General features: G+C 69.0%; 42 protein-coding genes, 1 tRNA gene, 1 pseudogene and 2 riboswitches (2 of these 46 only partly in view). Of the genes and pseudogenes, 25 read left to right on the forward strand and 19 right to left on the reverse strand.

Features of this window, described 5'->3' with window-relative positions; genetic code table 11:
* Together MYA_RS00515 and MYA_RS32060 are read left to right on the forward strand one after the other, a co-directional pair.
* A protein-coding gene (locus tag MYA_RS00515; protein ID WP_014722174.1) for an AMP-binding protein crosses the window boundary here: on the forward strand, positions 1-1,664 show its 3' portion. 64 nt of this gene lie to the left of the window's left edge; 1,664 of the gene's 1,728 nt are visible here — the last part of the coding sequence; the start codon falls outside the window, past its left edge; it ends in the stop codon at positions 1,662-1,664.
* A gap of 194 nt (positions 1,665-1,858) precedes the next feature.
* Positions 1,859-2,095 carry a hypothetical protein gene (locus MYA_RS32060; RefSeq protein WP_164715973.1) on the forward strand — a complete coding sequence of 79 codons (237 nt, stop codon included), beginning with the start codon at positions 1,859-1,861 and terminating at the stop codon, positions 2,093-2,095.
* A gap of 175 nt (positions 2,096-2,270) precedes the next feature.
* Here MYA_RS32060 and MYA_RS00520 read toward each other — a convergent pair whose 3' ends face one another.
* On the reverse strand, positions 2,271-3,068 hold the full coding sequence (locus MYA_RS00520) for a transporter substrate-binding domain-containing protein (RefSeq protein WP_014722177.1): 798 nt from the start codon (positions 3,066-3,068) through the stop codon (positions 2,271-2,273).
* A gap of 146 nt (positions 3,069-3,214) precedes the next feature.
* Between MYA_RS00520 and hemE the strand changes: the two genes are divergently transcribed.
* From hemE to MYA_RS00540, 4 genes are all read left to right on the forward strand, one after another.
* Positions 3,215-4,309: a uroporphyrinogen decarboxylase gene (gene hemE, locus MYA_RS00525; protein ID WP_014722178.1), complete on the forward strand. Its 1,095-nt coding sequence runs from the start codon at positions 3,215-3,217 to the stop codon at positions 4,307-4,309.
* A 445-nt stretch (positions 4,310-4,754) separates the two neighbouring features.
* On the forward strand, positions 4,755-7,016 hold the full coding sequence (locus MYA_RS00530) for a primosomal protein N' (RefSeq protein ID WP_014722179.1): 2,262 nt from the start codon (positions 4,755-4,757) through the stop codon (positions 7,014-7,016).
* Between the two features lie 346 nt (positions 7,017-7,362).
* Positions 7,363-11,292, forward strand: coding sequence for a trifunctional transcriptional regulator/proline dehydrogenase/L-glutamate gamma-semialdehyde dehydrogenase (gene putA / locus MYA_RS00535; RefSeq protein ID WP_011882823.1), 3,930 nt, complete (start codon positions 7,363-7,365; stop codon positions 11,290-11,292).
* 84 nt (positions 11,293-11,376) lie between these two features.
* The gene (locus MYA_RS00540; RefSeq protein ID WP_011882824.1) at positions 11,377-12,516 is read left to right on the forward strand and encodes a branched-chain amino acid ABC transporter substrate-binding protein; all 1,140 of its coding nucleotides are present in this window, start codon (positions 11,377-11,379) and stop codon (positions 12,514-12,516) included.
* Positions 12,517-12,636: 120 nt separating this feature from the next.
* On the opposite strand, the gene MYA_RS00545 is transcribed toward MYA_RS00540, so the two are convergent.
* A complete protein-coding gene (locus tag MYA_RS00545; RefSeq protein WP_014722180.1) occupies positions 12,637-14,289 on the reverse strand; it encodes an acyl-CoA dehydrogenase family protein in 1,653 nt (550 codons plus the stop codon).
* A gap of 88 nt (positions 14,290-14,377) precedes the next feature.
* Between MYA_RS00545 and MYA_RS00550 the strand changes: the two genes are divergently transcribed.
* The 4 genes from MYA_RS00550 (at position 14,378) to MYA_RS00565 (ending at position 18,787) form a co-directional block, all read left to right on the forward strand.
* A complete protein-coding gene (locus MYA_RS00550) occupies positions 14,378-15,046 on the forward strand; it encodes a TetR/AcrR family transcriptional regulator (RefSeq protein WP_014722181.1) in 669 nt (222 codons plus the stop codon).
* 227 nt (positions 15,047-15,273) lie between these two features.
* A complete protein-coding gene (locus MYA_RS00555; RefSeq protein WP_014722182.1) occupies positions 15,274-16,428 on the forward strand; it encodes a pyridoxal phosphate-dependent aminotransferase in 1,155 nt (384 codons plus the stop codon).
* Between the two features lie 115 nt (positions 16,429-16,543).
* Positions 16,544-17,332 (forward strand): ABC transporter substrate-binding protein, encoded by a 789-nt coding sequence (locus MYA_RS00560; protein WP_014722183.1) that lies wholly within the window; start codon positions 16,544-16,546, stop codon positions 17,330-17,332.
* A 12-nt stretch (positions 17,333-17,344) separates the two neighbouring features.
* Complete coding sequence (locus MYA_RS00565; RefSeq protein WP_014722184.1) at positions 17,345-18,787, forward strand: FAD-binding oxidoreductase; 1,443 nt, start codon at positions 17,345-17,347, stop codon at positions 18,785-18,787.
* A 25-nt stretch (positions 18,788-18,812) separates the two neighbouring features.
* Here MYA_RS00565 and MYA_RS00570 read toward each other — a convergent pair whose 3' ends face one another.
* On the reverse strand, positions 18,813-19,385 hold the full coding sequence (locus tag MYA_RS00570; RefSeq protein WP_011882830.1) for a PadR family transcriptional regulator: 573 nt from the start codon (positions 19,383-19,385) through the stop codon (positions 18,813-18,815).
* A 68-nt stretch (positions 19,386-19,453) separates the two neighbouring features.
* On the reverse strand, positions 19,454-19,885 hold the full coding sequence (cadR, locus tag MYA_RS00575; protein ID WP_011882831.1) for a Cd(II)/Pb(II)-responsive transcriptional regulator: 432 nt from the start codon (positions 19,883-19,885) through the stop codon (positions 19,454-19,456).
* A gap of 81 nt (positions 19,886-19,966) precedes the next feature.
* Here cadR and MYA_RS00580 point away from each other — a divergent pair, with 81 nt between their 5' ends.
* From MYA_RS00580 to eutC, 6 genes are all read left to right on the forward strand, one after another.
* A complete protein-coding gene (locus MYA_RS00580; protein ID WP_041493720.1) occupies positions 19,967-22,603 on the forward strand; it encodes a heavy metal translocating P-type ATPase in 2,637 nt (878 codons plus the stop codon).
* A 10-nt stretch (positions 22,604-22,613) separates the two neighbouring features.
* Complete coding sequence (locus MYA_RS29095) at positions 22,614-23,054, forward strand: zinc ribbon domain-containing protein (RefSeq protein ID WP_081062943.1); 441 nt, start codon at positions 22,614-22,616, stop codon at positions 23,052-23,054.
* 430 nt (positions 23,055-23,484) lie between these two features.
* Positions 23,485-24,948, forward strand: coding sequence for a mechanosensitive ion channel (locus tag MYA_RS00585; protein ID WP_014722191.1), 1,464 nt, complete (start codon positions 23,485-23,487; stop codon positions 24,946-24,948).
* A 407-nt stretch (positions 24,949-25,355) separates the two neighbouring features.
* Positions 25,356-26,768, forward strand: coding sequence for an ethanolamine permease (eat, locus tag MYA_RS00590; protein ID WP_014722192.1), 1,413 nt, complete (start codon positions 25,356-25,358; stop codon positions 26,766-26,768).
* A gap of 202 nt (positions 26,769-26,970) precedes the next feature.
* Entirely contained in the window at positions 26,971-28,368 is a 1,398-nt protein-coding gene (locus MYA_RS00595; RefSeq protein ID WP_011882836.1) for an ethanolamine ammonia-lyase subunit EutB, read from the forward strand.
* Positions 28,365-29,156 carry an ethanolamine ammonia-lyase subunit EutC gene (eutC, locus tag MYA_RS00600; RefSeq protein ID WP_011882837.1) on the forward strand — a complete coding sequence of 264 codons (792 nt, stop codon included), beginning with the start codon at positions 28,365-28,367 and terminating at the stop codon, positions 29,154-29,156. Before MYA_RS00595 ends, eutC begins: the two co-directional genes overlap by 4 nt.
* Positions 29,157-29,210: 54 nt before the next feature.
* Here the strand turns inward: eutC and MYA_RS00605 are convergent, their stop codons facing one another.
* Entirely contained in the window at positions 29,211-30,095 is an 885-nt protein-coding gene (locus tag MYA_RS00605; protein WP_014722193.1) for a LysR family transcriptional regulator, read from the reverse strand.
* A 148-nt stretch (positions 30,096-30,243) separates the two neighbouring features.
* Here MYA_RS00605 and MYA_RS00610 point away from each other — a divergent pair, with 148 nt between their 5' ends.
* Entirely contained in the window at positions 30,244-31,848 is a 1,605-nt protein-coding gene (locus MYA_RS00610) for an MFS transporter (RefSeq protein WP_014722194.1), read from the forward strand.
* 40 nt (positions 31,849-31,888) lie between these two features.
* Here the strand turns inward: MYA_RS00610 and MYA_RS00615 are convergent, their stop codons facing one another.
* On the reverse strand, positions 31,889-32,317 hold the full coding sequence (locus tag MYA_RS00615; RefSeq protein ID WP_014722195.1) for a pyridoxamine 5'-phosphate oxidase family protein: 429 nt from the start codon (positions 32,315-32,317) through the stop codon (positions 31,889-31,891).
* Positions 32,318-32,631: 314 nt separating this feature from the next.
* Between MYA_RS00615 and exaC the strand changes: the two genes are divergently transcribed.
* The 3 genes from exaC to MYA_RS00630 all read left to right on the forward strand — a co-directional run bounded on the left by exaC (position 32,632) and on the right by MYA_RS00630 (position 36,369).
* On the forward strand, positions 32,632-34,158 hold the full coding sequence (gene exaC, locus MYA_RS00620) for an acetaldehyde dehydrogenase ExaC (RefSeq protein ID WP_011882841.1): 1,527 nt from the start codon (positions 32,632-32,634) through the stop codon (positions 34,156-34,158).
* 445 nt (positions 34,159-34,603) lie between these two features.
* Positions 34,604-35,140, forward strand: coding sequence for a hypothetical protein (locus MYA_RS00625; RefSeq protein WP_014722196.1), 537 nt, complete (start codon positions 34,604-34,606; stop codon positions 35,138-35,140).
* Between the two features lie 194 nt (positions 35,141-35,334).
* Positions 35,335-36,369, forward strand: coding sequence for a helix-turn-helix domain-containing protein (locus MYA_RS00630; RefSeq protein WP_011882843.1), 1,035 nt, complete (start codon positions 35,335-35,337; stop codon positions 36,367-36,369).
* Between the two features lie 294 nt (positions 36,370-36,663).
* Here MYA_RS00630 and MYA_RS00635 read toward each other — a convergent pair whose 3' ends face one another.
* Both MYA_RS00635 and MYA_RS00640 read right to left on the reverse strand, forming a co-directional pair.
* On the reverse strand, positions 36,664-37,791 hold the full coding sequence (locus MYA_RS00635; RefSeq protein ID WP_014722198.1) for an ADP-heptose--LPS heptosyltransferase: 1,128 nt from the start codon (positions 37,789-37,791) through the stop codon (positions 36,664-36,666).
* Positions 37,788-39,491 carry a thiamine pyrophosphate-binding protein gene (locus MYA_RS00640; protein WP_014722199.1) on the reverse strand — a complete coding sequence of 568 codons (1,704 nt, stop codon included), beginning with the start codon at positions 39,489-39,491 and terminating at the stop codon, positions 37,788-37,790. The genes MYA_RS00635 and MYA_RS00640 overlap by 4 nt, the downstream gene beginning before the upstream one ends.
* 278 nt (positions 39,492-39,769) lie before the next feature.
* On the opposite strand from MYA_RS00640, the gene vapB reads away from it, so the two are divergent.
* Both vapB and MYA_RS00650 read left to right on the forward strand, forming a co-directional pair.
* Entirely contained in the window at positions 39,770-40,006 is a 237-nt protein-coding gene (vapB, locus tag MYA_RS00645) for a type II toxin-antitoxin system VapB family antitoxin (RefSeq protein WP_011882846.1), read from the forward strand.
* A complete protein-coding gene (locus tag MYA_RS00650; protein ID WP_014722201.1) occupies positions 40,006-40,407 on the forward strand; it encodes a type II toxin-antitoxin system VapC family toxin in 402 nt (133 codons plus the stop codon). The genes vapB and MYA_RS00650 overlap by 1 nt, the downstream gene beginning before the upstream one ends.
* Positions 40,408-40,474: 67 nt before the next feature.
* Here the strand turns inward: MYA_RS00650 and MYA_RS00655 are convergent, their stop codons facing one another.
* From MYA_RS00655 to MYA_RS00690, 8 genes are all read right to left on the reverse strand, one after another.
* Complete coding sequence (locus tag MYA_RS00655) at positions 40,475-41,863, reverse strand: L-serine ammonia-lyase (protein WP_014722202.1); 1,389 nt, start codon at positions 41,861-41,863, stop codon at positions 40,475-40,477.
* Positions 41,864-41,893: 30 nt separating this feature from the next.
* Positions 41,894-43,030, reverse strand: coding sequence for an alginate lyase family protein (locus MYA_RS00660; protein ID WP_011882849.1), 1,137 nt, complete (start codon positions 43,028-43,030; stop codon positions 41,894-41,896).
* Positions 43,031-43,181: 151 nt separating this feature from the next.
* Positions 43,182-46,109, reverse strand: a complete 2,928-nt coding sequence (gcvP, locus tag MYA_RS00665; protein ID WP_014722203.1) for an aminomethyl-transferring glycine dehydrogenase — start codon at positions 46,107-46,109, stop codon at positions 43,182-43,184.
* A gap of 60 nt (positions 46,110-46,169) precedes the next feature.
* On the reverse strand, positions 46,170-46,550 hold the full coding sequence (gene gcvH / locus MYA_RS00670; protein WP_011882851.1) for a glycine cleavage system protein GcvH: 381 nt from the start codon (positions 46,548-46,550) through the stop codon (positions 46,170-46,172).
* Positions 46,551-46,673: 123 nt separating this feature from the next.
* Positions 46,674-47,792 (reverse strand): glycine cleavage system aminomethyltransferase GcvT, encoded by a 1,119-nt coding sequence (gcvT, locus tag MYA_RS00675; protein WP_014722204.1) that lies wholly within the window; start codon positions 47,790-47,792, stop codon positions 46,674-46,676.
* Between the two features lie 85 nt (positions 47,793-47,877).
* A riboswitch (glycine riboswitch) is annotated at positions 47,878-48,010 on the reverse strand.
* A gap of 33 nt (positions 48,011-48,043) precedes the next feature.
* Positions 48,044-48,146: riboswitch (glycine riboswitch) on the reverse strand.
* A gap of 111 nt (positions 48,147-48,257) precedes the next feature.
* Positions 48,258-48,626 (reverse strand): hypothetical protein, encoded by a 369-nt coding sequence (locus MYA_RS00680; RefSeq protein WP_011882853.1) that lies wholly within the window; start codon positions 48,624-48,626, stop codon positions 48,258-48,260.
* 226 nt (positions 48,627-48,852) lie between these two features.
* Positions 48,853-49,905, reverse strand: coding sequence for an oxidoreductase (locus MYA_RS00685; RefSeq protein WP_034192972.1), 1,053 nt, complete (start codon positions 49,903-49,905; stop codon positions 48,853-48,855).
* Positions 49,906-50,167: 262 nt separating this feature from the next.
* The gene (locus tag MYA_RS00690; RefSeq protein ID WP_014722207.1) at positions 50,168-50,878 is read right to left on the reverse strand and encodes an SGNH/GDSL hydrolase family protein; all 711 of its coding nucleotides are present in this window, start codon (positions 50,876-50,878) and stop codon (positions 50,168-50,170) included.
* A 304-nt stretch (positions 50,879-51,182) separates the two neighbouring features.
* On the opposite strand from MYA_RS00690, the gene MYA_RS00695 reads away from it, so the two are divergent.
* Entirely contained in the window at positions 51,183-53,270 is a 2,088-nt protein-coding gene (locus MYA_RS00695) for a UvrD-helicase domain-containing protein (RefSeq protein ID WP_011882856.1), read from the forward strand.
* A gap of 114 nt (positions 53,271-53,384) precedes the next feature.
* Here MYA_RS00695 and MYA_RS00700 read toward each other — a convergent pair whose 3' ends face one another.
* Positions 53,385-54,284, reverse strand: a complete 900-nt coding sequence (locus tag MYA_RS00700) for a c-type cytochrome (RefSeq protein ID WP_014722208.1) — start codon at positions 54,282-54,284, stop codon at positions 53,385-53,387.
* A gap of 258 nt (positions 54,285-54,542) precedes the next feature.
* Here MYA_RS00700 and MYA_RS00705 point away from each other — a divergent pair.
* Positions 54,543-54,618, forward strand: a tRNA-Arg gene (locus MYA_RS00705).
* Positions 54,619-55,036: 418 nt separating this feature from the next.
* On the opposite strand, the gene MYA_RS00710 is transcribed toward MYA_RS00705, so the two are convergent.
* Positions 55,037-55,462 (reverse strand): RICIN domain-containing protein, encoded by a 426-nt coding sequence (locus MYA_RS00710; protein ID WP_041493721.1) that lies wholly within the window; start codon positions 55,460-55,462, stop codon positions 55,037-55,039.
* Positions 55,463-55,761: 299 nt separating this feature from the next.
* Here MYA_RS00710 and MYA_RS29110 point away from each other — a divergent pair.
* Positions 55,762-56,504: pseudogene (locus tag MYA_RS29110) on the forward strand (TIGR04222 domain-containing membrane protein); the annotation flags it as partial.
* Between the two features lie 69 nt (positions 56,505-56,573).
* On the opposite strand, the gene MYA_RS00730 reads toward MYA_RS29110, so the two are convergent.
* Positions 56,574-57,671, reverse strand: the final stretch of a protein-coding gene (locus tag MYA_RS00730; RefSeq protein ID WP_041493725.1) for a glycosyltransferase. Its footprint extends 2,271 nt past the window's final position; only the last 1,098 of its 3,369 coding nucleotides appear in the window; its start codon lies off the right edge, out of view; its stop codon occupies positions 56,574-56,576.

Genomic DNA, 57,671 nt, shown 5'->3' on the forward strand with positions numbered 1-57,671 from the left:
GCGCAACCGACGTGCCGCTATCCGAAGCGACGATCGGCCGCTTCCTGCTCGACACGGCCGGCCGCTTTCCGGACCGCCCGGCGGTCGTGTTCCGCGAGCAGCAGGTGCGCTGGAGCTGGCGCGAATTCGCGCACGAGGTCGACGTGCTGGCGGCCGGCCTCGTCGAGCTCGGGATCGTGAAGGGCGATCGCGTCGGCATCTGGTCGCCGAACCGCAGCGAATGGCTGCTGACGCAGTTCGCGACCGCGCGCATCGGCGCGGTGCTCGTCAACATCAACCCGGCCTACCGGCTCGCGGAACTCGAATACGCGCTCAACAAGGTGGGCTGCAAGGCCGTGATCGCGGCCGAGCGCTTCAAGAGCTCCGCCTATGTCGAGATGCTGCAGACGATCGCACCCGAACTCGCGAGCGCGACGCCCGGCGATCTGCACGCGGCGCGCGTGCCGAGCCTGCGCACGGTCGTGTCGATGGGAGACGTCGCGCCTGCCGGCATGTTCCGCTTCGCGGACGTGATGGCGCGCGGCCGCGACACGCTCGATGCCGCGCGGCTCGATGCGATCGGCGCGACGCTCGCGGCCGGCGAGGCGATCAACATCCAGTTCACGAGCGGCACCACGGGAAGCCCCAAGGGTGCGACGCTCACGCACCGCAACGTCGTCAACAACGCGCGCTCGATCGCGATGGCGATGCGCTTCACCGAACAGGACGCGCTCTGCATTCCCGTGCCGCTGTATCACTGCTTCGGGATGGTGCTGGCGGTGCTCGCGTGCGTGTCGACGGGCGCGGCGATGGTGTTCCCCGGCGAGGCGTTCGATCCGGTCGCGACGCTCGCGGCCGTGGCCGACGAGCGATGCACCGCGCTGCACGGCGTGCCGACGATGTTCATCGCCGAACTCGATCATCCCGAGTTCAAGACGTTCGACCTGTCGACGCTGCGCACCGGGATCATGGCCGGTTCGCCTTGCCCGATCGAGACGATGAAGCGCGTCGTGTCGCAGATGCATCTGTCGGAGATCACGATCGCGTACGGGATGACCGAAACGAGCCCCGTGTCGTTCCAGAGCTCGACCGACGATCCGCTCGAGAAGCGCACGACGACGGTCGGGCGGATTCAGCCGCATCTCGAGGTGAAGATCGTCGACCCGGGCGGCGACATCGTGCCGGTCGGCGCGACCGGCGAGCTGTGCACGAAGGGCTATTCGGTGATGCTCGGCTACTGGGACGACGACGCGAAGACGCGCGAGGTGCTGATCGACGGCTGGATGCACACGGGCGATCTCGCGACGCTCGACGGGCAGGGCTACTGCAACATCGTCGGCCGGCTGAAGGACATGGTGATTCGCGGCGGCGAGAACGTGTATCCGCGCGAGATCGAAGAATTCCTGTTCAGGCATCCGAAGATTCAGAGCGCGCAGGTGTTCGGCCTGCCCGATGCGAAATACGGCGAGGAGCTGTGCGCGTGGATCGTGCTGCGCGCCGGCGAGCAGATGACCGAAGACGACGTGCGCGCGTTCTGCCAAGGCCAGATCGCGCACTACAAGATTCCGCGCTACATCCGCTTCGTCGACGAACTGCCGATGACGGTGACCGGCAAGGTGCAGAAATTCGTGATGCGCGAACGGATGATCGAAGAGTTGAAGCTCGACGTGCAGAAGACCGCGTGAAGCGGTACGGCGCCGGAGGAAACGCGGCGGCCGGCAGGCCGTTGCGTTTTCGATGGACGAAAAAAAGCGGGCTTATTAGCCCGCTAAAAACCACACGCTACGGGGTTAGCGCGAGGAGACCAAAGTTGAAACCGGATCCGGCGGGGGGCCGGAAACGACTCCAACAGGGATGCCCCTGGGAAGGGCTTCGGTACGTGACCGACTGGGCTCGCAGCGCTTCGCGTCCGCTCACACTTGGCACACGAGACCGCATCCGTGTTGAAACCGTTGAGGCCATTGTGGGCGAATTGACGGCCCATCGCGGTAACAAAGTGTTTCAGGTTGTAACGCCCGTCGGACAAGGCTTTCCGGGATTTTTTGCTGTTTTCGGCGTCCTGAAAAAGGTCATATTTACTTATCTTTTCCGCCGAGTTTTCATCGCGTGCGCGTAATGCGGTTTTCGCGCGGTTCAGTGTCGTCGAATTGCGGATTTGCTCGGCGAAACGCGCATTGCGCGGCAGATGCCGCGCTCGCCGATTCAATCGTCAGAAAGATTTTGAAACGGGTTCGGCGTGCGCGACGGGCGGCCGGATACATGTTCGACGCCCGCCGCCGCCGGCCATCACATCATTTCAGCCACTTGTCGGAGATCGTCTGGTACGCGCCGGTCGCCAGCGCGAGATGCAGCCACTGGTCGACGTACTGCTGAAACACGACGTCGCCGCGCGGCACCATGTAGGCTTTTTCGCCGAACTGGAACGGCTTGTCCGGATGCACCGAGCACAGGCCCGGATTCAGCTTTTGCTGCAGCAGCGTCTCGGACGCATCGGTCACCATCACGTCGGCCTTGCCGGCGAGGATCTGCTTGAAGATCGTCACGTTGTCCGGATAAACGCTCAGGTTCGCGTGCGTGAAGAACTGCTTCGCGAAGCGCTCGTTGGTGCCGCCCGGGTTCACGATCACGCGGGTCTCGGGCCGGTCGATCTGCGCGATGGTCTGGTATTTGTCGGCGTCGGCGCAGCGCACGATCGGCGTCTTGCCGTCGACCACGTACGGTTGCGTGAAGAACACGCGCTTCTGACGCTCGAGCGTCGTCGACACGCCGCCCACGGCGATATCGCATTTCGCGACGAAGTCGTTGGTGAGGCTCGACCAGCTCGTCTTCACGAACTCGGCCTTCACGCCGAGCGAAGTCGCGAGCGATTCGGCCATGTCGATGTCGATGCCCTCGAAGCGCCCGTCGCCCCGATAGTACGAATACGGTTTGTAGTCGCCGGTCGTGCAGACGCGCAGCGTGCCGCGTGCGAGCACGTCGTCGAGCCGCGAGCCTGCGGCGGCCGTGGCCGCAGTGGCCTGCGCATGCGCGGCGCCGCAGCAGAACAGCGTCGCGGCGCCCAGCGCGGCGAGTGTGGCGAATCGTTTCATCGGTCTCCTCCGTTGTTCGGTGATATCAGCGTTCGATCATAACGGAGCCGTCGCGCGCGTCATATGGCCGCCATCGCATCGGCATGACGGCCGCGCGGCCGCGCTCCGGTAAAATGCCGGTTTGCTCTCGCATCGTCGCTCCTACCGTGGCCTATACCCTGCTCAACGACACCTTCCTGCGTGCGCTTCTGCGCGAGCCGACCGACTACACGCCGATCTGGCTGATGCGCCAGGCCGGCCGCTATCTGCCCGAATACAACGCGACGCGCGCCCGCGCCGGCAGTTTCCTCGGCCTCGCGAAGAATCCCGACTACGCGACCGAAGTGACGTTGCAGCCGCTCGATCGTTTCCCGCTCGATGCGGCGATCCTGTTCTCCGACATCCTGACGATTCCCGATGCCATGGGGCTCGGCCTCGACTTCCAGGCCGGCGAAGGGCCGAAGTTCGCGCATCCGGTGCGCACCGAGGCCGACGTCGCGAAGCTCGCGGTGCCGGACATCGACGAAACGCTCGGCTATGTCACGGGCGCGGTGCGCGAGATCCGTCGCGCGCTGACCGACGGTCAGGGCCGGCAGCGCGTGCCGCTGATCGGCTTCTCGGGCAGCCCGTGGACGCTCGCGTGCTACATGGTCGAAGGCGGCGGATCGGACGATTTCCGCACGGTGAAGTCGATGGCGTATTCGCGCCCCGACCTGATGCACCGGATCCTCGACGTGAACGCGCAGGCCGTGGCCGCGTACCTGAACGCGCAGATCGAAGCCGGCGCGCAGGCCGTGATGATCTTCGACACCTGGGGCGGCGCGCTGGCCGACGGCGCATACCAGCGCTTCTCGCTGGATTACATCCGCCGCGTGGTCGCGCAGCTCAAGCGCGAGCACGACGGCGAACGCGTGCCGGTGATCACGTTCACGAAGGGCGGCGGGCTGTGGCTCGAGGAAATCGCGGCGACCGGCGTCGACGCGGTCGGGCTCGACTGGACGGTGAATCTCGGCGCCGCGCGCGAGCGCGTGGCGGGGCGCGTGGCGTTGCAGGGCAACCTCGACCCGACGATCCTGTTCGCGCCGCCTGCTGCAGTGCGGGAACAGGCGCGCGCGGTACTCGACAGCTACGGCAATCACCCGGGCCACGTGTTCAACCTCGGCCACGGCATTTCGCAGTTCACGTCGCCCGACCACGTCGCCGAACTCGTCGACGAGGTGCATGGCTACAGCCGCAAGCTGCGTAGCGGAGCCGCGGGCTGAACGCAAGCGCCGGCATGCTGCGCCGCGGAATCGCAGCGTTTCGCGGCCGGCGCTAAACAGGGCGCAACCCCGCCCCGGATGCCGATTCATCGCTTGTCAAGACTTGACTTATACACATTTTCCACGTTGCAGCGCGGTAGAGGCCTGTATCGGTCGAATTGTCTCGCTATGGTTGGGGAATTTGAATAGCAGCCTTATGGAATAAGGCTCCGCGGGGCGCGGCGCAGCGCGGCCGAAATCGGCGGAAAGCGCCGCCGCACGCCCTTCTCGGCTATTCCGCGCCGAGTTCTCAACAAAGTTATCCACAGGCTGGTCAGGGTATACGGCGATTCCTAATGCGAATCCAAAACTTAGCGCCGAATGTGAAGTTTTACTTTAAGTCCGCCACCGCACCCGGCGTGCTGCACTGCGTCGGCGCTGCGTCCATCGCCGCGGGAGTGCGGTGATGGACGGCGCCTATCTGCGGGTCGCGCTCGACCATCCGCTGGCCACGCTGTTCGACTATCGTTGCGACGTGCAGCCGGTGCCGGGGCCGGGCACGCTGGTCCAGGTGCCGTTCGGCAAGCGGCAGGCCGTCGGCCTCGTGTGCGAAGTGACGACTCACACGGATGTGCCGCCCTCCCGCTTGCGCGCGATCGATGCGGTCTGTACCGAGCTTCCGCCGCTCGGATCGGACTGGCTGGCGCTCGTTGCATTCGCGGCCGACTACTATCAGCGCGGGCGCGGCGAAGTCGCGTTGCCGGCGTTGCCGCAGGCGCTGCGCGACGCGCAGCGCTGGGGCCGGCTGCTGGCGCCGGAGCTGCGCTATCGGCTGACCGACGCCGGCCGCGCGGCGCTTCCCGATGCGCTGCCCGCACGAGGCGCCGCGCTGCGGCGGCTCGCCCAGGCACTCGCGGACGCCGATTCGCTGACGCTGCCCGATGCGCGCGCGATGCACCCGAAGGCCGCCGCGACGCTCGACGACTGGGCGGCGCGGGGCTGGGTGGCCGTCGACGAAATCGGCTGGGGCGATGCGCCTGTGCCCAAAGCTGTGGATAACCTGTCGACAAGCAGTGGAAGATCTGTGCCGCCGGCGCTGACCGACCAGCAGGCCGAGGCGCTCGACGCGATTCGCGCGGCACAGGGCTTCGCGCCGTTCCTGCTGCACGGCGTGACCGGCAGCGGCAAGACCGAGGTCTATCTGCACGCGCTGGCCGCGTTGCTCGACGCGCGGCCGGACGCGCAGGCGCTCGTGCTGGTGCCCGAAATCAACCTGACGCCGCAGTTCGAGGCCGCGTTTCGCGCGCGCTTCGCGGGCACGCTCGCCGACGACGCGATCGTCACGCTGCACAGCGGGCTCGCCGAAGGCGAACGCGCGCGCAACTGGCTCGCCGCACATACCGGGCGCGCGCGCATCGTGCTCGGCACGCGGCTGGCGGTGCTCGCGTCGTTGCCGATGCTCGCCTTGATCGTCGTCGACGAAGAACACGAGCCCGCGTACAAGCAGCAGGAAGGCCTGCGCTATTCGGCGCGCGATCTGGCCGTATGGCGTGCGAAGCATCTCGGCATTCCGGTCGTGCTCGGCTCGGCGACGCCGTCGCTCGAGAGCTGGTGGCAGGCCGAGCAGGGCCGCTACACGCGGCTCACGCTGTCGCGCCGCGCGGTGGCCGATGCGACGCTGCCGACCGTGCGCCTGATCGATCTCGAAGAGGAGCGGCGGCGCGGGCGCGCGTCGATGGGCGGACTCTCCGGGCCGCTCGTCGCGGCGCTGAAGGCGCGCCTCGAACGCGGCGAACAGAGCCTCGTGTTCCTGAACCGGCGCGGCTACGCGCCGCAACTCGCGTGTGACGCATGCGGCTGGGTCGCCGGCTGCCCGCGCTGCAGCGCCTACGTCGTGCTGCACAAGCCCGAGCATGCGCTGCGCTGCCATCACTGCGGCTGGGAAGCGCGCATTCCGCGCTCGTGTCCGGAATGCGGAAACGTCGACATCGCACCGCTCGGCCGCGGCACCCAGCGCATCGAGGAGGCGCTCGCCGAGGCCGTGCCGGGCGCGCGCGTGCTGCGCATCGACGCGGACAGCACGCGCCGCAAGGGCAGCGCGCAGGCGCTGTTCTCCAACGTGCATGCGGGCGAGGTGGACATCCTGGTCGGCACGCAGATGATCGCGAAGGGGCACGACTTCCAGCGCGTCTCGCTCGTCGGCGTGCTGAATGCCGACACCGCGCTGTTCTCGCACGATTTCCGCGCGAGCGAGCGGCTGTTCGCGCAACTGATGCAGGTGAGCGGCCGCGCGGGCCGCGCCGGGCTGCCCGGCGAGGTGCTCGTGCAGACGCGCTATCCGCGTCACGCGCTGTATCACGCGCTCGGCCGGCACGATTACGTCGGCTTCGCCAATTCGACGCTCGGCGAGCGGCGCGACGCGCACCTGCCGCCGTTCGTCTACCAGGCGCTGTTGCGCGCCGAAGGGCGCACGCTCGACGCGGCGCTCGGGTTCCTGCTGCAGGCGGCCGCCGCGCTGCCGGGGCTGCCGGGCGCCGAGCGCGTGACCGTCTACGACGCCGTGCCGATGACGATCGTGAAGGTCGCGAACGTCCATCGCGCGCAGCTGCTGCTCGAGAGCGCGTCGCGCTCGGCGCTGCAGCATGCGCTGCGCGCATGGCAGCCGCAGCTGCGCGCGTTGAAGGGCGTGCTGCGGTGGAGCATCGAGGTCGATCCGCTCGACATCTGAGCGCGGCGCGGGCTGCCGCTTCACGCCGCCACGCTATGGCCCTTTCCCGCCTGCCGGCCCGCCGCGTGCGCGGCGCCGCGCGCGTCGACACCGTCAGTGCAACCCGCTTCGGCCACACGCCGCAAAAGCCGCCGCCGCCGGCCAAACGGCACGGATCAGGGAAAACACCGATCCGCCGACCACGGGCAACTCCTAGGTTGCAACCGCCTAAGTGGCTGATTATATTGACTATCCAATGGGTGCAACCGGCCGTGTAATTCGGTTGCACCTTTTTATTGCGTGCCGTAGGATTTCGCGCATCCTCTCACACCACATGGCCGGACCCGCGCCGGCGCACGAACCCACCATGGCAAGCACGACTCTCGGCGTCAAAGTCGACGACCTTCTCCGCTCGCGCCTGAAAGACGCGGCGACGCGTCTCGAGCGCACTCCCCACTGGCTGATCAAGCAGGCGATCTTCGCGTATCTCGAGCGCATCGAGCACGGTCAGTTGCCGCCCGAGCTGTCGGGCAGCAGCGGCGTGACCGAGCTCGCCGACGGCCACGCGGCGGAAGACGACGACAACTCGCCGCATCCGTTCCTCGAGTTCGCGCAGAACGTGCAGCCGCAATCGGTGCTGCGCGCGGCGATCACCGCCGCGTATCGCCGCCCCGAGCCGGAATGCGTGCCGTTCCTGCTGGGCCAGGCGCGCCTGCCGGCGAACCTGCAGGCGGACGTGCAGACGCTCGCGACGCACCTCGTCGAGACGCTGCGCGAGAAGAGCTCGGGCGGCGGCGTCGAAGGGCTGATCCACGAGTTTTCGCTGTCGAGCCAGGAAGGCGTCGCGCTGATGTGCCTCGCCGAAGCGCTGCTGCGCATCCCCGACCGCGCGACGCGCGATGCGCTGATCCGCGACAAGATCAGCAAGGGCGACTGGCGCTCGCACGTCGGCCACGCGCCGTCGCTGTTCGTGAACGCGGCGACCTGGGGCCTGATGATCACCGGCAAGCTGGTGACGACCAACAGCGAAGCGGGGCTGTCGTCGGCGCTCACGCGCCTGATCGGGCGCGGCGGCGAGCCGCTGATCCGCAAGGGCGTCGACATGGCGATGCGCCTGATGGGCGAGCAGTTCGTCACCGGCGAGACGATTTCGGAAGCGCTGGCGAACAGCCGCAAGTACGAAGCGCGCGGCTTCCGCTACTCGTACGACATGCTCGGCGAAGCGGCGACCACCGAAGAGGACGCGCTGCGCTACTACGCGTCGTACGAGCAGGCGATCCACGCGATCGGCAAGGCCGCGGGCGGCCGCGGCATCTACGAGGGCCCGGGCATCTCGATCAAGCTGTCGGCGCTGCACGCGCGCTACTCGCGCTCGCAGCAGGACCGCACGATGAGCGAGCTGCTGCCGCGCGTGCGTGCGCTCGCGCTGCTCGCGCGCCGCTACGACATCGGCCTGAACATCGACGCGGAAGAAGCCGACCGGCTCGAGCTGTCGCTCGACCTGCTCGAGGCGCTGTGTTTCGATCCGGATCTCGCCGGCTGGAACGGCATCGGTTTCGTCGTGCAGGGCTATCAGAAGCGTTGCCCGTTCGTGATCGACTACCTGATCGATCTCGCGCGCCGCAGCCGTCACCGCCTGATGATCCGCCTCGTGAAGGGCGCGTACTGGGACAGCGAAATCAAGCGCGCGCAGGTCGACGGCCTCGAAGGCTATCCGGTCTATACGCGCAAGATCTACACCGACGTGTCGTACCTCGCGTGCGCGAAGAAGCTGCTCGCGGCGCCCGACGCCGTGTACCCGCAGTTCGCGACGCACAACGCGTACACGCTCGCCGCGATCTATCACCTGGCCGGCCAGAACTACTACCCGGGCCAGTACGAATTCCAGTGCCTGCACGGGATGGGCGAGCCGCTGTACGAGGAAGTCACCGGCCGCGATAAGCTGAACCGCCCGTGCCGCGTCTACGCGCCGGTCGGCACGCACGAAACGCTGCTCGCGTACCTCGTGCGCCGCCTGCTGGAGAACGGCGCGAACACGTCGTTCGTGAACCGCATCGCCGACAAGACGGTATCGGTGAAGGAGCTGGTCGCCGACCCGGTCGACGAGGCGTCGAAGGTCGTGCCGCTCGGCGCGCCGCACGCGAAGATCCCGCTGCCGCGCAACCTGTACGGCGACGAGCGCGCCAACTCGATGGGCCTCGACCTGTCGAACGAGCACCGTCTCGCGTCGCTGTCGTCGGCGCTGCTCGCGAGCGCGCATCATCCGTGGCGCGCGGCGCCGATGCTGGCCGACGACGCGCTCGCCGACGCCCCGGCGCGCGACGTGCGCAACCCGGCCGACCAGCGCGACGTGGTCGGCGCGGTCAGCGAAGCGACGTCCGAGCACGTGAGCGCGGCGCTCGCCCACGCGGTCGCGGCCGCGCCGATCTGGCAGGCGACGCCGGTCGATGCGCGCGCCGACTGCCTGGTGCGCGCAGCCGATCTGCTCGAAGCGCAGATGCACACGCTGATGGGCCTGATCGTGCGCGAAGCCGGCAAGTCGCTGCCGAACGCGATCGCCGAAATCCGCGAAGCCGTCGACTTCCTGCGCTACTACGCGGCGCAGATCCGCGGCGAGTTCTCGAACGACACGCACCGTCCGCTCGGCCCGGTGGTCTGCATCAGCCCGTGGAACTTCCCGCTCGCGATCTTCATGGGGCAGGTGGCCGCCGCGCTCGCGGCCGGCAACACGGTGCTCGCCAAGCCGGCCGAACAGACGCCGCTGATCGCCGCGCAGGCCGTGCGCCTGCTGCGCGAGGCCGGCGTGCCGGCCGGCGCGGTGCAGCTGCTGCCGGGCACCGGCGAAACCGTCGGCGCGGCGCTGGTCGCCGATCCGCGCACGCGTGCGGTGATGTTCACCGGCTCGACCGAAGTCGCGCGCCTGATCAACAAGACGCTGTCCGCGCGGCTCGACCCGGACGGCAAGCCGATTCCGCTGATCGCCGAAACGGGCGGCCAGAACGCGATGATCGTCGACTCGTCGGCGCTCGCGGAGCAGGTCGTCGCGGACGTGATGCAATCGTCGTTCGACTCGGCCGGTCAACGCTGCTCGGCGCTGCGCGTTCTGTGTCTGCAGGACGATGTCGCCGACCGTACGCTGACGATGCTCAAGGGCGCGATGCACGAGCTGGCGCTCGGCAACCCGGACCGTCTGTCGACCGACGTCGGCCCGGTGATCGACGCCGAAGCGAAGCAGACGATCGACACGCACGTCGCCGCGATGAAGGACAAGGGCCACGCGGTCACGCAGCTGCCGATGCCCGACGCCTGCGCGCACGGCACCTTCGTGCCGCCGACGCTGATCGAGATCGGCAGCATCGACGAGTTGAAGCGCGAGGTGTTCGGCCCCGTGCTGCACGTGGTGCGTTACCGCCGCAGCCAGCTCGACAAGCTGCTCGAGCAGATCCGCGCGACCGGTTACGGGCTCACGCTCGGCATCCACACGCGGATCGACGAGACGATCGCGCACGTGATCGCCAATGCGCACGTCGGCAACATCTACGTGAACCGCAACGTGATCGGCGCGGTGGTCGGCGTGCAGCCGTTCGGCGGCGAAGGGCTGTCGGGCACGGGCCCGAAGGCCGGCGGCGCGCTGTACCTGCAGCGTCTGCTCGCGACGCGTCCGTCGGGCTTGCCGAAGGCGCTCGCGCAGACGCTGATCGCCGACGGCGTGGCCGAAGGCGAGCAGCGCGGCAATCCGGCGGCGGCGCTCACCGCGCTGCGCGACTGGCTGATCGAGCAGCGCGAGCCGGCGCTGGCGGCGCGCTGCGACGGCTATCTGTCCCAGGTGCCGGCCGGTGCGACGGCCGTGCTGACCGGGCCGACGGGCGAGCGAAACACGTATACACTCGGCCCGCGCGGCACGGTGCTGTGTGTCGCGGCCACGCCGAGCGGCGCGCGCGCGCAGTTCGCGGCGGTGCTGGCGACGGGCAACCGGGCGCTGTTCGCCGGCTCGGCGGGCGAGGCGCTGGTCGCCGCGCTGCCGGCCGCGCTGAAGGGCCATGCGGCCGTGCGCAAGCAGGCCGACGCGCCGTTCGACGCCGTGCTGTTCGAAGGCGACAGCGACGAGCTGCAGACGCTCGTGAAGGACGTCGCGCAGCGCCCGGGGCCGATCGTGTCGGTGCAGGGCGTGTCGGCGGGCGCGTTCGAGAACGGCGACGCGGAAGACTACGCGCTCGAGCGGCTGCTGACCGAGCGCTCGGTCAGCGTGAACACGGCCGCGGCGGGTGGCAATGCGAATTTGATGACGATCGGCTGACGATCCTTGCCGTTCGGATCAAACAAAGGGAGTGGCAAGGCGATCCCGAAGCCGCTCCATTTACCCTGGTACCAAGGAGATGCTATGCAACACACGATGAAAAAGCTGGCAGGCGCGACGTTCGTCGCTGTCATGTCGCTTGCGGGGACGGCCCATGCGGACGACGTGAAGATCGGTTACGCAGGGCCGATGACGGGCGCCCAGGCTCACTACGGCAAGGATATGCAGAACGGGATCGTGCTCGCGCTGGAAGACTTCAACGCGACGAACCCGAAGATCGGCGGCAAGCCGGTGAAGTTCGTGCTCGAGACACAGGACGATCAGGCTGACCCGCGCACCGGCACGACGGTCGCGCAGAAGCTGGTCGACGACGGCATCAAGGGCATGCTCGGCCACTTCAACTCGGGCACGACGATTCCGGCATCGCGCATCTACGCGAACGCCGGCATTCCGGAAATCGCGATGGCGACGGCGCCGGAATACACGCAGCAGGGTTACAAGACGACCTTCCGCATGATGACGTCCGACACGCAGCAGGGCTCGGTGGCGGGCACCTTCGCGGCGAAGGATCTCGGCTTGAAGAAGATCGCGATCGTCGACGACCGCACGGCTTATGGCCAGGGTCTTGCCGACCAGTTCGAGAAGGCTGCGAAGGCGGCCGGCGCGACGATCGTCGATCGTGAATTCACGAACGACAAGGCCGTCGACTTCAAGGCGATCCTGACCAAGCTGAAGGCGGCGAAGCCGGATCTCGTCTACTACGGCGGCGCGGACTCACAGGCAGCGCCGATGGTCAAGCAGATGAAGACGCTCGGCTTCACCGCACCGCTGATGAGCGGCGAAATGGTGAAGACGCCGACGTTCCTGAAGATCGCGGGCAACGCGGCCGACGGCACGATCGCATCGCTGGCCGGCCTGCCGCTCGACGAAATGCCCGGCGGCAAGTCGTACGCGGAGAAGTACAAGAAGCGTTTCGGCGAAGACGTCCAGACCTACTCGCCGTATGCCTACGACGGCGCGATGGCGATGCTGAACGCGATGAAGAAGGCCGATTCGACCGATCCGGCGAAGTATCTGCCGGTCCTCGCGAAGACCGACATGGCCGGCGTGACGTCGACGCACGTCGCGTACGACGCGAAGGGCGACCTGAAGAACGGCGGCATCACGATGTACAAGGTCGAGAAGGGCGAGTGGAAGCCGCTGAAGAGCATCGGCGGCAAGTAAGCACGATGCGGATCGCGGGCGGCGCCGAACGGCGTCGCGTCGCGCATCCTGCGGGAAAGCCGTCGGGCCTTCGAGCCCGGCGGCTTTTTTGTTGGCGGGTTGGCGGGTACTGCGGCGACGTCAGGCGCGGTACGCACGCTCCAGCAACGCCGCGACATCCATCGCACGCGGATCGAAGCCGCCCGCGACGCGTCCCCAGTCCGGCGCCGCGAGCCGCGTCGCGATGAACGCATCGGCGACCGCGGCGGGCGCATCGCGTGTGAGCAGGCAGGCCTGCGCCACCAGCGCGAGCCGCTGCGCGAACAGGCGCGCCGAGGCTTCGAGCGCGTCGGCCGGCGTCGCCAGCATCGCGTGCAGCACGTCGAGCGCCGCGCGGATGCGCGGCTCGCCCGCGCCCAGCTCCGTCAGCTCGGCGAGCAGCGCGGCCGCCGCGTCGGGCTCGCGCGACACGGCGCGCAACACGTCGATGCACATCACGTTGCCCGAGCCTTCCCAGATCGAATTCACCGGCGCTTCGCGGAACAGCCGCGCAATCGGCCCGTCGTCGACGTAGCCGTTGCCGCCGAACACTTCCATCACCTCGCCGGTCAGCTCGACCGCGCGCTTGCAGACCCAGAACTTCGCGGCCGGCGTGACGATCCGCTTCCATGCGCGCTCGCGCGGCGAGTCGTCGAGCTCGAATGCGTCGGCGATGCGCATCGCCAGCACCAGCGCCGCCTCGCTCTCGAGCGCGAGATCGGCGAGCACCGTGCGCATCAGCGGCTGCTCGGCGAGCGCCCGCCCGAACGCGTGGCGCTGGCGCGTGTACGCGATCGCCTGCACGACGCCCTGGCGCAGCATCGCCGCGCTGCCGAGCACGCAGTTCAGCCGCGTGTAGGTCGCCATCTCGATGATGGTCGGAATGCCGCGCCCCTCGTCGCCGAGCATGATGCCCCACGCGTCGTTCAGCTCGATCTCGCTGCTCGAGTTGCTGCGGTTGCCGACCTTGTTCTTCAGCCGCTGGATCTCGACCGCGTTCTTCGTGCCGTCGGGCCGCCAGCGCGGCACGTAGAAGCACGACGGGCCGCCCGCTTCGGTGCGCGCGACGACGAGATGCGCGTCGCACATCGGCGCGGAGAAGAACCACTTGTGCCCGCGCAGCCGGTATTCGCCGCCGCGCCCACCGGCGCCGCTGGCGGTCGCGAGTGTCGTGTTGGCGCGCACGTCGGAGCCGCCCTGTTTCTCCGTCATGCCCATCCCGAACCAGATCGAGCGCTTGCCGGCGAGCGGCACGTCGCGCGGATCGTAGTCGTCGCTGTACAGCTTGTCGCGCAGCAGCGCCCACAGCGCGGGCTCCTTCTGCAGCAGCGGAATCGCGGCCTGCGTCATCGTCGCCGGGCACAGCGTGCCGGCCTCGATCTGGCCGTGCAGGTAGAAGCCCGCCGCGGTCGCCGCCCAGCGGCCGCGGCGTGTGTCGCGGAACGCGAGCGACACCAGGCCTTCGTTGCGGTACATGCCGAGCAGCGTGTGCCAGGCCGGGTGGAACTCGACACGGTCGATGCGGCGCCCGCGCCGGTCGAACGCGTTCAGCTCGGGCGTGTGGCGGTTCGCTTCGTCGGCGAGGCGCGCCGTGTCGGCGCTGCCGAGTCGCGCGCCGTATGCGTCGAGCTGCGGCGCGGCCCAGCCGGCGCCCGCGCGGGCGAGCGCGTCGCGCAGCGCGGCGTCGGTGGCGAACAGGTTATAGTCGACCAGTTCGTCGAACTGGTTCGTGACGGCATGGGTCGCTTCGGTCATCGGGCTGTCTCCGGTGTCGTGCTTCGCGGCCGCTCGTGTGCCGGTTTCCCGTCAACCGCGTGTTCCGCTGAATTTCAGAGTAGCAAATATGCCGCCGCGACATGTTCAGGTTCCGGCGCCGCCCGGTCAGCCGGGCGCGCAACCCGCGCCCGCGTTGCGCCGCCGGCCGCGCCAGTCGCGCGCTCAGGCCACGTCCGATGCGTTGCAGCAGGCGTTCGTTCAGCTTTTGCTCGAACGCGGGCACGCGAACGTGACGATCCGCGAGATCGCGGCGGTCGCCGGCGTGAGCGTCGGCACCTTCTACGAATACTTCGGCGACAAGCAGAGCCTCGCCGCGCTGTGCATCCACCGGCGCGTGCTGGCGCTCGCCGAGCGGCTGCGTGCGGCCGCGCACGGGCTGCGCGGCATGCCGCGCGCCGAGGTCGCGGCCGCGCTCGTCGATCTGCAGGTGGAAGTGATCGCCGCCGATGCGGCGCTGTGGGGCGCGCTGTTCGTGCTGGAGCGTCAGGTGTCGCCGCTTGCCGCGTACCGCCGCCATTACACGGCCTATGTCGCGTTGTGGCGCGACGCGCTCGCGCAGGCCGGCGACCCGCCGCCGGCCGCGCGGCTCGAGGCGTGCGCGCGGATGGCGCACGCGCTCTGCTATGGCGGCGTGTCGCAGGCGCTGCTGACGCTCGGGCCGGCGCTCGACTTCGCCGCGCTGCGCCGCGAGCTGCACGCCGCGCTGGGCGGCTATCTGGCGGCGCTGCACGACTGACACGCGCCGCGGCCGCGCGGCTTCTCCGCACGACGATGCCTGATACGCATGCGTGAACGGCATATGCCCGCGCGATGCCGGGCCACGCGTATCGAACGCCATGAGCAAAACGCATGGCCGTCATGACGAACTTTCGATTGTGCGTCGATATTGGCTCGGGCTAAATCGCCCGACACCGGCATCGCCGCGCACCGCGCCGGCATGCCCGACGGACATCAGGAGGAGTCATGCGAAGCGCCATCACGCACCGTTCGAAACTGCCGGACGTCGGCACGACGATCTTCACGGTGATCGGCCAGCTTGCCGCGCAGCACGATGCGCTGAACCTGTCGCAAGGCGCGCCGAATTTCGCGCCCGATCCCGCGCTGATCGACGGCGTCGCGCGCGCGATGCGCGACGGGCACAACCAGTACGCGCCGATGGCCGGCGTCGTGTCGCTGCGCGAGCGGCTCGCGGAAAAGACCGAGGCGCTGTACGGCGCGCGTTACGATCCGGGCACCGAGATCACCGTGATCGCGAGCGCGAGCGAGGGCTTGTACGCGGCGATCAGCGCGCTCGTGCATCCGGGCGACGAGGTCATCTATTTCGAGCCGGCGTTCGACAGCTATGCGCCGATCGTGCGGATGCAGCACGCGACGCCGGTGGCGATCAAGCTGTCGCCCGAGCATTTCCGCGTCGACTGGGACGAAGTGGCCGCGGCGATCACGCCGCGCACGCGGATGATCGTCGTCAACACGCCGCACAACCCGACCGCGACGGTGTTCCGCGCCGACGATCTCGAACGCCTCGCGCAGCTCACGCGCAATACCGACATCGTGGTGCTGTCCGACGAGGTCTACGAGCACGTCGTGTTCGACGGCGCTCAGCACCAGAGCGTCGCGCGGCATCGCGAGCTGGCCGAGCGCAGCGTGATCGTGTCGTCGTTCGGCAAGTCGTTCCACGTGACGGGCTGGCGCGTCGGTTATTGCGTCGCGCCGGCCGCGCTGATGGACGAGATCCGCAAGGTCCACCAGTTCATGACGTTCTCGGCCGACACGCCGATGCAGGTCGCGTTCGCGCAGATGCTCGCGCGGCCGGAAAGCTATCTGGGCCTGTCGGCGTTCTATCAGGCCAAGCGCGACCTGCTCGCGCGCGAGCTGGCCGGCTCGCGCCTGCAGCTGCTGCCGAGCGAGGGCTCGTTCTTCATGCTCGCGCGCTTCCGGCACCTGTCGGACGAACGCGACAGCGACTTCGTGCTGCGCGTGATCCGCGATGTGCGCGTCGCGACGATTCCGTTGTCGGCGTTCTATGCGGACGGCACCGATACGGGCGTGATCCGCCTCAGTTTCTCGAAGGACGACGCGACGCTGATCGAGGGCGCGCGGCGATTGCGTTCGCTGTAACGCGCGGGCGCGGCCCGCATCCCAAGCACGCGACGGGCACGTCGCACGGAAAGCCACCGACGGACCCGGCGCACGTGCCGCTGCACGGCGCCGCCCGACCAGCCAGGAGATCACGATGAAGCATGTCCCCATCCTCAAGTTCGCGTTCGCAATCGCATGTGCGCTCGGCGCGGGCGCCGCGCTCGCCGACGCACAGACGCTGCGCTTCGGCCTCGAGGCGCAGTACCCGCCGTTCGAATCGAAGGCGCCGAACGGCGACCTGCAGGGCTTCGACATCGACGTCGGCAACACGGTGTGCGAGCGCGCGAAACTCACGTGCAAGTGGGTGGAGACATCGTTCGACGGGTTGATCCCGGCGCTGAAGGGACGCAAGTTCGACGCGATCAATTCGGCGATGAACGCGACCGAGCAACGGCGTCAGGCGATCGATTTCACGACGATCATCTATCGCGTGCCGACGCAGCTGATCGCGCGCACCGGCAGCGGCCTGCTGCCGACGCCCGACGCGCTGAAGGGCAAGCGTGTCGGCGTGCTGCAGGCGTCGATCCAGGAAACCTATGCGAAGGCGCACTGGGAGCCGGCCGGCGTGTCGGTCGTCGCGTATCAGGACCAGAACCAGGCGTACGCGGATCTCGTCGCGGGCCGCCTCGACGCGACGCTGGTGCTCGCGCCGGCCGGCCAGCGCGGTTTCCTGTCGCGCCCGGACGGCAAGGGTTTCGCGTTCGTCGGCCAGCCGGTGCGCGACGACCGGATCCTCGGCAGCGGGATCGCGTTCGGGCTGCGCAAGGGCGACGACGCGCTGAAGACCAAGCTCGATGCGGCAATCGAGCAGCTGAAGGCCGACGGCACCGTGAAGACGCTCGGCCGGAAGTACTTCGGCGACGTCGATATCTCCGCCAAGTAAGCGGTGCGGACGATGCAGAGCCTGCCCGCGGCCGGCGTGCCGGACGGCCCTGGCGTGCCGCCGCAGGCGGACGACGCGCTCGCCACGGCGCTCGCCGCCGCGCTGGGCGATGCGCTGGATGATGGCCTCGTCACGCGCTCGGCCGACATCGAGCCGCGCTACTTCACCGCGTACAACGAGCCGGCCGGCGTGCGCCCGCGCGCGCTGGTGCGGCCGCGCAGCGTCGACGAGGTGTCGCGCACGCTTGCGCTGTGCACGCGCCTCGCGCAGCCGGTCGTGCCGCAGGGCGGCCTCACCGGGCTCGCGCGCGGCGCGGTCGCGCTGGGCGGCGAGATCGTGCTGTCGATGGAGCGCTTCGCCGGCGTCGAGGCGATCGACGCGGCGGCCGGCACGATGACGGTGCGCGCCGGCACGCCGCTGCAGACCGTGCAGGAGGCGGCGGACGCGGCGGGCTTCACGTTCGGCGTCGATCTCGGCGCGCGCGGGTCGTGCCAGATCGGCGGCATGCTCGCGACCAACGCGGGCGGCACGCGCGCGATCCGCTACGGGATGATGCGCGAGCAGGTGCTCGGGCTGGAGGCCGTGCTGGCGGACGGCACCGTCGTGTCGTCGATGAACCGGATGCTGAAGAACAACGCCGGTTACGACCTGAAGCAGCTGTTCATCGGCAGCGAGGGCACGCTCGGCGTCGTCACGCGCGCCGTGCTGCGGCTGCATCCGAAGCTGGCCGAGCCGGCTACCGCGTTGTGCCGCGTGCAGGGCTACGATGCCGTCGTCGAGCTGTGGAACCGCCTGCGCGCGCTGCCGGAGCTCGTCAGTTTCGAAGCGATGTGGCCGGCCTTTTACGACTACGTCGCGCGTCATACGCCCGGCGTCGTCGCGCCGTTGGCGGGCGACGGCGGCTTCGCGGTGCTGATCGAGTGCGCGACCAGCGCGCCGGGCGGCGATGCGCGCGCGGCGCTGGAAGCCGCGCTCGCGGACGCGCTCGACGCGGGCCTCGTCGACGATGCCGTGCTCGCGACCTCGGCGCGGCAGGCGCGCGACGTGTGGACGCTGCGCGAAGGCCTCGCGATCGATGCGCTGCCGCACCTGATGAACTTCGACGTGAGCCTGCCGACCAGTGAGCTCGGCGCGTTCGCCGTACGCTGCGAAGCGGCGTTGCGCGGGCGCTGGCCGGACATCGTGTGTCTGTTCTTCGGCCATGTCGGCGACGGCAACGTGCATGTCGGCGTATCGCTCGCCGGCCGGCGCGACGCGGATGCCGAGGCGATCGACGATTGCGTCTACGCGGTCGTACGCGACATGGGCGGCTCGGTGTCGGCGGAGCACGGCATCGGCGTGCTCAAGCGCCGCTATCTCGCGCACACGCGCAGTGAAGCCGAGATCGCGCTGATGCGGCGCCTGAAGGCCGCGCTCGATCCCGCCGGCGTGCTCAATCCCGGCAAGGTGCTTTGACGGGTGCAGGCGGGGCGGGCGCGCGTCAGGCGTCGACCCAGCGCAGCGCGCCGATCTTCAGGTGTTCGACGACGCTGCGCGTCCAGTCGAGCTCCGCGTTGAGCATCACGAGCGCGTGTTCGTTCTGCAGCAGGAACAGGCGCGGCACCTGATCGCCTTGCGCGGCGTTGCGCAGCGCATCAAGGCGCTCGCGTTCGGCCTCGAGCGCGTCGATGCGGCGCTCCAGCTGGCGGCGCGCATCGTCGGCATCGAGCAGCGGCAGGAACGCGAGGCCGGCGCCGAACGCGGTGAATTCGCGCGCCGGTTCGGCGAGCAGCGCATGCAGCCAGGCCTGTCCCGCCTTGTGGCCGGCTTCCGTCAGCTTGTACAGCGTGCGTTCGGGAAACGCGCCGTCACGCTCGGTGTCGTGCACGGCGATCAGCCCGTCGCGCAACAGCCGGTCGATCATCTGGTAAAGGCTCGTGCGCTGCCGCACGTTGACGACTTCGTCATAGCCGCGCGCTTTCAGCTGCTGCAGCATCCCGTACGGATGCATCGGTGTTTCGGTGAGGGTCGCCAGCACGGCGAGGGCGAGCGGTGACGGGCGGCTGACCGGCATGGGTAGTTCATCTATATCTAGTCATGACATGACTAGTATTGGGCAAACTATCGGATCCGACAAGGGCTTCAGCCGAGGTGCGAGCGTTTTGCGGGCGGCGCGACCGTCTCCATGGTCGTCAGACCGTGGACGATCCCGCAGTCCTCGACCGAATGTTCGCCGACGCACTGGCGGCGCAGTTCGATCAGCTGGTCGCGCAGATGCGTGAGTTCGGCGAGGCGCGCGTCGACGTGGCCGATATGTTCGTCGAGCAGTGCATTGACCGAATCGCACGGATCGGCCGGCGTGTCGGTGAGTTGCAGCAGCGCGCGGATTTCGTCGTGCGCCATGTCGAGCGCGCGGCAGTTGCGGATGAAGCGCAGCCGTTCGACGTGCACGTCGGTGTAGTTGCGGTAGTTCGAATCGGTGCGCTCCGCATCCGGCATCAGCCCCTCCCGCTCGTAGAAGCGGATCGTTTCGGGCGTGCAGCGGGCCGCTTTGGCCAGTTCGCCGATCTTCATGGCTTTCTCCGTTGTAAGGGTTGACCTTGTAGCGACTTCAGGGTGTTAACTCTACCTCGTCCAGCCATAGAGGAGGTCTTCATGACCGACGCCCAGCGTACCCCCGACCCACGACACCGCCATGCCGACGGCGCCGCGACCTGCTGCGCCGACGCGCGCGACACGCAGGCGTGCTGCGCCGGCGACGCGGCGCCGGCGGGCGGCGAGCACGCACACGGCGATGCGGCGGCGCGCGGCGTACGTCCGGAGGCCGATGGTCATGAGCACGCCGATTCGCGCGCGCACGGCGCGCAGCACGATCACGGCGTCGCTGCTGCGGGCGGGGCGCGGGGGGATGGGCACGTGCATGGGGCGGCTTGTTCGCAGGGCCACGCCCACGAGCATGCTCACGAGCACGAGCACGAGCACGAGCACGAGCACGAGCACGAGCACGAGCACGAGCACGAGCACGAGCACGAGCACGAGCACGACCACGACCACGACCACGACCACGACCACGACCATGCGGCCGGCTGCTGCTGCGCGCCGCCCGCGCCGACGCTCGCGCCGCTGCCCGCTGCACGGGCGACCGCATCGGGCCACGTGCGCTCCGCGTTCCGGATCATGCAGATGGATTGCCCGACCGAGGAGACGCTGATCCGCAAGAAGCTCGGCGCGATGCAGCAGGTGTCGGCGCTGGAGTTCAACCTGATGCAGCGGATGCTGACCGTCGACCACGTGCCCGGCGCGCAGCCGGCGATCGAAAGCGCGATCCGCACGCTCGGGATGACGCCCGAGGCTGCATCGGCGGACACGCCCGCCGCGCCCGTCGACGCGCCGCGTGCGAAGTCCTGGTGGCCGCTCGCGCTCGCCGGCGTCGCCGCGGTCGCGTCGGAGGCGGTGAACTGGGCCGGCCTGCCGGTTTGGCTGTCGGCAGCGCTGGCGATCGCCGCCGTCCTCGCGTGCGGGCTGACCACCTACAGGAAGGGCTGGATCGCGATCCGCAACGGCAACCTGAACATCAACGCGCTGATGAGCATCGCGGTGACGGGCGCGATGGCGATCGGCCAGTGGCCGGAAGCGGCGATGGTGATGGTGCTGTTCACGATCGCCGAACTGATCGAGGCGAAGTCGCTCGACCGGGCGCGCAACGCGATCCAGGGGCTGATGCAGCTCGCACCGGACACCGCGACCGTGCAGGACGCCGACGGCACGTGGCGCACGCTCGACGCCGCGCAGATTGCGCCGGGCGCGATCGTGCGCGTGAAGCCGGGCGAGCGGATCGGCCTCGACGGCGAGGTCGTTGCCGGGCGCTCGACGGTGAACCAGGCGCCGATCACCGGCGAGAGCCTGCCCGTCGACAAGACGACCGGCGACGCGGTGTACGCCGGCACGATCAACGAATCGGGTTCGTTCGACTATCGTGTGACGGCGGCCGCATCGAACTCGACGCTCGCACGGATCATCCATGCGGTCGAGCAGGCGCAGGGCGCGAAGGCGCCGACGCAGCGCTTCGTCGACCGCTTCGCGCGCGTCTACACGCCGATCGTGTTTGCGATCGCGCTGCTGGTGGCCGTCGTCCCGCCGCTCGTCATCGGCGACGCGTGGCACGACTGGATCTACCGCGCGCTGGTGCTGCTCGTGATCGCATGCCCGTGCGCACTGGTGATCTCGACGCCCGTCACGATCGTGTCGGGGCTCGCGGCCGCGGCGCGACGCGGGATCCTCGTGAAAGGCGGCGTGTATCTGGAACAGGGCCGCACGCTGTCGTGGCTCGCGCTCGACAAGACCGGCACGATCACGCACGGCAAGCCGGTGCAGACCGACTTCGACCTGCATGCCGAGCACGCCGACGCCGCGCAGGTGCGCCGGCTCGGCGCGAGCCTCGCGGCGCGCTCCGATCACCCGGTGTCGCAGGCGATCGCCGCGGCCGCCCGCGATGCGAGCGCGGCTGCGTTCGACGAGGTGACGGACTTCGAGGCGCTCGCCGGGCGCGGCGTGCGCGGCACGATCGGCGGTGCGCGCTACTGGCTCGGCAATCACCGGCTCGTCGAGGAGCTCGAACGCTGCTCGCCGGCGCTCGAAGCGAAGCTCGACGTGCTCGAGCGGCAGGGCAAGAGCGTCGTGATGCTGATCGACGAGGCGCGCGTGCTCGGCATCTTCGCGGTGGCCGACACGATCAAGGAGACGAGCCGCGCTGCGATCGCCGATCTGCATGCGCTCGGCATCCGCACCGCGATGCTGACGGGCGACAACCCGCACACCGCGCAGGCGATCGCGCAACAGGCCGGCATCGACGATGCGCGCGGCAACCAGCTGCCCGAAGACAAGCTCGCGGCGGTCGAGGAGCTGTCGGCGCGCGGCGCGGGCGCGGTCGGGATGGTCGGCGACGGCATCAACGACGCGCCGGCGCTCGCGCGCGCCGATATCGGCTTCGCGATGGGCGCGATGGGCACCGACACGGCGATCGAGACGGCCGACGTCGCGTTGATGGACGACGACCTGCGCAAGATCCCCGCGTTCGTGCGGCTGTCGCGGGCGACGCACCGCGTGCTGGTGCAGAACATCGGCTTCGCGCTCGGCGTGAAGATTGTGTTCCTCGGTCTCACGATCGCCGGGCTCGGCACGATGTGGATGGCCGTGTTCGCGGACGCCGGCGCGAGCCTGATCGTCGTGGGCAACGGGTTGCGGCTGCTGTCGAAGGCCGGCGTGTTCGACGCCGCGCGCACGCAGCGCTGAGGAGCGGGCGATGGGGTTGCTGAAACGGGTGTTTGGCGGGTGGGGTGGTCGGCACGGGGGCGGGCACGGCGGCTCACACGGCTCACACGGCTCACACGGCTCACACGGCTCACACGGCGGCGGGCACGGCAGCGGACCGCAGAGCGGCCATGGCGGCGGCCATCACGGCGAGCGAGGCCGCGAACTGTACGACGCGCACGACGCGCACGGCCGCGATCGCGATCGCCATGACTGGGGCCGGCAGCCGCCGACCGGCGGCCGGGGCGTGCCCGGCGCCGACTTGTCGTTGCGCCAACTCGTATGCGCGGGCTGCGGTGCGCTCAACGCGCCGGCCGCGCGATTCTGCGCGCAGTGCGGCGTATCGCAGCGTGGCCGCGCGTGCGGCCGTTGCCAGGCAGCACTCGCCGCCGACGCGCGCTTTTGTCCGAACTGCGGGACGCAGGCCGGCTAGACGCGCAAGCACGGGTATCGTTGCCGACAGACCGACAGACCGACAGACCGACAGACCGACAGACCGACAGACCGACAGACCGGCAGACCGGCAGACCGGCAGACCGACAGACCCACCCCCGCACCCCTCCGCGACCGCATCGACCGGCTTCCCTCCCGGCCCAGACATCCCGATACCCCGGACCCGCGTTCGCCCCACGTCATCGCCAGCCCCCTCTCCCAGCCATCGTCCGCCCCCGAATCGCCCCCTTTTAATTTGTACGAATCGGGGTTCACCCCTCCGATCACCGACTAAAGTTAAAGAGGGTGAAATCGGATCAACGCGTCATTTTTCTCGGGTAAGTTCGCCGGACGGTAACGCACGGTTTTCGAAGTACGCAGGTAGTTCGTCGACGTTCAATCGCAACGCCACGTTTTCGGGAGAAGAAGAAATGGATGCTTCCAGCTTCATCACGTCGCTGCAGACCACGCTGGGCGGCTACCTGCCCAAGATAGCCGGCGCGATCGGCCTGTTGCTGATCGGCTGGCTGATCGCCGTGGCCGTGCGGGCCGGCGCGCTCCGGCTGCTGAACGCGCTGAACGTCGACCGGCGGATCAGCGAAAGCACCGGTCAGGGCGCGTGCGTCGAGCGGATCATCGCCGCCGGGCTGTTCTGGCTCGTGCTGCTCGTCACCGCGGTCGGCATCTTCAACGTGCTCAATCTGTACGCGGTGTCCAATCCGTTCTCGCTGCTCGTCACGCACATCGTCGACTACCTGCCGAACCTGATCGGCGGCGCGGCGCTGACGCTGATCGCGTGGCTCATCGCGTCGCTGCTGCGCAGCCTCGCGAACCGCGCACTGAAGGCGAGCAAGGTCGACACCGCGCTGGCCGAAAGCGCGGGCATGCAGCCGATGAGCGGCTATCTCGGCGACGTGCTGTTCTGGCTCGTCATCCTGATGTTCCTGCCCGCGATTCTCGGGTCGTTCGCGTTGTCCGGACTGCTGGCGCCGGTGCAGGGAATGGTCGACAAGCTGCTCGCGATCGTGCCGAACCTGTTCGCGGCGGCGATGATCGGCTTCGTCGGCTGGATCGTCGCGCGCGTGCTGCGCGGCCTCGTGACGAACCTGCTGGTCGCGGCCGGCGCCGACCGCCTCACCGCGCGCCTCGACAGCCCGACGCCGGTGCGCGTGTCGAGCCTGATCGGCACGATCGTCTACGTGTTCGTGTTCGTGCCGACGCTGATCTCCGCGCTCGATGCGCTGAAGATCGAGGCGATCTCGATCCCTGCGACCAACATGCTGAACCAGTTCCTCGGCGCGGTGCCCGACATCGTCGCGGCGATCGTGATCGTGGTGGTGACGTTCTATTTCGCGCGCTTCGTCGCGTCGCTCACGCAGAAGCTGCTGGAAGCCGCCGGCGCCGACGGGCTGCCGGCCGTGCTCGGCGTCGAGCGCGTGTTCTCCGGGATGCTGCAGCCGTCGGTGCTCGTCGCACGGCTGATCGTGTTCTTCGCGATGCTGTTCGCGGCGGTCGAGGCGGCCAACCGGCTCGGCTTCACGCAGGTGCGCGACGTCGTCACGCTGTTCATCGAATTCGGTGGTCACGTGCTGATGGGCGGCGTGATCCTCGTGATCGGCGTGTGGCTCGCCGGGCTTGCACGGCGCGTGATCGAGCAGGCCGACCGTGAGCACAGCGTATTGTTCGCACGGATCGCGCAGTTCGCGATCCTCGGCCTCGTGTTCGCGATGGGGCTGCGCGCGATGGGCATCGCCAACGAGATCGTGCAGCTCGCGTTCGGCCTCGTGCTCGGCGCGGTCGCGGTCGCGGTCGCGCTGTCGTTCGGTCTCGGCGGCCGCGAAGCGGCCGGCAAGCTGCTCGACCGCTGGTTCAACCAGCGCGGCGGCGGTCAGTAACGCCGCACGGGGCGTCCGCGCCGCGTGAGTCACTCACGCCGCGCGGACTACCCACGCCGCGCGAGCCACTCACGCCGCGCGGACTACCCACGCCGCGCGAGCCACCCCCACCGCGTGGACCACCAACGCCGTGTGAGCCTCTCATGCCGCGCGGACTACCAACGCCGCGCGAGCCACCCACACCGCGCGAGGCGTCCACACCGCCCGAGCCACCACACCCCGCTCCGGCGCGCTCCGCGCGCGCCCAGCGCGCCTGCATAACGTCCCGCACCACGCGCCCGGCGTTTCCGTCAGCGAAACGTCAGCCGCCATCTTTGCCGAATTTCGATAACACGTCGTTTTATGACTCTCTAGCATCGATTCTCAGTCGCGCGGGCAGGCAGGCCGGCGCCCTTCAGGAGAATCCGATGAAAGCAGAGTCGAATGGCCGGCCCGCAGCCGGCGCCAAGTCGTCCGGCCAGCCCGCGCTGCAGCAAACGCTCGGCACCTGGCAACTGTGGGGCATCGCGGTCGGCCTCGTGATCTCCGGCGAGTACTTCGGCTGGAGCTACGGCTGGGCGAGCGCCGGCACGCTGGGCTTCGTCATCACCGCGCTGTTCGTCGCGGCGATGTACACCACCTTCATCTTCAGCTTCACCGAGCTGACCACGTCGATCCCGCACGCGGGCGGCCCGTTCGCGTATGCGCGCCGCGCATTCGGCCCGACCGGCGGCTATCTCGCCGGCGCCGCGACGCTCGTCGAATTCGTGTTCGCGCCGCCCGCCATCGCGCTGGCGATCGGCGCATACCTGCACGTGCAGTTCCCTGGGCTCGAGCCGAAGCACGCGGCGATGGGCGCGTATCTCGTGTTCATGGCGCTGAACATCGTCGGCGTGCAGATCGCCGCGACGTTCGAGCTGGTCGTCACGCTGTTCGCGATCTTCGAGCTGCTGGTGTTCATGGGCGTCGTGTCGCCGGGCTTCGCGTGGAGCAACTTCATGAAGGGCGGCTGGGCCGGTGCCGATCACTTCAGCATGGGCGCGTTCCACGGCATGTTCGCCGCGATTCCGTTCGCGATCTGGTTCTTCCTCGCGATCGAAGGTGTCGCGATGGCCGCCGAGGAAGCGAAGAACCCGAAGCGCTCGATCCCGATCGCCTACGTGGCCGGCATCCTGACGCTCGTGGTCCTCGCGATCGGCGTGATGGTGTTCGCCGGCGGCGCGGGCGACTGGACCAAGCTCGCGAACATCAACGATCCGCTGCCGCAGGCGATGAAGTACATCGTCGGCGCGAACAGCGGCTGGATGCACATGCTGGTGTGGCTCGGGCTGTTCGGGCTGGTCGCGTCGTTCCACGGGATCATCCTCGGCTATTCGCGCCAGATCTTCGCGCTGGCCCGCGAAGGCTATCTGCCCGAATGGCTCGGCAAGGTGCATCCGCGCTTCAAGACCCCGCATCGCGCGATCCTCGCGGGCGGCGTGGTCGGGATCGCCGCGATCTACAGCGACGAGCTGATCCAGTTCGGCGGCCAGACGCTCACCGCGAACATCGTGACGATGTCGGTGTTCGGCGCGATCGTGATGTATATCGTCAGCATGGCGGCGCTGTTCAAGCTGCGCCGCTCGCAACCGAACATGGCGCGGCCGTTCCGTGCGCCGATGTACCCGTTGTTCCCGGCGTTCGCGATCGTGGCGGCCCTCGTGTGCCTCGGAACCATGGTCTACTTCAACGGGCTGGTGGCGATGGTGTTCATCGCGTTCCTGGCGGTCGGCTACGCTTACTTCATCGCGACCCGGTCGCAGCGCGCGAGCGCGCCGGCCGACGTGCTGCTCGAGGAATGACGTTGGCACGCCCGAACGGCGGCGCATGACGGCCTGCGGCGCGCCCGATGGAACGGGCGCGCCGTCGGCGTTCGGCAGGCGGAAGAGGTGGGAAGGAAGGCAGGGAAAGCAGGGCAGCAAGGCAAGCCGTGCAGGCGGTGCACGCACGGCGAGCCCGGCAAACCCGGCAGGCAGCGCAAGCACTGGCAAGGAGATTCGAACGATGTCCTATACGGAGACGATCGGCCCGCGCACGTACCGGTTCGCGGACCTGAAAACGCTGCTCGCGAAGGCGAGCCCGCTGCGCTCGGGCGACCAGCTCGCCGGCGTCGCGGCGGCGAGCGAGGAAGAGCGCGTGGCCGCGAAGATCGCGCTCGCGAGCGTGCCGCTGAAGGCGTTCCTGAACGAGGCGGTGATCCCGTACGAACAGGACGAAGTCACGCGCCTGATCGTCGACGATCACGACGCGCAGGCCTTCGCGGAAATCTCGCATCTGACCGTCGGCGATTTCCGCAACTGGCTGCTGTCGCCGGCGGCCGACGGCGCCGCGCTCGAACGCATCGCACCGGGGCTCACGCCGGAGATGGTCGCGGCCGTGTCGAAGCTGATGCGCAATCAGGATCTGATCGCGGCGGCGAGAAAGCGCCGCGTCGTCACGCGCTTTCGCAACACGGTCGGGCTGCCCGGCCGGATGTCGGTGCGGCTGCAGCCGAATCATCCGACCGACGACGTGAAGGGCATCGCCGCGTCGATGCTCGACGGGCTGATGTACGGCTGCGGCGACGCGATGATCGGCATCAACCCCGCAACCGACAGCCTCGCGGCGATCGTCAAGCTGCTCGCGATGATCGACGGCTTCCGCGAGCGCTACGGCGTGCCGACGCAGTCTTGCGTGCTCACGCACGTGACCAACACGATCGCGGCGATCGACAAGGGCGCGCCGGTCGACCTCGTGTTCCAGTCGATCGCGGGCACCGAGAAGGCGAACGCGAGCTTCGGGATCTCGCTCGCGCTGCTCGGCGAGGCGCGCGCCGCCGCGTTGTCGCTCGCGCGCGGCACCGTCGGCAACAACGTGATGTACTTCGAGACGGGCCAGGGCAGCGCGCTGTCGGCGAACGCGCATTTCGGCGTCGACCAGCAGACCTGCGAAGTGCGCGCGTATGCGGTCGCGCGCAAGTTCGATCCGTTCCTGGTGAACACGGTGGTCGGCTTCATCGGCCCGGAATACCTGTACGACGGCAAGCAGATCATCCGCGCGGGCCTCGAGGATCACTTCTGCGGCAAGCTGCTCGGCGTGCCGATGGGCTGCGACATCTGCTACACGAACCACGCGGAAGCCGACCAGGACGACATGGACACGCTGCTGACGCTGCTCGGCGCGGCCGGCATCAACTTCATCATGGGGATTCCCGGCGCGGACGACGTGATGCTGAACTACCAGAGCACGTCGTTTCACGATCAGTTGTACGTGCGCGAGGTGCTCGGCCTGCGCCGCGCGCCGGAGTTCGAGGAGTGGCTCGAGACGATGGAGATCGCCGACGCGCACGGCGCGCTGCGCGCGGCGAACGCACGCGTGCCGCTGCTCGCGGGCGCGAACGACTGGATGGGGATTTCCGCATGAGCGACGCCGTCGAGAAGAATCCGTGGGCGCAGCTGAAGGCGTTCACGAACGCGCGAATCGCGCTCGGCCGCGCGGGCAGCAGCCTGCCGACCGCGCCGCTGCTCGCGTTCAACCTGTCGCACGCGCAGGCGCGCGACGCCGTGCATCAGCCGCTCGATTCGGAGGCGCTGCGCCGCGAGCTCGACACGGCCGGCTTCGCGACGCTCGGCGTGCAGAGCGCCGCCGTCGATCGCCAGCATTACCTGCGCCGTCCCGATCTCGGCCGCAAGCTGTCGGACGACGGACGCGCGCTGCTGGCCGGCTACGGTGCGATGCTCGACGATGCGCCCGATGTGGTGTTCGTGGTCGGCGACGGGCTGTCCGCGTTCGCGGCCGCGAAGCAGGCGCTGCCGCTGCTGCAGGCCGTGTGCCCGCGGCTGCACGCGGACGGCTGGCGGCTCGGCCCGGTGGTGGTGGCGACGCAGGCGCGCGTCGCGCTCGGCGACGAGATCGGCGAGCTGCTGCGCGCGCGGGCCGTCGCGATGCTGATCGGCGAGCGGCCGGGGCTCAGCTCGCCGGACAGCCTCGGCGTGTACCTGACGTGGGCGCCGAAGGTCGGCTGCCACGACGCGCAGCGCAACTGCATCTCGAACGTGCGGCCCGAAGGCCTGCCGCATGCGGCGGCGGCGCACAAGCTGCACTACCTGATGACCGAGGCGCGCCGGCTGCGGCTCACGGGGGTCGGGCTCAAGGACGACAGCGACGCGCTGTTGCCGCCGCAACAGGCCGAGCGGATCGGCGCCGCGTGACGGTGAGCCGTCGATGGCGCGCGGCGCGGCGGCCGATGCGGGCGCGCGGTTCGGCTACCTGAACAGCCGCTCGCACAGGAAGTCGACGAACACGCGCAGCTTCGGCGACAGCTGCCGGCTCGACGGCCACACGATCGAGAACTGTCCCGGTGCGATCCGGTAGTCGTCGAGCACGGTGACGAGCGTGCCGGCGTCGAGCGCGTCGCGCGCGAGGAAGTCGGGCATGTAGCCGATGCCGAGGCCGGCCATCACCGCGCCGCGCAGCGCTTCCATGTTGTTGCAGGTCATCGCGGTGCGCAGCTTCAGCGGTGTGCCGTCGTCGGCCGCCAGCGCCCAGTCCTGCAGCTTGCCGGTGGTCGGAAAGCAGTAGCGCACGCAATCGTGCGTGTCGAGATCGTGCGGTACGCGCGGCGTGCCGGCCCGCGCGAGATACGCGGGCGTGGCGCACAGCACGAACGCGAACGGGCCGAGCCGCCGCGACATCAGGCTCGAATCCGACAGCGGGCCGCTGCGGATCACCGCGTCGAAGCCGCCTTCGACGACGTCGACCATCCGGTCGTTGAAATCCAGGTCGAGCTCCACTTCCGGATAACGCTCGCGGAACGCCGGCAGCACCGGCAGCAGGAACCGGTAGCCGATCACGGGCAGGCTCACGCGCAGCCTGCCGCGCGGGCGCTGCGCGGACGCCGTGACGGTCGCTTCCGCGTCGCGAAGATCTTCCAGGATGCGCTGGCAGCGCTCGTAGAAATGGCGCCCTTCGTCGGTCAGCGTGACGCGCCGCGTCGTGCGGTTGAACAGGCGTACGCCGAGCGACTGCTCGAGCCGCGCGATCGTCTTGCCGACGGCCGACGCCGAAATGCCCAGCGCGCGGCCGGCCGCGACGAAGCTCAGCGCTTCGGCGGCGCGGACGAACGCGGCGATGCCATTGAGGTTTTCCATCGAGGTCGAGCGAGCTGCGGTTGATCGTGAATTGCGGAATTCTAGTCCGATATATACGGAGCCTTGCACGGTTTTTCGCGGATTCAATCCGATTTATCTTCGATCGCTATCGACGCGCATCCGCGCGCGGCCATTTCGAGGAGCGATGATGGATCACCCGTTTTCAGCCGGTTCGACCGGCGCGGCACACCGGCGCGCGTGGGTGCTGGCGGCCGTGTGCATGGCGGCCGTCGCGTTGCCGCTGTCGTTTTCGGGCGGCGCGGTCGCGACGCCGGCGATCGGCCGCGACCTGCATGGCGGCCCCGTCGCGATGAACTGGATCACCAACGCGTTCATGCTCGCGTTCGGCAGCTGCCTGATGGCGGCGGGCGCGCTGGCCGACCAGTTCGGCCGCAAGCGCGTGTTCGCGATCGGCGTCGGCGGCTTCACGCTGATGTCGGTCGCGCTCGCGTTCGCGCCGTCGATGCTCGCGATCGACCTGCTGCGCGCCGCGCAGGGGCTCGCGGCGGCCGCGGCGCTCTCGGGCGGCACGGCCGCGCTCGCGCAGGAGTTCGACGGCGCGGCCCGCACGCGCGCGTTCAGCCTGCTCGGCACCACGTTCGGCGTCGGCCTCGCGTTCGGGCCGGTGCTCGCGGGCTGGCTGATCGCGCATCACGGCTGGCGCGCGATCTTCGTCACCGGCGCGGCGGCGGGCGTCCTGTCGCTGGCGCTCGGGCTGCCGCGCATGCACGAGTCGCGCGACCCGCATGCGACGGGGCTCGACTGGCCCGGCACCGTCGCGTTCACCGGCGCGCTGACGCTGTTCACGTTCGGCGTGATCGAGGCGCCCGCGCGCGGCTGGACGGACCCGCTCGTCGTCGTGCTGCTGGCCGGCGCGGCGCTCGGCGCGTGCGCGTTCGTCGCGATCGAGACGCGCGTCGCGCGGCCGATGCTCGACCTGTCGCTGTTCCGGATTCCGCGCTTCGTCGGCGTGCAGGTGCTGCCGGTGTCGACCTGCTGCTGCTACATCGTGCTGCTGGTCGTGCTGCCGCTGCGCTTCATCGGCATCGACGGCTTCAGCGAAATCGACGCAGGCTGGCTGATGCTCGCGATCTCCGCGCCGATGCTCATCGTGCCGCTGGTCGCGGCGACGCTCACGCGCTGGCTGTCGGCCGGCGTGATCTCGGGGCTCGGTCTGCTGCTCGCGGCGGCCGGCCTGGTGTGGCTCGATGTGGCGCTGCGCGGCGGCGCCGGGCCGGCCGCGATTGGGCCGATGCTCGCGATCGGCATCGGCGCGGGGATGCCGTGGGGGTTGATGGACGGGCTGTCGGTCAGCGTCGTGCCGAAGGAGCGCGCGGGGATGGCGACGGGGATCTTCAGCACGACGCGCGTGGCGGGCGAGGGCATCGCGCTCGCGATCGCCGGCGCGGTGCTGGCGACGCTTGCGCACGCCGATCTGCGGCGCGTGCCGGCGGGCGGCGCGTCTGGCGCATCCGATGCGGCGCTGCGCGCGGCCGCGCGGCTCGCGACCGGCGATCTCGCCGGCGCGGCGGCCGTGTTGCCGGGCGTCGATCGCGCGACGCTGTTGGCGAGTTATTTGCACGCGTTCGACCGGTTGCTGCTCGCGCTCGCGGTGGTGACGGTGCTGTGCGCGGGTGTGGTGTTCGCGTTTCTCGGCGCGCGGCCGGCGCCGGATGCGACGACGGGCGCCGACGACGGCAGCCGCGCGCGTGGCGATGCGGCGGCGCGGCGTGCGGCGCGCAACGCCGCGTAGTCCTACCGATCCGAAGACACGACGCCCGCCCCACGCCGCGTCACGCCAGCACCAGCGGTGGCAGCCGCGCATCCGCGCGTGCCTGCGCGCGCTCCACCGCGACGACCACGTAGCGCCGCGCATCGGGCCACAGCTGCGCGTGGCTTCCGGCATCTTCGTCGACGGTCGCGCGCCCCTGCACGAGCCACGTCGTCTGCCGCACGAAATCGACGAACAGCAACGCGATCGACGGGTTCACGAGCAGGTTGCCGATCGTGTTGAACAGGTTGTTGCCCGCGAAGTCGGGCAGCACCAGCGTCCTGCGATCGGCCACATGGACCAGCGGCGCGAACGAGCCGTCGGCGCGCGGCTGACGGCCGCGATACGAGCAATCGGCGTCGCCGGCCGCGTTCGCGGTCGCGACGATCAGGAACGCCTGTTCCTGGATGAAGGCGACGGCATCGTCGCTGAGAGGGGCCGCATCGGTCATGGTTCGGTGGTCGCGTCTGGGCGTACGAAACACCGAGCCGTACGCAAGCCACATGCCACGCGCCGACTGTCACACACCGATGCGGCGGCGCGGCTGCGCTGTGGAAAATCCGAACACCCGCGCCGCGGCTGTGCCATCGCATTGTTCAGAATCGACACACTTGCGCGATGCGTGCAGCGACTGCGCGCGGCGGACGGCCGCACGCATCGCTCCGGTTTGCTTGTCGGCCCGCTTTGGCACGCATGTTGCGTAATCCGTGCAGCGCGATCCAACCGGCGCTGCATTCACACAAGCACGATGAACAGGAGACATGTATGAACCCGTTTGACCTGAAACAACTGGGCCTCGACGTCGAATATCCGTATCGTCAGCAGTACGACAACTACATCGGCGGCAAGTGGGTTCCGCCGGTGAAGGGCGACTATTTCGAGAACGTGTCGCCGATCAACGGCAAGCCGTTCTGCCGCGTGCCGCGCTCGGGCGCGGAGGACATCGAGGCCGCACTCGATGCCGCACACGCCGCGCGCCGCAAGTGGGCCAAGACGTCCGTCACCGAGCGTGCGAACCTGCTGCTCGCCGCCGCCGACCGGATGGAGAAGAACCTGAAGCTGCTGGCCGTGGCCGAGACGATCGACAACGGCAAGCCGCTGCGTGAGACGATGGCCGCCGACCTGCCGCTCGCGGTCGACCACTTCCGCTACTTCGCCGGCTGCATCCGCGCGCAGGAAGGCGGCATTTCCGAGATCGACGACAACACCGTCGCATACCACTTCCATGAGCCGCTCGGCGTGGTCGGCCAGATCATCCCGTGGAACTTCCCGCTGCTGATGGCCGCCTGGAAGCTCGCGCCGGCGCTCGCAGCCGGCTGCTGCGTGGTGATGAAGCCCGCCGAGCAGACGCCTGCATCGGTGCTGGTGCTGATGGAGCTGATCGGCGACCTGTTCCCGGCCGGCACGATCAACATCGTCAACGGCTTCGGCAAGGAAGCCGGTGAGGCGCTCGCGACCAGCAAGCGCATCGCGAAGATCGCGTTCACCGGTTCGACGCCGGTCGGCAAGCACATCCTGCGCGCCGCCGCCGAGAGCCTGATTCCTTCGACCGTCGAACTGGGCGGCAAGAGCCCGAACATCTTCTTCGCCGACGTGCTCGACCAGGACGACGCGTTCCTCGACAAGACGCTCGAAGGCCTCGCGATGTTCGCGCTGAACCAGGGCGAAGTGTGCACGTGCCCGTCGCGGATCCTGATCCAGGAATCGATCTACGAGCGCTTCATCGAGAAGGCGGTCGCGCGTGTCGAGCGCATCAAGGCCGGCCATCCGCTCGACCTGCAGACGATGATCGGCGCGCAGGCGTCGCAGCAGCAGCTCGACAAGATCCTGTCGTACATCGACATCGGCCGCGGCGAAGGCGCGCAATGCCTGACGGGCGGCGAACGCACGGCGCCGGCAGCCGATCTCGGCGCGGGCTACTACGTGAAGCCGACGATGCTGCTCGGCAACAACAAGATGCGCGTGTTCCAGGAAGAGATCTTCGGGCCGGTCGCGTCGGTGATGACGTTCAAGGACGAGCAGGAAGCGATCGAACTCGCGAACGACACGTTCTTCGGGCTCGGCGCGGGCGTGTGGACGCGCAACGGCACGCGTGCATACCGGATGGGCCGCGAGATCGAGGCCGGCCGCGTGTGGACCAACTGCTATCACCTGTATCCCGCGCATGCGGCGTTCGGCGGCTACAAGCAGTCGGGCATCGGTCGCGAGACGCACAAGATGGCGCTGTCCAACTATCAGCAGACGAAGTGCCTGCTGGTCAGCTACCAGGCCGAGGCGCTCGGGTTCTTCTGATCGCTGGGGCAGGGGTGAAGCGCCGGGGCCGGACCGTGCCGCACGTGGTGTCGTGCGGCATGTGAGCGCCGTGCGGCGGTGTCTGCTGGTCCGGGTACCGGTCGAGGCGTTCGGGTTGTTCCGATCGCCGCGGCAGCGGTGAGGCGCCGGGGCTGGACCACGCCGCACGCGACGTCGCGCGGCGCGCAAGGGCCGTGCGGCGCTGGCCGGCCGTGCAGTCTGCGGCCAGCAAGCCGCCGTGGCGCACGCTGCATGCGCCGCCGGCCGTCGTGTCCGGTGCTTCATCGTCTGCTGATTGTTCCGCTTCTCGTGGTTCGGGGTTCGCGTTCGATACGCGACGTCGGCCGCGTATCGCCGCAGCGTCCGAGCGCGACGGCAACGACGCCGCCGAGCGCCCGAGCGCGAGCGGCCCGTACCGCATAACGACGCGCCTACCGGAGCCCGCATGGCCGAACCGCCGCGTTCCTTTCCACATCACCCTGTGTTCCACGCGGGCGAACTCGATGCACATCAACGCTTCGGCGTGGCCGACGATGCCGAACGGATGAGCGAGGTCGTCACGACGCGCCTGAGCATCGGCGTGCGCCAGTTCGTCGAGACGCAGCCGTTCATGTTCGTCGGCGCGACGTCCGACGGCGCGGCGACCTGCGATATCGTGCAGAGCCAGCGCGACGCGAACGGCGATCTGCTGCCCGTCGTGCGCGTGGTCGACACGAAAACGCTGCGCTTCGTGCTGCCGCTCCATGACGACGGCAACCGGATCGCCATGCGCGCGGACGAGGCGGTCGGCATCGGGCTGCTGTTCATCGATTTCGTGCGCGGCATCCGTTACCGGATCAACGGCCGCGCGACGTTGCGCACCGACCTCGGCGGCGCCGACGCGGCGCCTTGGGCCGCCGGCAGCCCGATCGTCGAGCTGGCGATCCAGCAGGCGTACGGCAATTGCGGCACGCGCGTCGTGCGCTTGCGGCCGGGCACGTAGCCGGCCGCCGAGGGGCATCGATGGCCGCCGCCGCGCATCGCGCACCCGCCCGGTGCGCGGCGCGCCGCCTACGGGTGCGCCCGTGTTGCGCGCGCCGGCCGTGCGCCGCGCAATGACGGGCTTCTCGCCCGATCGCGCGGTTCGGCACGGGACTTGCGTGACGCACGCGCGCCTGGGCAGCAGAGGAGAACACGATGGAACGACGAGTGGAGTGCGCGGCCGAGCCGACGGCCGAGAACACGCGCTGCAGCGCGCAGGGCGACGACGCGCTCGCCGGCCAGGCGGTCGTCAGCGTCGCGCACGACGCCGACGAACAGGCGCGCAACCTGATCGGCTGGCGGCAAACCTACGACCAGCTCGCGGCCGGCCGCTTCGTCGGCACGCTGACCGAGCTGCCGCTCGACACGATGAAGCTCTTTCGCGAATCGACCAGCCATCTGCTGCGCCAGGCCTGCGAGGTGCGCGGCGACGCATACTGGTTCGGCATCCCGCTCGCGAACGACGGCAGCGCGCGGGTCGACGCATGCCGCATTGGGCCCGGTGCGCTCGCGTTCCGGCCGGGCAACGTCGAATTCGAATTGCTGACGCCCGCGCAGTTTTCGATCTACGGCGTGGTCGTGCGCGGCGACGTGCTGCGCCGTTACGCGGAGGAAGTCGAACACCGCGCGCTCGACGAGCGGCTGTTCGCGCAGCGCGTGATCCAGGTCGGCGACGCGCGGCTCGCGCGGCTGTGTGCACTGCTCGGCCAGCGGCTCGACGGTGCGGCTGCCGCAGGCGGGCCGCTGGCCGATGCGCAGCGCGACGACCTGCAGGCCGGCGTGCTGGCCGCGCTGTTCGACGCGTGCGCGCAGCCGGCCGACGATGGCGTCGGCAGTGCGCCGTCGACGCGGCGCTGGATCGTCGAGCAGGCGCGCGAGTACGTGCTCGCTCACCGTACTCGTCCCGTCGGCGTGCCGGAGCTGTGCGAGCAGCTGCACGTGAGCCGGCGCACGCTGCAGTATTGCTTCCAGGATGTGCTCGGGATGGCGCCCGCCACCTATCTGCGCACGCTGCGGCTCAACGGCGCGCGGCGCGACCTGTGCGGGCGCGCGGCCGGTTCGGTGCAGGACGTCGCGGCCGCGTGGGGCTTCTGGCACCTGAGCCAGTTCGCGACCGACTACCGGCGGATGTTCGGCAAGCGCCCGTCGGAGACGCTGCGCGATCGTGCCGCAATGGTGACGGCCGGCTGACCGGGCGACGCGGGATGCGGCGGCGCGCTTGGGCGTCGGCGTGACCGCCGCGCTCGTATCGGGCGCACTCTGGGGCTGTCGTTCCCGCCGTACCTCCAGCCGTACCTTCCAGCCGTACCTCCAGCCGTACCTCCAGCCGTACCTTCCAGCCGTACCTCCAGCCGTACCTCCAGCCGTACCTCCAGCCGTACCTCCAGCCGTACCTCCAGCCGTACCTCCAGCCGTACCTCCAGCCGTACCTCCAGCCGTACCTCCAGCCGTACCTCCAGCCGTACCTCCAGCCGCACTTCGACCCTAACTCCCCGCCGTACTCCCAGCCGCCCCCGCGACCACCACGTCCCGCGCACTCGGCCAAGACAGCGCCGTCCAGTCGATCGCCCGGTAGGCGGCCTCGACCGCCGCGAGATCGTCCGGCCACTCGCTGCGGTGCAGTCCGTGCAATTCGGCCGGCACGTTCACCGCCACCGGCACGCAGTGCGGATAGTCGCGCACGCGCAGTTCGGGGGCGATCGTCGTGAAACAGCCGAGCGTCGGCACGTCGAAGCCGTCCGCGATATGCAGTGCGGCCGTGTCGGGCGCGAACAGCATGCTCGCACCGGCGATCCACGCGATGAAGTGCGCGGTGTCGGCCGCGTCGCGGCTCACGTCGACGTATGCGGGATGCGCGACCGGCCCGAACCCGGCCACCGGCATCCGGTAACGCTGCGCGAGCATGTCGACGAACGCGGCACGCAGCGCCGGCGGCACGCTGCGTACCGCGGTGCTCGCGGTCGGACAGAACAGCACGTAGGGCCGCCGCCATGCGGGCGGCAGCGCAGGCAGCGGCAGCTTCGCGAGCCAGCGGTTGCGCTTGTCGGCGGCCGGCACCGTGGCCGGATCCGCGCCGAGCGCGGCGAGGAAGAAGTCGATCATCGGCTCGCGCGCGAACGCCGGCCAGTACAGGTGATTGCCGAGATCGATGCAGCGCGTGTGCGCGGGCAGAGCATCGGCTGCGCAAGGCAGCGTGCGCGGCACGGCGACGACGTCGGCTGCGAGCGCATACAGCGCGTCGACGTAGCGCGGCGCGCGGGCCGGCCGGTACACCGTGAAGCGCAGCTGCGGATGGCGCGCGCGCAACGCCGCGAGCGCGCTCAGCCCGATCACCGAATCGCCGAGCGCGACGCCCATCCCGTTGATCACGTGCACGTCGGCCGTACGCGCGTAGTCGAGCCGGAACGGCCGCTGGGCCGCATGCAGCAGGCCCAGCGCAGGTGCGGCCGGCAGGTACTCGGCCGCCCATTCGCTGCCGTGCTCGAGATCGTACGGTGCGACCAGCGTGCCGTCGCGCGCGAGCAGCGTGCCGGGGTAGGCGAGCGCAGCGTCGCGCGACAGTGCGACGCCGACGCCCGCGCCGGCGCCCGCCGCAAGCGGTGTCGCGGTCATGCGCCGCGCGCGCGACGGCCCTGCTCGCGGATCTGCTCGAGCGTCGCGGCCGGCGTGCTGGCGTCCTGCGGGATGCGGATCTCGATCAGCGCCGGCAGTCCGCAGCCGAGCGCGCGCTCCAATGCCGGCCCGAACTCGGCGGTGTGCGCGACCGTCTCGCCATGCGCGCCGAACGCGCGCGCATATGCGGCGAAATCGGGGTTCGTCAGGCCCGTGCCGTGCACGCGTCCCGGATAGTTGCGCTCCTGATGCATGCGGATCGTGCCGAAATGGCCGTTGTTGACGACGATCACGACGATGTTCAGCCCGTACTGCATCGCGGTCGCGAGCTCGTTGCCGGCCATCATGAAGCAGCCGTCGCCGGCGAGCGCGACGACCGCGCGCGTCGGATAAAGCGACTTCGCGGCGAGCGCGGCCGGCAGTCCATAACCCATTGCGCCGCTGGTGGGCGCGAGCTGCGACCGAAAATGCCGGTACGCGAAGTGGCGATGCAGCCAGATCGCGTAATTGCCGGCGCCGTTGGTCAGGATCGCATCGTGCGGCAGACGCTCGCGCAACTGCACCATCACGTCGCCGAGCTGGACGTCGCCGGGCATCGGCAGCGGCGCATGCCATTCGCGGTACGCGCGGTGCGCATCGGCGACCGTGCCGGCCCACGGCCGTTGCGGCGGCGGCTCCAGCGCGGCGAGCGGCGCGGCGATCTCGGGCATCCCCGCCACGATCGGCAGATCGGGCGCATACACGCGGCCGAGCTCGTCGGCGCCCTGGTGGACGTGAATCAGCGTCTGGTGCGTCTTCGGGATGTCGAGCAGCGTGTAGCCGGCCGTCGTCGCTTCGCCGAGCCGCGGGCCGAGTACGAGGAGCAGGTCGGCGTCGCGAATGCGCCGGCCGAGCGCGGGATTGATGCCGAGACCGACGTCGCCCGCGTAGTTCGGATGCGCGTTGTCGAACGTGTCCTGGAAGCGGAACGCGCACGCGACGGGCAACTGCCAGCGCTCGACGAAGGTTCGCAGGTTCGCGCAGGCGTCCGGTGTCCAGCCGCTGCCGCCGACGATCACGAACGGCCGCTCGGCGCGCGCGAGCCGTTCGCGCAATTCGTCGAGCTGCGCGGCCGACGGCGACGCCGCGATGCGTTTCGCGGCCGGCACGGCCGGTTGCGGCGCACATGCTTCGGACAACACGTCTTCCGGCAGCGCGAGCACGACGGGCCCTGGGCGGCCCGAGGTCGCGACATGGAACGCGTGGCTCAGATATTCGGGAATGCGGCGCGGGTCATCGATCTGCGCGACCCACTTCGCCATCTGGCCGAACATGCGGCGATAGTCGATTTCCTGGAACGCTTCGCGATCGAGGTGTTCGCGCGCGCACTGGCCGACGAACAGGATCATCGGCGTCGAATCCTGGAACGCCGTATGCACGCCGATCGACGCGTGGGTCGCTCCCGGCCCGCGCGTGACGAACGCGATGCCGGGCCGGCTCGTCAGCTTGCCGACCGCCTCGGCCATGTTGGCCGCCGCCGCCTCGTGCCGGCAGACGACCGTCTGGATGCGCGCGGTGTCGTCCGCGAGCGCATCGAGCACGGCGAGGAAGCTCTCGCCCGGCACGCAGAACACGCGTTCGACGTGATTGGCGAGCAACGCATCGACGAGCAGTCGCGCGCCCGTGGTGGTGCTCGGCTCGAGATCCTTGGAATGCGACATGGGCTGCCGTCTCCCTGGGTAGCGGGACGTACAGCTTACGCCGGTTGCCCGCCCGGTGAAAAGGGGCGGAACGAGGGGCGTTCACCGGAGCACGGCCGGGCGTTCGCGCCGCTTTCGACTGGCCGGACGGCCGGCTTGTGCGGGCGCGTGCGCCGGTGGAAAGTGGGCGCTGTGAATATCGGGCCGGACGATGGAGGGAGCTTATGTACACACAGGGATTTACATCACGCATGGCGTCATATGATGTACATCCTCAGTACATCCGACGAGAGGTCGACATGCATACCACGAGGGTATTTCGGAACGGCAATTCGCAGGCCGTGCGAATTCCTGCGGATCTCGCTTATGAGCGCAGCGATATCGAGCTCGAGATCGAGCGCATCGGCGACGAGATTCGCATCCGGCCGGCGCGACGGCCGTTGACGCAGGTGCTCAAGAAGTTCGCGAAGTTCGCGCCCGATTTCATGGCGGAAGGGCGTGGCGACCACGAGCAGGCCGAACGCGAGGGGTTGTGATGCCGCGCTACATGCTCGACACCAACATGTGCATCTACTTGATGAAGAGCCAGCCCGAGCAAGTGGCGAAGCGATTTGCGCAGTGCTACACGGGCGACGTCGTGATGTCGGCGATCACGTATGCCGAGCTGGAGTACGGCGTCACCGCTTGCGCGGCGCCCGCGCGTGAGCGCCGCCATCTTGCGGCGCTGATCGAGGATATTCCCGTCGCGCCGTTCGACGCCGCGGCCGCGCAAGCATATGGGCCCGTGCGTGACGCAACGCGCGCATGGAAGAAGGATCATCTCGACAAACTGATCGCCGCTCATGCGGTGTCGCTCGATGTCGTGCTGGTGACGAATGACGAGCGCGATTTCACGAGCTATCCGGGATTGCGGCTGGAGAACTGGCTGAACGATTAGCGCCGGGCGGCGCGTGCGGCGGCAAGGCGCGACGGCGATTCGCGCCGCCTTGCCGCCGTGCCGCGCATCAGCACTCGACGATGTTCACGGCGAGCCCGCCGCGCGACGTTTCCTTGTACTTCGTCTTCATGTCGGCGCCCGTCTCGCGCATCGTCTTGATCACCGAATCGAGCGACACGTAGTGCGAGCCGTCGCCGCGCAGCGCCATGCGCGCCGCGTTGACGGCCTTCACCGACGCCATCGCGTTGCGCTCGATGCACGGGATCTGCACCATCCCGCCGACCGGGTCGCAGGTGAGGCCGAGGTTGTGCTCCATCCCGATCTCGGCCGCGTTCTCGACCTGGCGCGGCGTGCCGCCGAGCACGGCGGCGAGCGCGCCGGCCGCCATCGAGCACGCGACGCCCACTTCGCCCTGACAGCCCACTTCCGCGCCGGAAATCGACGCGTTGAGCTTGTACAGGATGCCGATCGCCGCGGCCGTCAGCAGGAAGTCGATCACGCCCTGTTCGTTCGCGCCCGGCGTGAAGCGCGTGTAGTAATGCAGCACCGCGGGAATGATGCCGGCCGCGCCGTTGGTCGGCGCGGTCACGACGCGGCCGCCGGCCGCGTTCTCCTCGTTGACCGCGATCGCATACAGGTTGATCCAGTCGACCATCGACAGCGGGTCCTGCAGCGCGCGCTCGGGGTTGCCGGTCAACGCGCGATACAGCTGCGGCGCGCGGCGCTTGACCTGGAACGGGCCGGGCAGGTTGCCGTCGGCGTTCGGGTTGCCGATCCCGCAGCCGCGCGATACGCACGACTGCATCACCGCCCAGATCTTCAGCAGGCCGTCGCGCGTCTGTTCCTCGGTGTGCCACGCGCGCTCGTTTTCCCACATCAGCTGCGCGATCGACTTGCCGGTCGACTCGGCCAGCGCGAGCAGCTCGGCGCCGGTGCGAAACGGATGCGTCATCTGCTCGGCCGCGCTCAGCACCTTCGTGTTCGGCGCGCCGGCCGTCACGACGAAGCCGCCGCCGACCGACAGATAGGTGCGCTCGGCGAGCACCGCGCCCGCCGCGTCGGCGGCGCGCAGTTTCATCCCGTTCGGATGCTCCGGCAGCGCCTGCCGGTAGAACGCGATGTGCTCCTTCAGCACGAACGGCACCGGATGCCTGCCGAGCAGCGCGAGCTGCTTCGACGTGCGGATCTGTTCGAGCCGCGCGTCGATGGTGTCCGGATCGACGGTGTCGGGCGCGTCGCCGAGCAGCCCGAGCATCACGCCGCGGTCGGTGCCGTGGCCCTTGCCGGTCGCACCCAGCGAGCCGTACAGCTCGACCTTCACGTGGGCGGTCGCATCGAGCAGCCCGTCGCGCTCCAGGCCCTGCACGAACATCAGCGCCGCGCGCATCGGGCCGACCGTATGCGAGCTGGACGGGCCGATGCCGATCTTGAAGAGGTCAAACACGCTGACTGCCATTTCGATTCCTGCCTTGCGTTGAAAGTAGTGCTAGCGCGCCTGCAGCGGCAGGCACGCGGCCAGCCATGCGGGCGGCATGACGGAGAGCTGCCGCGCGACGCGGGCATAGCGCCCGTCGAGCCGCGCGGCCAGATGAAAGAGTTCGGTGGCGTTTTTCGGGTCCCACTGCCCCGTGTAGCCCGGTAGCCCGGCTTCGCGGCGCTTCGCGTCGAATGGCACCGCCGAATGCACGAATTCGTCGTGCGTCTTCTCGCCGCGCGCATACGGCACGAGCCAGTCGAGCGCGGCCGCGAGCGTCGCGCCATTCGTGCCGCGCTCGCGCAGCCAGTTACGGTTGAAGCGGCGTGCGGCGAGCGCGGCCGTCACCAGCGGCTGCAGGTCGTACACCGTGTAGTGCAGCGCATCGCGCTCGTCGAAGTCCCAGGTCTTGCCGTCCGCGCCGATGTTGTCGGCGAGGTGTTCGACGAACAGCCGCTGCGCGGCGTTCATCATCCGGCGGTCGCCGAGCGTGAAGGCCGACAGCGCGATCAGCTTGATCCGGTGGCTCTGCCAGTTGTTGCGCCAGGTGCCGGTGAGCGGACGCTTCTGCGCGTCGATCTGCGCGACGTAGCCCGCGCCGAGCTTCGCGATGAACGCCGCGGTCGCGTTGCGGGTCTTCACCGGCAGCGCGCTGGCGGTCATGTCGTACGCGATGATCAGGCTGTCGAAGCGCGTCTCGTCGATCGGATTGAAGCTCGGCTCGTAGGTCGACACCCACGCGGACAGGAAGCGGTCGACCAGCTGCAGGTAGCGCGGCGCATTGGTCACCCGCCACGCGAGCGCGGCGTCGCGCATCAGCTCCATGTCCTTCAGCGCGTCGTTGCTCTGGTCGTAGATGCCTTCATGCGGCAGCGTGCCTTCGGTATGCACGCGCGGCATCGCCTTCGGCTGTTCGCCGATGCGCGCGTCGACGCTGCGGATCAGCGCCTGCACGCCCGGCTCGGCCTGCGTCGTCTCGCTCGCCTGCAACGCGGGCGCCGCGCAGAAATTCATGGCCGCGCGCGCGCTGCCGGCCGTACCGAGGCCGGCAACGACGAGCGACAGCGACGCGACGAGCAACGGCAACGAACGGCACGTGGCCGGCCGGTCCTGCGTTGCACCATGGCCCGGAAACATCGGACGCACCATGCGGAACTCCTTGATTGGCTGGATCGCGTGTGATGTTAGCCCGATCGGCGGTCCAGCGCGCACCGGACGGCCCGGCCGACAACGCAAAAACCGCACGCAACCAGCGGTTGCGTGCGGTCCGGTCACGATCGGAGGCCGGTGTCGCCGCGCGTTATGCGTATTCCGACATCGGCACGCACGAGCAGAACAGGTTGCGGTCGCCGTATGCGTTGTCCGCGCGGCCGACCGGCGGCCAGTACTTGTTCGTGACGAGCGATGCGACCGGATACGCGGCCTGCTCGCGCGAGTACGCATGCGGCCACTCGTTCGCGGTGACGACGGCTGCCGTATGCGGCGCGTGACGCAGCGGGTTGTCCTCGCGGTCGGCGCGGCCTTCCTCGACGGCGCGGATTTCCTCGCGGATCGCGATCATCGCGGCGATGAAGCGGTCGAGTTCTTCCTGCGATTCCGATTCGGTCGGCTCGACCATCAGCGTGCCGGGCACCGGGAAGCTCATCGTCGGCGCGTGGAAGCCGTAGTCCATCAGGCGCTTCGCGACGTCGTCGACGGTGATGCCGCTGGTTTCCTTGATCGGCCGCAGGTCGAGAATGCACTCGTGCGCGACGAGTCCGCCCGGGCCCGAATACAGCACCGGGTAGTGCGGCGCGAGGCGCTTCGCGATGTAGTTCGCGTTGAGGATCGCCGTCTCGGTGGCGGCGGTCAGGTTCTTCGCGCCCATCATCGCGATGTACATCCACGAGATCGGCAGGATCGACGCGGAGCCGTACGGCGCGGCCGACACCGCGCCGATCCCCTCTTCGCCGCGCGCGTAGCCGGTCGAACGCTGGTTCGGCAGGAACTTCGCGAGGTGCGGGCCGACCGCGACCGGGCCGACGCCCGGGCCGCCGCCGCCGTGCGGGATGCAGAAGGTCTTGTGCAGGTTCAGGTGCGACACGTCGCCGCCGAACTGGCCCGGCGCGGTGAGGCCGACCATCGCGTTCATGTTCGCGCCGTCGACGTACACCTGGCCGCCGTGCGCATGGACGATCTCGCAGATCTCGCGCACGTTCTGCTCGAACACGCCGTGCGTCGACGGATACGTGATCATGATCGCCGCGAGGTCGTTCGCGTGCTGTTCGGCCTTCGCTTTCAGGTCGGCGATGTCGACGTTGCCCTGCGCGTCGCACGCGACGACCACGACCTTCATGCCGGCCATGTGCGCGGACGCCGGGTTGGTGCCGTGCGCGGACGCCGGGATCAGGCAGACGTCGCGATGCGCTTCGCCGCGCGACGCGTGGTACGCATGGATCACCAGCAGCCCCGCGTACTCGCCCTGCGAGCCGGCGTTCGGCTGCAGCGACACGGCCGCGTAGCCGGTGGCCGCGACGAGCATCTGCTCGAGCTGGTCGATCATCTCGCGGTAGCCGGCCGTCTGCTCGGACGGCGCGAACGGATGGATGCGGCCGAACTCGGGCCACGTGACCGGCAGCATTTCCGACGTCGCGTTCAGCTTCATCGTGCACGAGCCGAGCGGAATCATCGAGCGGTCGAGCGCGAGGTCCTTGTCCGACAGGCTGCGCAGGTAGCGCAGCATCTCGGTTTCGGAATGGTGGCGGTTGAACACGTGGTGCGTCAGGTACGCGCTCGTGCGCTCGAGGCCGGCCGGCAGCGCGGCGACGCCGGGCAGGCCCGCGTCCAGCGCGTCGACGTCCGGCGCGGTGCAGCCCGCGGCCTGCGCGAACACGGCCAGCAGATCGGCGAGGTCGTCGCGGGTCGTCGTTTCGTCGACCGACACGCCGACTTGCGTGTCGCTGACGCGGCGCAGGTTGATGCGCTTCGCGTTCGCGAAGGCGTGGAGCTGCGCGGTGCGTGCGCCGGCGTCGATCGTCAGCGTGTCGAAGAAGGTGTCGTTGACGGTCGTGAAGCCGAGCTGCTTGACGCCCGCGGCGAGCAATGCGGCGATGCGGTTCACGCGCAGCGCGATCGTCTTCAGGCCGTGCGGGCCGTGATAGACCGCGTACATGCTCGCCATGATCGCGAGCAGCGCCTGCGCGGTACACACGTTCGACGTGGCCTTCTCGCGGCGGATGTGCTGTTCGCGCGTCTGCAGCGCGAGGCGCAGCGCGGGCTTGCCCTGCGCGTCGACGGTCACGCCGACGAGACGGCCCGGCATCTGGCGCTTGAATTCGTCGCGCACGGCCATGTAGGCGGCGTGCGGGCCGCCGAAGCCCATCGGCACGCCGAAGCGCTGCGTGTTGCCGACCGCGACGTCCGCGCCCCATTCGCCGGGCGGCGTCAGCACGGTCAGCGCGAGCAGGTCGGCCGCGACGACGACATGGCCGCCCGCCGCGTGGATCGCGTCGGTGAGCGCGCGGTAGTCGCGCACGTCGCCGTTCACGCCCGGATACTGGAGCAGCACGCCGAACGCGCCGGCCTGCGCAGCCTCGGCGGCCGGGCCGGTCTTCACTTCGATGCCGATCGGCAGCGCGCGCGTGCGGACTACTTCGAGGGTTTGCGGCAGCACGTCGTCGGCCACGTAGAACACGTTCGACTTCGGCTTGCCGGTGCGTTGCAGCAGCGTCATCGCTTCGGCGGCGGCCGTTGCTTCGTCGAGCAGCGACGCGTTCGAGATCGCGAGGCCGGTCAGATCGACGACCATCTGCTGGAAGTTCAGGAGCGCCTCGAGGCGGCCCTGGGAAATTTCGGGCTGGTACGGCGTGTACGCCGTGTACCACGCCGGGTTTTCGAGCACGTTACGCAGGATCACGGCCGGCGTGTGCGAGTCGTAATAGCCCTGGCCGATGTACGAGCGGAACACCTGGTTCTTGTCCGCGAGCGCGCGCAGCGCGGCGAGCGCTTCGGCCTCGCTCTTCGGCTGCGCGAACGGGCCGAGCGGCAGCGCTTCGGCGCGGCGGATCGACGCGGGGATCACGGCGTCGATCAGGGCGGCGCGCGACGCGAAGCCGAGCGTGTCGAGCATGGCCTGCTGGCTGGCGGCATCGGGGCCGATGTGGCGTTCTGCGAACGCGTCGTGCGTTTCGAGCGCGGCGAGCGAGAGGGGCGTGCGGTTCATCAGGCGGTCCGGGTGTTCGTGCTTCATGGCGTGACTCTGGTCCCGCGCGCGCCGGCTGGCCGGCCGCGCGCGGTTCGGGTAGGGGAATTAGTCGATCAGCTTGCTGTAGGCGGCGGCGTCGATCAGCTTGTCGGTCGATGCGCCGTCGGCGAGCTTCAGCTTGAACAGCCACACGCCGTATGCGTCGCCGTTCACGCCTTCCGGCGAATCGGTCGCTTCTTCGTTGATCGCGACGACTTCGCCGGACACCGGCGAGTAGATGTCGGATGCCGCCTTCACCGATTCGACGACGCCCACCGCGTCGCCCGCATTCACCGACTTGCCGACTTGCGGCAGCTCGAGGAAGACGATGTCGCCGAGCGTGCTCTGCGCGTGATCGGTGATGCCGACCGTCAGCGTGCCGTCTGCCTCGGTGCGGACCCACTCGTGTTCGTCGGTGTACTTCAGATCGGCCGGGACGTTGCTCATCGGATGCTCCTGGATAAAAGATGTGTTCGTTATGCTGGCGCGCCGTCGGGGTGCGCCGGATGGGGTTGCGCCGGGCGCCATTCCCGGCTTTGCCGGGCGGCGGCCGTGGCCGCTTCCCGGTCGTTACGCAGCGAGGACCTTGCCGTTGCGCACGAACGGCAGTTTTACCACGCGCGCGGGAAGTTGCTTGTCTCGAATCTGCACATGGACGATGTCGCCGAGCTGGACGGCGGCCGGCACGCGCGCGAACGCGATCGACTCCTGCATCGACGGCGAGAACGTGCCGCTCGTGATCTCGCCTTCGCCGTGCGGCGTGACGACTTTCTGGTGCGCGCGCAGCACGCCGCCCGCCTTGCCGTTTTCCTTCTGCAGGATCAGGCCGACGAACGCGGCGCGCGTGCCGTCGCGCTCGAGCGCGGGGCGGCCGACGAATTCGCGCGGGGCGGAGAGATCGACCGTCCATGCGAGGCCGGCGTCGAGCGGGGACACGGTTTCGTCCATGTCCTGGCCGTACAGGTTCATGCCGGCCTCGAGGCGCAGCGTGTCGCGCGCGCCGAGTCCGCACGGGCGCACGCCGTTTTGCTGCAGCGCGTTCCAGAGCGCGACGACGTGCACGGCGGGGACGATCACTTCGAAGCCGTCTTCGCCGGTGTAGCCGGTGCGCGCGACGGTGAGATCGCCGAACGGCGTGCCGGCGACCTGCGCGGCGTTGAACGGCTTGAGCTCGCTCGTCGCGGCGCGCGCGGCGGGCACGGTGGCCCAGACTTTTTCACGGGCGTTCGGGCCTTGGACGGCCACGATCGCGAAATCGCGGCGCGGCGCGATCGTCAGGCCGTATCCGCCTTGTTCGTTGAGCTGGTTGAACCACGCGATGTCTTTCTCGGCCGTGCCGGCGTTGACCACCACGCGGAAGAAGTCTTCGGTGAAGTAATAGACGATCAGATCGTCGATGACGCCGCCTTGCGGATTGAGCAGGCACGAGTAGAGCGCCTTGCCGGGCGTCTTGAGCTTGCCGACGTTGTTGGCGAGCGCGTGCTCGAAGAACGCGCGCACGCGGCTGCCGGTGAAATCGACGACGCACATGTGCGACACGTCGAACATGCCGGCGTCGGTGCGCACGGCTTCGTGCTCGTCGATCTGCGAGCCGTAGTTGACGGGCATGTCCCAGCCGCCGAAGTCGACCATGCGGGCATTGAGCGCGCGGTGCGCGGCGTTGAGCGGGGTGTGATTCAGGGCAGTCATCGAGGCCTCAGGCAAGGCGCTTGCGCGCGGGTCAGAACGGCCATGTGCGGACCTTCGCGGCCGTGTGGCCTGCGAGCGATCCGGTACATGCCCCTCTGTCCTCGATACCTGAGAGATTGCGCTGCGGACCAAGCCGGCAAACGCGCGCCCCTTCGGTGGGCAGCCTGCCCGCGCAGCATGTGCGCAGCGGGCTACTGCCGCTCTCCAGAGTGCGGGGAAGGCGGCCCGCGCAATGCGCGGAACGGGATTCCCCGACGCGGTCGGTCCTTTTGCCTGAGAGTTTGCGGGTGTGCCCCTTCGGCGGCGCGACCGGCGTATCGACTATGCGGTCACGCGCTCTCCCGACGCGTGCGGGCGACTGTACGCGAGCGGGTCGGCGTTGTCAATTTGAGCAAAAGAATGTCGCTTCGCGACAAGCGCGGCGCGGGCGCCGACGTGCTCGCCGGCGCCCGCGCGCGCCCGGCGTCACTCGCCGATCGCGCGTGCGGCCGTGTCGAGTTCCTGGTTCAGCACGCGCTGCTCGTCGCCCGACAGGCCGCCACTGTGCTGCGTCGACATGTCGCTCGCCTCCTGGCGGATCACGTCGAGGCGATGGTGCAGCTGCGCGCCGTACGGCGGTGGATAGTAGCCGCCGTTCACGCGCGCGTCGATGCGGCGGTGCAGATTGTCGATCCGGCCCTGCACTTCCTGCATGCGCTCGTTGGCGACGACCTGCGGGTTCGGGCGCGGCGGCGGCGGCGGAACCTGCCGGACCGATCGCTGCGGCTGCACGACACAGGCCGCGAGTGCGGAAACCAGAACGCAGCATGCCGCTGCGCGAATCAACCGTTGCATCACAATTCTCCTGACGGTTTGGTGTCGGATCGACTTTTTGAGAAACGCGTCAGACCGGGGCAGCGCTGACTTTCGTTCCCGCACCATTTGTAACGGTTTGTTCGGCGGGGTTGTTCCGTGATGCGGCGCGAGCGGCCGCCGCGCGGGCGCGCGGCACGGTGCGGCCGGACCGCGGATCGAGCTTGCCGCGACGGCCGGCGCGGCAAGGGCCCGCGCCGACCGCCTTTCAGACGACGCGCCGTACGAACGGTACGCGGCGGCCTTCGTGTTCGCTCTGCGCGGCAAGCTCGATGATGGTCATCACGTCGACGGCGTCCTGCGGCGTGACGGGGAACGGCGCGCCGTCGTGGACGGCCGCGGCGAGCGCCCGGTAGAACTCCGCGTACTGGCCGTCGAGCGTCGGCACCGGCCGCTCGACCTCGACCTCGCCTTCGAGCGTGCGCAGCACGCCGGGCGGGTTGCCGCCGCCGAATTCGACGTCGTCGGGCGTGAGGCGGGCCTTCAGCTGGTCTTCCTGCGTGTCGAGCCCGAACTTCTGGTAGCTGCCGCGCGTGCCGTGCAGCGTGAAGCGCGCGGGCTCGATCGCCGACAGCGCGCTCGCGTGCAGCGCGACGTCCTTGTCCGGGTAGCCGAGCATCAGGTGTACGAAGTCGGGCGCCGTGCCGTTGTCGCGGCGCGTCTTGACCGTCGCGCTGACCGTCTCGGGCAGGCCGAACAATGCGAGCGCCTGATCGATCAGATGCGGGCCGAGGTCGAGCAGCAGGCCGCCGCCGCGGGCCGGCTCCTCGCGCCAGCGAGTGCGCGGGGTCGGGCGGAAACGGTCGAAGTGCGACGTGAAGTAGGTGAGGCGGCCGAGCTCGCCCGATTCGACGATCCGGCGCACGGTGAGGAAGTCGCCGTCCCAGCGGCGGTTGTGGAACGGCGCGAACAGGCGGCTGCGCGCGTTGGCGAGCCGGGCGAGCGCGAGCGCTTCGTCGGCGGTCAGCGTGACCGGCTTGTCGACGACCACGTGGCGGCCGGCTTCGAGCACCTGGCGCGCGAGCGTGAAGTGCGTGTCGTTCGGCGTGGCGATCACCACGCAGTCGATGACGTCCAGCCGCAGCAGCGTTTCGAGGTCGGGGACGATGCGCGCGGCCGGATATGCGGCGCGCGCGCGATCGGGTTGCCCCGTTGCGATCGCGGTGACCTCGGTGCGGCCGCTCGTGGCGATCACCGGCGCGTGGAACGTCGCGCCGGCGAAACCGAAACCCATCAAACCAATCCTGAGCAATGACGACATGGCAATTCCTGGCTGCGTACGAAACGAAAGGATGGCGCGCCGGGTTGGCGCGGGGACGACCGGCTATTTTGGCATGGCGCGGCGACCCGCATCGACGGGGTCGGCAGAATGCCCATCGGCAGACGGCAGACGGCAGACGGCAAGCGGCAAGCGGCAAGCGGCAAGCGGCAACCGCGTCGGCGCGGCAGGCATTCGCCGTGCCTTTGTGGGCGGCACTGTTGCGGATGCGGTGCCGCAACCGGCCGCCCGCTATCGCGCGCCGTCACGCAGCAGCTCGCTGCCGCGCCACCGCGTCGGCGACCTGCGCGGCCCAAGCCTCGCAGGCCGCCGCGCCCGGATGGAAGCCGTCGGCGGCCATCTGGTCGCGCTCGAACGACAGCGCGACGCGCAGGAACGTGCAGTTCGGCCGCGGCGCCGCCCATTCGGCCAGCGCCGCGTTGAGCCGTTTCGCGCGCCGCCCCAGATACCACGCGAGCGGCTGAGGCAGTGCGGGGAAGCGCTCCATCGGCGGCACGGCCGACAGGATCACGTGCGCGACCTGAAAGCGCGTGGCGAGCAGCTGCACGAGCTCGGCCTGCTGCGCGCGCCAGCGGGCCGGCGGCACGCCGGCCGTCACGTCGTTGACGCCGAGCGACGTCACCGCGACGTCGAATCGCCCGGCCGGCTCGGTCGCGAGCCAGTCGATCAGCTCGCGCGTGGTCAGCCCCGTGCGTGCGAGCAGTTTCCAGTGGACCCGATGCGTGGCGGCGAGCCGCCGCGCCAGTTGCCCGGACAGCGCGTCGCATTGCGACGCGACGCCGACGCCCGCGGCAGCCGAATCGCCGACCACCAGCACGCGCAGCGGCGGGCCGTCGCCGGTCACGCCGTCGCGCGGGCCGGCTGCCTCGGGCAGCCGCGGCGTGACGCGGCGTACGTGACGGCCTTGCAGGAACAGCAGCGGGCCGAGGGCGGCGGTGGCAAGCGGGTATCCCATGGAGTCGATCCGGTGAAGTGGCGGGGCGGGGCGGCCCGGCGCGGGGCCGAGCAGCGCGCCGGACGTGCAGCCATTGTGGCCGATCGGACCGGCGAAATGGCGACGAGAGGGCCGGATTAGCCGTTCGGCCGACCCGCGAAAACGAGCGTCCCGCCCGCTCTGCCCCATGCGGCGGGCCTCCCGAAAAGCGGGCCGCCGACGTGTTAACATGCGCGTCCTGCCCGTGCGTGAGCCTGCATTCCAGCCGTCGCGCGCGCGGCATCCTCCCGGCGTTCCGCCGTCAACCGCAACATCATCCGCCATCATGTCCGCAGGCCTCAACCCCGCTCAGAACGAAGCGGTGCGCTACCTCGACGGTCCCTGCCTCGTGCTCGCCGGCGCGGGCAGCGGCAAGACCCGCGTGATCACGCAGAAGATCGCGCACCTGATCGAAGCGAAAGGCTTCGAGCCGCGCCACATCGCGGCCGTCACCTTCACGAACAAGGCGGCCGCCGAGATGCGCGAGCGCGTGTCGAAGCTGCTGGAGGGCAAGACGCTCACCACGCCCGGCAAGGAAGGCCGCAAGGTGCCCGTCAATCAGCTCACCGTGTGTACGTTCCACTCGCTCGGCGTGCAGATCCTGCGTCAGGAAGCCGAGCACGTGGGCCTGAAGCCGCAGTTCTCGATCATGGATTCGGACGACTGTTTCGGCATGATCCAGGAGCAGATCGGCACCACCGACAAGGGGCTGATCCGCAAGATCCAGAGCACCATCTCGCTGTGGAAGAACGGCCTGATCATGCCCGAGGAGGCGATGACCATCGCGGCCAACGAGGACGAACACCAGGCCGCGCTCGTCTACCGCAACTACGTCGCGACGCTGCACGCGTACCAGGCCGTCGATTTCGACGACCTGATCCGCCTGCCGGCCGAGCTGTTCGCGAACAACGAGCAGGTGCGCGACCGCTGGCAGAACAAGCTGCGCTACCTGCTGATCGACGAATACCAGGACACCAACGCGTGCCAGTACGAGCTGCTGAAGCTGCTGGCCGGCCCGCGCGCCGCGTTCACGGCGGTCGGCGACGACGATCAGGCGATCTACGGCTGGCGCGGCGCGACGCTCGAGAACCTCGCGCAGCTCGGCAAGGATTTCCCGAAGCTGCACGTGATCAAGCTCGAGCAGAACTACCGGTCGACGGTGCGGATCCTGACCGCCGCGAACAACGTGATCGCGAACAACCCGAAGCTGTTCGAGAAGAAGCTGTGGTCCGAGCACGGGATGGGCGATTCGATCACCGTCACGCCGTGCAACGACGAGGAGCACGAGGCCGAATCGGTCGTGTTCCGGCTGTCCGCGCACAAGTTCGAGCGGCGCGCGCAGTTTCGCGACTACGCGATCCTGTATCGCGGCAACTTCCAGGCGCGGATCTTCGAGCAGGTGCTGCGGCGCGAGCGGATTCCGTACGTGCTGTCGGGCGGCCAGTCGTTCTTCGACAAGGCGGAGATCAAGGACCTGTGCGCGTATCTGCGGCTGATCGCGAACGCCGACGACGATCCCGCGTTCATCCGCGCGGTCACGACGCCGCGCCGCGGGATCGGCAATACGACGCTCGAGGCGCTCGGCTCGTTTGCCGGGCAGGCGAAGGTGTCGCTGTTCGAGGCCGTGTACATGGGCGGCATCGAGGCGCGGCTGTCGGCGCGGCAGGTCGAGCCGCTGCGGATGTTTTGCGACTTCATCCAGCGCCTGACCGAGCGTGCGGACAAGGAGCCGGCGAGCGTCGTGCTCGACGACATGATGGACGCCATTCACTACGAGGCGTACCTGTACGACGCGTTCGACGAGCGGCAGGCGCAGTCGAAATGGCAGAACGTGCTCGAATTCCTCGAATGGCTGAAGCGCAAGGGCACCAAGCCGGAGACCGAAGCCGTGGACGGCGAGGCCGAGGGCTTCCACAACGCGGACGGGCTGGCGGACACCGGCAAGAATCTGCTCGGCCTGATTCAGACGGTCGCGCTGATGTCGATGCTCGAAGGCAAGGACGAGGACCCGGACGCGGTGCGTCTGTCGACGGTGCATGCGTCGAAGGGGCTCGAGTATCCGCACGTGTTCCTGGTCGGCGTCGAGGAAGGGATCATGCCGCACCGCGGCGGCAGCGACGACGACGGCCCGGTCGACAGCGAGCGGATCGAGGAGGAGCGCCGGCTGATGTACGTCGCGATCACGCGCGCGCAGCGCAGCCTGCACCTGAACTGGTGCAAGAAGCGCAAGCGGGCGCGGGAGACGGTGGTGTGCGAGCCGTCGCGCTTCATCCCCGAGATGGGGCTCGACGAAGCGCCGCCGCCGACGCCGGAGGAAGCGCCGATGACGCCGAAGGACCGGCTCGCGAGTTTGAAGGCGTTGTTGCAGAAGTAATTCCGCGAATCGTTGCGCCGTTCCGAGGCGACGCTCGATCTGCCAGCCCGGTAAAAAGAAACCCCCGCGATGCGAGTGCATCGCGGGGGTTTTTTCCGTTGGCCGGCGAGCGCGTTACTTCGCCGCGTTGACCATGTAGTCGACGGCCGCCTTCACGTCGGCGTCGGACGCGTTCGAGCCACCCTTCGGCGGCATCGCCCCCTTGCCGTGCAGCGCGAAGTTGTAGACGGTGTCCATCGAGTCCTTCAGGCGCGGCGCCCAGTCCTCCTTGCTGCCGAATTTCGGTGCGCCGAGCACGCCCGCTGCGTGACAGGCCTGGCATACCTGCGTGTACAGCGCCTTGCCGGCCGACGCGGCGTCGGCGCTGGTCGGCGCGGCCGCGGGCGTGTCGCCGGCCTTCGGAATTGCGGCGATCGCGGCCATTGCCGCGGCGGCCTGTGCGTTCGATGCGTCGGCGCCCGATGCGCCTGCTGCACCCGATGCGCCGCCCGCGGCCGGTGTGGCGTTGGCGGCCGGCGCGGCGGGTTCGGCGAAGTTCGCTCCTGCATTGTTGGTCATGTAGACGATCGCGCGGGCGATTTCATAATCGCTGACGTCGTCGGGGTTCGTGCCGCCGCGCGGTGGCATTGCGCCCTTGCCCGACAGCGCGGTCTTCAGCAGCGTGTCGTAGCCCTGCGCGATGCGCGGCGCCCAGTCGTCCTTGTTGCCGAACTTCGGCGCGCCGGCCGCGCCGGTGCCGTGACAGGTCACGCACACGGCTTTGTAGACTTCCTCGCCTGTCTTGTAGGTGCGAGGCGCGTTGGCGTCCTTCACCTCGACCTGCGCGATCGGCGCGATGCGTGCGGCGACCTGCTGGTCGGAGAGCGCGTCGGTGCCCGCGCCCGAACGGAACGCGTGGTTGGCATAGCTGGCGAACAGGACGATCAGGGCGATCGGAATGGCGAATGACGCGATGACAACGGCAATCAGCTGCCCGGGAGTTTTGACGGGAGATTCGTGGGGTGCTTCGCTCATGCTTGCCTCGTCTCCGTGATTAGGAATTGTGCGCGGTGCAACGGCAAAATGGCAGTCCAATGAAGCACGGACGATTATAGACGGAACGTTTACATCACGGCGAGCGGCGCGGCGGCGCGTGTTTACCCGCACGGGAAGCCGGCCGGACGGGGATTCGGGCGCGAGGTGGACGCGTCATGGGAAACCGGGTATCCTTGCCGTCTTGCCAACGGTGGCGACTGGTTTATCGGGGTCGTTTCACCGTCGTCACTGTCATATGCGCCCGTAGCTCAATGGATAGAGTACTGCCCTCCGAAGGCAGGGGTTGCTGGTTCGATCCCAGCCGGGCGCGCCAAGCCTCTCAAGGCTCTCAGCGGTTTCTTCCCTTCGTCGTGCAGACCCGTTGCAGCTAAGTTGCAGCTAGCATCGGCACCAGCTCGGCCGTTTGCAGCGCGACATCCATCCAGTCAGTCGGGTGGCCGCCAGACTCCAGGTCTACATGGCCGGCATCGTGATCGGCTTCGAACACGTGCCTTCGCGAAGCAGGCTCTCAATGTGCCGGTTCAGGTCAGCCAATCATCCATGCAGCGACGATGCCCCGCGCGCGGCGCAGAGCACGTGTATTCGCTTGTGGCGGGACAGATCACGACGAAAAAGCCCGCGAACTCCTGGTCCGCGGGCTTCAGTATCAACGGCGTGATCAGACTCGAGCGGCGCTCGAGCGACGAAGGTCTGGAAGGCTCGCTACGAGCCTGTCGACCTCGATCGGCGTCTTATTCGAACGCGTTGAGGTTGCGCAGCGGGATGAGATTCCACTGTTGAGCCGGCGAGCCGTTGTACGGGTAGAGCCACGTCGGCGTCCCGTCGGCAATTCTGCGGTCCTTGACGTCGAGGCACAGGGGCGGATTGACATCGACCATGAGGTAGCCGGGATGCAGGAAGAAATCGAAATGTATCGCATCCTGACGAAGGGCGAGCTTCGCATAGGATTCGGCGGCGATCGGCGTTGCACCGATCGCAATCCCGCCGCCACTCGAATTGAGCGAAATGACGCCGCTGTCGAAGTCGACATCCCAAAAGGCATATCGCGGCGCGAGCCCTTTCTTGTTCTTGATTACGACCGACGAGCCCAGCATTTGGTCCTGGACGGCGAGCACGAAGTTGGTATCTTGACCATATTCAATGATATAAACACCCATTTTTGCCCTCTTCTAATCATTTTGTTAACGGCTATCCCCGTAGTTTTTTTGGGGGTAGTGTGGCCGAAATTGAATCGGGTCGGCAGAATAATATTAGGCGGTGGTTGCCAAATTCCTATCTGTCAGATTTGACGGGGTTATTTTGGTTTGCAGTCCGAGTGATTTTTTCGCTCGGTGTTTTATTTCGTATGGTCGCGCCGAATTAATTGATTCTGGTGCAATTTAATGCTTATGTATTTTTGAAATAATTTCGTGTTTCGTTTGATTTGTTGTGTCTGGATCCTCGCGCAGGCAGCCGGCATCCGGTCACGCCGTCGCGCGCGGTCGACGCCGCATGGCACCTGCACCTGCAATACACGCGCGAATACCGGAACGTGTTCTGCGCCGGCGTGCTGCGCGCGCCGCTGCACCACGTGCCGGGCGCGGGCGCGCCCGACGAGGCCGCGCAGTACGCGCGGCACTGCCGGCAGACGCTCGACAGCTACCGCAGGCTGTGGCTGCGAGCCGCCCGAAGCGATCTGGTCGTGCCCCGTGGCTGAGCCGGTCGTGCCCGCCGACGCCCCGGTGCAGTGCGCAGAACTGCGCGACGGCCCGTCGAGCGAGCCCGCCGCGCGCGCGATCCCGCTGCTCGTGTTCTGCGCGGGCGCGGCGAAGCTCCCGGTCGGCCTGACCCGCGGCCAGCCCATGCTGCCGCTGATGATTTTCATGACGGCGTTCATGGTCGCGTACCACTTCATGGTCGGACGCCTGCCCGGCTTCGGGCGCGGTGGCGCTTGACGCGCACCGCGGCGAACGCCGGGGCGACCGTGCGACGCCGGACGGGCTCTTGTGGACGGCCGCGCCGTTCGGCGCCGGCGCGCTCGCCGGCACCGTGTGGGCCGCGCATTCGGAAGTGCTGATGGCGCCGCCGCCCGTCGCCGTGAAAACCGGCGGGTCGAGCGGTTCGTCCGACTCGGGCGCCGGGGACAGCAGTAGTTCGAGTTCGTGCAGTTCGTCGAGCTCATGCAGCTCGAGCAGTTGCGGCGGCTGTTCGAGCAACTGAACACAGGGCGCGCTGCCGGGTAGCGCGCCGGGCCGCCGGCGTCAGGCAAGCGGCGCGGCGCGCGCCGAACTACGCGATCGCGGCATCGGCGGGCGTTCGTGCCTGCGCGGCACGCCCGTCGCCCGCTTCGACGATCAGCGTCCAGTCGAACGCCGGCAGTGCGCAGAGCTGCTCGACGGTGGCCGTGTACTCGTGCGCGGGCGCGTGCAGGTAGCGCAGCTTGTCGGTCCATTCGGGCAGCGGCGCCTGCGACGTGGTCAGCACGACCGCCAGCAGATCCTGTTCCGGCCGCCTTGCGATTTCCTGCAGACTCAGCCGAACCTTGTCGAGATCGCCCTCGGCGTCCAGGATCAGCGCGCCGAGGATCGGCGCATCCGTCCGGCCGGGCTGGTTGCCGACAGCGCCTTTGTCGATGCACTGCTGATACACATGGCGATAGCGCGGCAGCACCTGCTGCAGCGCGTGATGCTTGCGGACCTTCGCCTGCGCCGTGCGCGCGAGCCCGCGGCGCAGCGCCGGGTTCGCGATCAGCCGGTCGAGCGCGTCGACCCAGGCCTGCGGCGCATCCGGGACCAGCAGGCCGTCGCAGCCGTCGTGCAGCGCGAAGCGATAGGCTGGCCGGTCGCTGACGATCGAGGCGATGCCGGCCGCCGCGTATTCCTGCCACTGGATCGTGCTCGTGCCGGCGTTGTAGTCGTGGTCGGCGAGCGGCAGCAGTGCGATGTCCCAGCGCCGTTCCGGCAGGCGTCGTGCGTGCGCGTCGTAGTCGTGAAGCTCGGGCTCCCACCCGGCGGCCGGGTGGCCGGCCCAGCCCGGCGGGACGTCCGCGCCGACGAAACTCACCCTGACCTTGCCGGGATGGCGCGCGCAGATCGCCTGCAGCGCCGCGTCGACGAGCGCGAAGTTGTCGGCGCGCAGCGACGCACCGGCGATGCCGATCGTCACGCAATCGTCGCCGCGCGCCGTCACGGGGCGGTAGAACCGGTCGAAGTCCACGCTGTCGGGCAGCACGTGAACGCGCGGGTGCAACAGCCGGTAGCGGCTGGCGATGAACGGCGTGGATACGATCACGGCGTCCGCGTTGCGCAGCAGGAGCTCGATCCCCGCGCGGGCCATCTCGCCTTGCGCGGCGAGCGGATGCGAGGCCGGCAACTCGGTCAGCAGGTC

The sequence above is a fragment of the Burkholderia sp. KJ006 genome (genome assembly GCF_000262695.1).
GTDB classification, from domain to species: domain Bacteria; phylum Pseudomonadota; class Gammaproteobacteria; order Burkholderiales; family Burkholderiaceae; genus Burkholderia; species Burkholderia vietnamiensis.

Excerpts from the sequence above, each read along its gene's own strand:
- MYA_RS00690 (WP_014722207.1), bottom strand. The coding sequence starts at position 50,878 with ATGGGATACCCGCTTGCCACCGCCGCCCTCGGCCCGCTGCTGTTCCTG.
- MYA_RS00520 (WP_014722177.1), bottom strand. The coding sequence starts at position 3,068 with ATGAAACGATTCGCCACACTCGCCGCGCTGGGCGCCGCGACGCTGTTC.
- MYA_RS00610 (WP_014722194.1), top strand. The coding sequence starts at position 30,244 with ATGGATCACCCGTTTTCAGCCGGTTCGACCGGCGCGGCACACCGGCGC.
- MYA_RS00545 (WP_014722180.1), bottom strand. The coding sequence starts at position 14,289 with ATGACCGAAGCGACCCATGCCGTCACGAACCAGTTCGACGAACTGGTC.
- MYA_RS00615 (WP_014722195.1), bottom strand. The coding sequence starts at position 32,317 with ATGACCGATGCGGCCCCTCTCAGCGACGATGCCGTCGCCTTCATCCAG.
- MYA_RS00540 (WP_011882824.1), top strand. The coding sequence starts at position 11,377 with ATGCAACACACGATGAAAAAGCTGGCAGGCGCGACGTTCGTCGCTGTC.
- MYA_RS00625 (WP_014722196.1), top strand. The coding sequence starts at position 34,604 with ATGGCCGAACCGCCGCGTTCCTTTCCACATCACCCTGTGTTCCACGCG.
- MYA_RS29095 (WP_081062943.1), top strand. The coding sequence starts at position 22,614 with ATGGGGTTGCTGAAACGGGTGTTTGGCGGGTGGGGTGGTCGGCACGGG.
- MYA_RS00680 (WP_011882853.1), bottom strand. The coding sequence starts at position 48,626 with ATGCAACGGTTGATTCGCGCAGCGGCATGCTGCGTTCTGGTTTCCGCA.
- MYA_RS00685 (WP_034192972.1), bottom strand. The coding sequence starts at position 49,905 with ATGTCGTCATTGCTCAGGATTGGTTTGATGGGTTTCGGTTTCGCCGGC.
- MYA_RS00555 (WP_014722182.1), top strand. The coding sequence starts at position 15,274 with ATGCGAAGCGCCATCACGCACCGTTCGAAACTGCCGGACGTCGGCACG.
- vapB (WP_011882846.1), top strand. The coding sequence starts at position 39,770 with ATGCATACCACGAGGGTATTTCGGAACGGCAATTCGCAGGCCGTGCGA.
- exaC (WP_011882841.1), top strand. The coding sequence starts at position 32,632 with ATGAACCCGTTTGACCTGAAACAACTGGGCCTCGACGTCGAATATCCG.
- MYA_RS00710 (WP_041493721.1), bottom strand. The coding sequence starts at position 55,462 with ATGGGTGTTTATATCATTGAATATGGTCAAGATACCAACTTCGTGCTC.
- MYA_RS00570 (WP_011882830.1), bottom strand. The coding sequence starts at position 19,385 with ATGCCGGTCAGCCGCCCGTCACCGCTCGCCCTCGCCGTGCTGGCGACC.
- MYA_RS00635 (WP_014722198.1), bottom strand. The coding sequence starts at position 37,791 with ATGACCGCGACACCGCTTGCGGCGGGCGCCGGCGCGGGCGTCGGCGTC.
- MYA_RS00650 (WP_014722201.1), top strand. The coding sequence starts at position 40,006 with ATGCCGCGCTACATGCTCGACACCAACATGTGCATCTACTTGATGAAG.
- MYA_RS00655 (WP_014722202.1), bottom strand. The coding sequence starts at position 41,863 with ATGGCAGTCAGCGTGTTTGACCTCTTCAAGATCGGCATCGGCCCGTCC.
- MYA_RS00565 (WP_014722184.1), top strand. The coding sequence starts at position 17,345 with ATGCAGAGCCTGCCCGCGGCCGGCGTGCCGGACGGCCCTGGCGTGCCG.
- MYA_RS00640 (WP_014722199.1), bottom strand. The coding sequence starts at position 39,491 with ATGTCGCATTCCAAGGATCTCGAGCCGAGCACCACCACGGGCGCGCGA.
- MYA_RS00560 (WP_014722183.1), top strand. The coding sequence starts at position 16,544 with ATGAAGCATGTCCCCATCCTCAAGTTCGCGTTCGCAATCGCATGTGCG.
- MYA_RS00530 (WP_014722179.1), top strand. The coding sequence starts at position 4,755 with ATGGACGGCGCCTATCTGCGGGTCGCGCTCGACCATCCGCTGGCCACG.
- gcvH (WP_011882851.1), bottom strand. The coding sequence starts at position 46,550 with ATGAGCAACGTCCCGGCCGATCTGAAGTACACCGACGAACACGAGTGG.
- MYA_RS00550 (WP_014722181.1), top strand. The coding sequence starts at position 14,378 with ATGCCGCCGCGACATGTTCAGGTTCCGGCGCCGCCCGGTCAGCCGGGC.
- MYA_RS00585 (WP_014722191.1), top strand. The coding sequence starts at position 23,485 with ATGGATGCTTCCAGCTTCATCACGTCGCTGCAGACCACGCTGGGCGGC.
- cadR (WP_011882831.1), bottom strand. The coding sequence starts at position 19,885 with ATGAAGATCGGCGAACTGGCCAAAGCGGCCCGCTGCACGCCCGAAACG.
- eutC (WP_011882837.1), top strand. The coding sequence starts at position 28,365 with ATGAGCGACGCCGTCGAGAAGAATCCGTGGGCGCAGCTGAAGGCGTTC.
- gcvT (WP_014722204.1), bottom strand. The coding sequence starts at position 47,792 with ATGACTGCCCTGAATCACACCCCGCTCAACGCCGCGCACCGCGCGCTC.
- MYA_RS00595 (WP_011882836.1), top strand. The coding sequence starts at position 26,971 with ATGTCCTATACGGAGACGATCGGCCCGCGCACGTACCGGTTCGCGGAC.
- MYA_RS00605 (WP_014722193.1), bottom strand. The coding sequence starts at position 30,095 with ATGGAAAACCTCAATGGCATCGCCGCGTTCGTCCGCGCCGCCGAAGCG.
- eat (WP_014722192.1), top strand. The coding sequence starts at position 25,356 with ATGAAAGCAGAGTCGAATGGCCGGCCCGCAGCCGGCGCCAAGTCGTCC.
- MYA_RS00630 (WP_011882843.1), top strand. The coding sequence starts at position 35,335 with ATGGAACGACGAGTGGAGTGCGCGGCCGAGCCGACGGCCGAGAACACG.
- MYA_RS00580 (WP_041493720.1), top strand. The coding sequence starts at position 19,967 with ATGACCGACGCCCAGCGTACCCCCGACCCACGACACCGCCATGCCGAC.
- MYA_RS00700 (WP_014722208.1), bottom strand. The coding sequence starts at position 54,284 with ATGAGCGAAGCACCCCACGAATCTCCCGTCAAAACTCCCGGGCAGCTG.
- MYA_RS00695 (WP_011882856.1), top strand. The coding sequence starts at position 51,183 with ATGTCCGCAGGCCTCAACCCCGCTCAGAACGAAGCGGTGCGCTACCTC.
- gcvP (WP_014722203.1), bottom strand. The coding sequence starts at position 46,109 with ATGAAGCACGAACACCCGGACCGCCTGATGAACCGCACGCCCCTCTCG.
- MYA_RS00660 (WP_011882849.1), bottom strand. The coding sequence starts at position 43,030 with ATGGTGCGTCCGATGTTTCCGGGCCATGGTGCAACGCAGGACCGGCCG.
- putA (WP_011882823.1), top strand. The coding sequence starts at position 7,363 with ATGGCAAGCACGACTCTCGGCGTCAAAGTCGACGACCTTCTCCGCTCG.